At 74.2% G+C, this 54,986-nt stretch carries 56 protein-coding genes (1 of these 56 cut by a window edge); 32 read left to right on the top strand and 24 right to left on the bottom strand.

What is annotated here, in order from left to right:
* Positions 1-160: the beginning of a YciI family protein gene (locus ACWEPF_RS05330; RefSeq protein ID WP_345279469.1), read on the bottom strand. The gene continues 164 nt to the left of window position 1, outside the view; only the first 160 of its 324 coding nucleotides appear in the window; its start codon is at positions 158-160; its stop codon lies beyond the left edge, outside the window.
* Positions 161-310: 150 nt separating this feature from the next.
* On the opposite strand from ACWEPF_RS05330, the gene ACWEPF_RS05325 reads away from it, so the two are divergent.
* The 5 genes from ACWEPF_RS05325 to ACWEPF_RS05305 all read left to right on the top strand — a co-directional run bounded on the left by ACWEPF_RS05325 (position 311) and on the right by ACWEPF_RS05305 (position 5,002).
* Positions 311-985, top strand: a complete 675-nt coding sequence (locus tag ACWEPF_RS05325; RefSeq protein ID WP_452171512.1) for a DUF998 domain-containing protein — start codon at positions 311-313, stop codon at positions 983-985.
* Between the two features lie 77 nt (positions 986-1,062).
* Complete coding sequence (locus ACWEPF_RS05320; RefSeq protein ID WP_452171511.1) at positions 1,063-1,572, top strand: DUF1877 family protein; 510 nt, start codon at positions 1,063-1,065, stop codon at positions 1,570-1,572.
* An 836-nt stretch (positions 1,573-2,408) separates the two neighbouring features.
* A complete protein-coding gene (locus ACWEPF_RS05315; protein ID WP_452171510.1) occupies positions 2,409-2,795 on the top strand; it encodes a hypothetical protein in 387 nt (128 codons plus the stop codon).
* A gap of 643 nt (positions 2,796-3,438) precedes the next feature.
* Positions 3,439-4,476, top strand: a complete 1,038-nt coding sequence (locus tag ACWEPF_RS05310) for a D-alanine--D-alanine ligase family protein (RefSeq protein ID WP_452171509.1) — start codon at positions 3,439-3,441, stop codon at positions 4,474-4,476.
* Positions 4,477-4,534: 58 nt separating this feature from the next.
* Entirely contained in the window at positions 4,535-5,002 is a 468-nt protein-coding gene (locus ACWEPF_RS05305; protein ID WP_452171508.1) for a GNAT family N-acetyltransferase, read from the top strand.
* A 2-nt stretch (positions 5,003-5,004) separates the two neighbouring features.
* On the opposite strand, the gene ACWEPF_RS05300 is transcribed toward ACWEPF_RS05305, so the two are convergent.
* The 3 genes from ACWEPF_RS05300 to ACWEPF_RS05290 all read right to left on the bottom strand — a co-directional run bounded on the left by ACWEPF_RS05300 (position 5,005) and on the right by ACWEPF_RS05290 (position 7,913).
* Complete coding sequence (locus ACWEPF_RS05300; RefSeq protein WP_452171507.1) at positions 5,005-5,226, bottom strand: hypothetical protein; 222 nt, start codon at positions 5,224-5,226, stop codon at positions 5,005-5,007.
* Between the two features lie 96 nt (positions 5,227-5,322).
* Positions 5,323-6,063 (bottom strand): sugar phosphate isomerase/epimerase family protein, encoded by a 741-nt coding sequence (locus ACWEPF_RS05295; protein WP_452171506.1) that lies wholly within the window; start codon positions 6,061-6,063, stop codon positions 5,323-5,325.
* Complete coding sequence (locus ACWEPF_RS05290) at positions 6,060-7,913, bottom strand: DUF2264 domain-containing protein (protein WP_452171505.1); 1,854 nt, start codon at positions 7,911-7,913, stop codon at positions 6,060-6,062. Before ACWEPF_RS05290 ends, ACWEPF_RS05295 begins: the two co-directional genes overlap by 4 nt.
* 235 nt (positions 7,914-8,148) lie before the next feature.
* Here ACWEPF_RS05290 and ACWEPF_RS05285 point away from each other — a divergent pair, with 235 nt between their 5' ends.
* The 9 genes from ACWEPF_RS05285 (at position 8,149) to ACWEPF_RS05245 (ending at position 16,901) form a co-directional block, all read left to right on the top strand.
* On the top strand, positions 8,149-9,492 hold the full coding sequence (locus ACWEPF_RS05285; RefSeq protein ID WP_452171504.1) for an ABC transporter substrate-binding protein: 1,344 nt from the start codon (positions 8,149-8,151) through the stop codon (positions 9,490-9,492).
* Entirely contained in the window at positions 9,489-10,397 is a 909-nt protein-coding gene (locus tag ACWEPF_RS05280) for a carbohydrate ABC transporter permease (protein WP_345286564.1), read from the top strand. The genes ACWEPF_RS05285 and ACWEPF_RS05280 overlap by 4 nt, the downstream gene beginning before the upstream one ends.
* Entirely contained in the window at positions 10,394-11,254 is an 861-nt protein-coding gene (locus ACWEPF_RS05275) for a carbohydrate ABC transporter permease (RefSeq protein ID WP_452171503.1), read from the top strand. The genes ACWEPF_RS05280 and ACWEPF_RS05275 overlap by 4 nt, the downstream gene beginning before the upstream one ends.
* A 71-nt stretch (positions 11,255-11,325) precedes the next feature.
* Positions 11,326-12,306 carry a hydroxyacid dehydrogenase gene (locus ACWEPF_RS05270; RefSeq protein WP_452171520.1) on the top strand — a complete coding sequence of 327 codons (981 nt, stop codon included), beginning with the start codon at positions 11,326-11,328 and terminating at the stop codon, positions 12,304-12,306.
* Between the two features lie 118 nt (positions 12,307-12,424).
* Positions 12,425-13,576, top strand: a complete 1,152-nt coding sequence (locus tag ACWEPF_RS05265) for a Gfo/Idh/MocA family protein (protein WP_452171502.1) — start codon at positions 12,425-12,427, stop codon at positions 13,574-13,576.
* Positions 13,573-14,706 carry a dihydrodipicolinate synthase family protein gene (locus ACWEPF_RS05260; protein WP_452171501.1) on the top strand — a complete coding sequence of 378 codons (1,134 nt, stop codon included), beginning with the start codon at positions 13,573-13,575 and terminating at the stop codon, positions 14,704-14,706. The genes ACWEPF_RS05265 and ACWEPF_RS05260 overlap by 4 nt, the downstream gene beginning before the upstream one ends.
* On the top strand, positions 14,706-15,530 hold the full coding sequence (locus ACWEPF_RS05255) for a sugar phosphate isomerase/epimerase family protein (protein ID WP_452171500.1): 825 nt from the start codon (positions 14,706-14,708) through the stop codon (positions 15,528-15,530). Before ACWEPF_RS05260 ends, ACWEPF_RS05255 begins: the two co-directional genes overlap by 1 nt.
* Positions 15,527-16,597, top strand: a complete 1,071-nt coding sequence (locus tag ACWEPF_RS05250; RefSeq protein WP_452171499.1) for a glycerate kinase — start codon at positions 15,527-15,529, stop codon at positions 16,595-16,597. Before ACWEPF_RS05255 ends, ACWEPF_RS05250 begins: the two co-directional genes overlap by 4 nt.
* A gap of 25 nt (positions 16,598-16,622) precedes the next feature.
* The gene (locus tag ACWEPF_RS05245) at positions 16,623-16,901 is read left to right on the top strand and encodes a mycoredoxin (RefSeq protein ID WP_452171498.1); all 279 of its coding nucleotides are present in this window, start codon (positions 16,623-16,625) and stop codon (positions 16,899-16,901) included.
* A 50-nt stretch (positions 16,902-16,951) separates the two neighbouring features.
* Here ACWEPF_RS05245 and ACWEPF_RS05240 read toward each other — a convergent pair whose 3' ends face one another.
* A complete protein-coding gene (locus tag ACWEPF_RS05240; protein WP_452171497.1) occupies positions 16,952-17,554 on the bottom strand; it encodes a TetR/AcrR family transcriptional regulator in 603 nt (200 codons plus the stop codon).
* A 126-nt stretch (positions 17,555-17,680) separates the two neighbouring features.
* Between ACWEPF_RS05240 and ACWEPF_RS05235 the strand changes: the two genes are divergently transcribed.
* Entirely contained in the window at positions 17,681-19,159 is a 1,479-nt protein-coding gene (locus ACWEPF_RS05235) for an APC family permease (protein ID WP_452171496.1), read from the top strand.
* Between the two features lie 2 nt (positions 19,160-19,161).
* Positions 19,162-20,028 carry a carbon-nitrogen hydrolase family protein gene (locus tag ACWEPF_RS05230; RefSeq protein ID WP_452171495.1) on the top strand — a complete coding sequence of 289 codons (867 nt, stop codon included), beginning with the start codon at positions 19,162-19,164 and terminating at the stop codon, positions 20,026-20,028.
* Between the two features lie 7 nt (positions 20,029-20,035).
* Here ACWEPF_RS05230 and ACWEPF_RS05225 read toward each other — a convergent pair whose 3' ends face one another.
* Entirely contained in the window at positions 20,036-20,212 is a 177-nt protein-coding gene (locus tag ACWEPF_RS05225; RefSeq protein ID WP_345286581.1) for a hypothetical protein, read from the bottom strand.
* Between the two features lie 133 nt (positions 20,213-20,345).
* Here ACWEPF_RS05225 and ACWEPF_RS05220 point away from each other — a divergent pair, with 133 nt between their 5' ends.
* Positions 20,346-21,263, top strand: coding sequence for a 1-phosphofructokinase family hexose kinase (locus ACWEPF_RS05220; RefSeq protein WP_452171494.1), 918 nt, complete (start codon positions 20,346-20,348; stop codon positions 21,261-21,263).
* A gap of 7 nt (positions 21,264-21,270) precedes the next feature.
* Here ACWEPF_RS05220 and ACWEPF_RS05215 read toward each other — a convergent pair whose 3' ends face one another.
* Entirely contained in the window at positions 21,271-22,059 is a 789-nt protein-coding gene (locus tag ACWEPF_RS05215; RefSeq protein WP_452171493.1) for a heparin lyase I family protein, read from the bottom strand.
* A gap of 187 nt (positions 22,060-22,246) precedes the next feature.
* Between ACWEPF_RS05215 and ACWEPF_RS05210 the strand changes: the two genes are divergently transcribed.
* From ACWEPF_RS05210 to aroA, 4 genes are all read left to right on the top strand, one after another.
* Positions 22,247-22,627, top strand: coding sequence for a hypothetical protein (locus tag ACWEPF_RS05210; protein ID WP_452171492.1), 381 nt, complete (start codon positions 22,247-22,249; stop codon positions 22,625-22,627).
* Positions 22,628-22,801: 174 nt separating this feature from the next.
* The gene (locus ACWEPF_RS05205; RefSeq protein WP_452171519.1) at positions 22,802-23,836 is read left to right on the top strand and encodes a PLP-dependent cysteine synthase family protein; all 1,035 of its coding nucleotides are present in this window, start codon (positions 22,802-22,804) and stop codon (positions 23,834-23,836) included.
* Entirely contained in the window at positions 23,833-25,092 is a 1,260-nt protein-coding gene (locus ACWEPF_RS05200; RefSeq protein ID WP_452171491.1) for an MFS transporter, read from the top strand. The genes ACWEPF_RS05205 and ACWEPF_RS05200 overlap by 4 nt, the downstream gene beginning before the upstream one ends.
* A 279-nt stretch (positions 25,093-25,371) precedes the next feature.
* On the top strand, positions 25,372-26,616 hold the full coding sequence (gene aroA, locus ACWEPF_RS05195; RefSeq protein ID WP_452171490.1) for a 3-phosphoshikimate 1-carboxyvinyltransferase: 1,245 nt from the start codon (positions 25,372-25,374) through the stop codon (positions 26,614-26,616).
* Positions 26,617-26,623: 7 nt separating this feature from the next.
* Here aroA and ACWEPF_RS05190 read toward each other — a convergent pair whose 3' ends face one another.
* Complete coding sequence (locus ACWEPF_RS05190; RefSeq protein ID WP_345286589.1) at positions 26,624-27,304, bottom strand: Pr6Pr family membrane protein; 681 nt, start codon at positions 27,302-27,304, stop codon at positions 26,624-26,626.
* A 69-nt stretch (positions 27,305-27,373) separates the two neighbouring features.
* On the opposite strand from ACWEPF_RS05190, the gene ACWEPF_RS05185 reads away from it, so the two are divergent.
* On the top strand, positions 27,374-27,763 hold the full coding sequence (locus tag ACWEPF_RS05185) for a hypothetical protein (protein WP_452171489.1): 390 nt from the start codon (positions 27,374-27,376) through the stop codon (positions 27,761-27,763).
* Here ACWEPF_RS05185 and ACWEPF_RS05180 read toward each other — a convergent pair.
* From ACWEPF_RS05180 to ACWEPF_RS05160, 5 genes are all read right to left on the bottom strand, one after another.
* Positions 27,736-28,377 carry a response regulator transcription factor gene (locus ACWEPF_RS05180; protein ID WP_345286593.1) on the bottom strand — a complete coding sequence of 214 codons (642 nt, stop codon included), beginning with the start codon at positions 28,375-28,377 and terminating at the stop codon, positions 27,736-27,738. The genes ACWEPF_RS05185 and ACWEPF_RS05180 overlap by 28 nt on opposite strands.
* A gap of 24 nt (positions 28,378-28,401) precedes the next feature.
* Positions 28,402-29,652 carry a sensor histidine kinase gene (locus tag ACWEPF_RS05175; RefSeq protein ID WP_452171488.1) on the bottom strand — a complete coding sequence of 417 codons (1,251 nt, stop codon included), beginning with the start codon at positions 29,650-29,652 and terminating at the stop codon, positions 28,402-28,404.
* A 148-nt stretch (positions 29,653-29,800) separates the two neighbouring features.
* On the bottom strand, positions 29,801-30,778 hold the full coding sequence (locus ACWEPF_RS05170; RefSeq protein WP_452171487.1) for a hypothetical protein: 978 nt from the start codon (positions 30,776-30,778) through the stop codon (positions 29,801-29,803).
* Positions 30,779-30,858: 80 nt separating this feature from the next.
* Positions 30,859-32,235 (bottom strand): FAD-dependent oxidoreductase, encoded by a 1,377-nt coding sequence (locus ACWEPF_RS05165; RefSeq protein ID WP_452171486.1) that lies wholly within the window; start codon positions 32,233-32,235, stop codon positions 30,859-30,861.
* Between the two features lie 168 nt (positions 32,236-32,403).
* The gene (locus ACWEPF_RS05160) at positions 32,404-33,087 is read right to left on the bottom strand and encodes a hypothetical protein (RefSeq protein WP_452171485.1); all 684 of its coding nucleotides are present in this window, start codon (positions 33,085-33,087) and stop codon (positions 32,404-32,406) included.
* Between the two features lie 143 nt (positions 33,088-33,230).
* Here ACWEPF_RS05160 and ACWEPF_RS05155 point away from each other — a divergent pair, with 143 nt between their 5' ends.
* Together ACWEPF_RS05155 and ACWEPF_RS05150 are read left to right on the top strand one after the other, a co-directional pair.
* Positions 33,231-33,584: a PadR family transcriptional regulator gene (locus ACWEPF_RS05155; RefSeq protein ID WP_345286603.1), complete on the top strand. Its 354-nt coding sequence runs from the start codon at positions 33,231-33,233 to the stop codon at positions 33,582-33,584.
* A gap of 23 nt (positions 33,585-33,607) precedes the next feature.
* A complete protein-coding gene (locus ACWEPF_RS05150) occupies positions 33,608-34,606 on the top strand; it encodes a hypothetical protein (RefSeq protein WP_452171484.1) in 999 nt (332 codons plus the stop codon).
* 71 nt (positions 34,607-34,677) lie between these two features.
* On the opposite strand, the gene ACWEPF_RS05145 is transcribed toward ACWEPF_RS05150, so the two are convergent.
* Positions 34,678-34,941, bottom strand: a complete 264-nt coding sequence (locus ACWEPF_RS05145; protein ID WP_345286607.1) for a DUF1876 domain-containing protein — start codon at positions 34,939-34,941, stop codon at positions 34,678-34,680.
* Positions 34,942-35,129: 188 nt separating this feature from the next.
* On the opposite strand from ACWEPF_RS05145, the gene ACWEPF_RS05140 reads away from it, so the two are divergent.
* Genes ACWEPF_RS05140 through ACWEPF_RS05125 form a run of 4 tightly spaced genes read left to right on the top strand, consistent with a single transcriptional unit; the run spans position 35,130 to position 40,831 of the window.
* Entirely contained in the window at positions 35,130-36,260 is a 1,131-nt protein-coding gene (locus tag ACWEPF_RS05140; protein WP_452171483.1) for a CaiB/BaiF CoA transferase family protein, read from the top strand.
* 11 nt (positions 36,261-36,271) lie between these two features.
* Positions 36,272-37,414, top strand: coding sequence for an acyl-CoA dehydrogenase family protein (locus ACWEPF_RS05135; RefSeq protein ID WP_452171482.1), 1,143 nt, complete (start codon positions 36,272-36,274; stop codon positions 37,412-37,414).
* A 14-nt stretch (positions 37,415-37,428) separates the two neighbouring features.
* On the top strand, positions 37,429-38,643 hold the full coding sequence (locus ACWEPF_RS05130) for an acetyl-CoA C-acetyltransferase (RefSeq protein ID WP_345286613.1): 1,215 nt from the start codon (positions 37,429-37,431) through the stop codon (positions 38,641-38,643).
* A 28-nt stretch (positions 38,644-38,671) separates the two neighbouring features.
* Positions 38,672-40,831: a 3-hydroxyacyl-CoA dehydrogenase NAD-binding domain-containing protein gene (locus ACWEPF_RS05125; protein ID WP_452171481.1), complete on the top strand. Its 2,160-nt coding sequence runs from the start codon at positions 38,672-38,674 to the stop codon at positions 40,829-40,831.
* 63 nt (positions 40,832-40,894) lie between these two features.
* On the opposite strand, the gene ACWEPF_RS05120 is transcribed toward ACWEPF_RS05125, so the two are convergent.
* Both ACWEPF_RS05120 and ACWEPF_RS05115 read right to left on the bottom strand, forming a co-directional pair.
* Positions 40,895-41,947: an AraC family transcriptional regulator ligand-binding domain-containing protein gene (locus ACWEPF_RS05120; protein ID WP_452171480.1), complete on the bottom strand. Its 1,053-nt coding sequence runs from the start codon at positions 41,945-41,947 to the stop codon at positions 40,895-40,897.
* 191 nt (positions 41,948-42,138) lie between these two features.
* Positions 42,139-42,534 carry a winged helix-turn-helix transcriptional regulator gene (locus tag ACWEPF_RS05115; protein ID WP_345286620.1) on the bottom strand — a complete coding sequence of 132 codons (396 nt, stop codon included), beginning with the start codon at positions 42,532-42,534 and terminating at the stop codon, positions 42,139-42,141.
* A gap of 110 nt (positions 42,535-42,644) precedes the next feature.
* Between ACWEPF_RS05115 and ACWEPF_RS05110 the strand changes: the two genes are divergently transcribed.
* Complete coding sequence (locus ACWEPF_RS05110) at positions 42,645-43,583, top strand: NADP-dependent oxidoreductase (protein WP_452171479.1); 939 nt, start codon at positions 42,645-42,647, stop codon at positions 43,581-43,583.
* A 147-nt stretch (positions 43,584-43,730) separates the two neighbouring features.
* Here the strand turns inward: ACWEPF_RS05110 and ACWEPF_RS05105 are convergent, their stop codons facing one another.
* From ACWEPF_RS05105 to ACWEPF_RS05095, 3 genes are all read right to left on the bottom strand, one after another.
* Entirely contained in the window at positions 43,731-44,450 is a 720-nt protein-coding gene (locus ACWEPF_RS05105; protein WP_345286624.1) for a MerR family transcriptional regulator, read from the bottom strand.
* Between the two features lie 91 nt (positions 44,451-44,541).
* Positions 44,542-45,225 (bottom strand): response regulator, encoded by a 684-nt coding sequence (locus ACWEPF_RS05100; protein ID WP_452171478.1) that lies wholly within the window; start codon positions 45,223-45,225, stop codon positions 44,542-44,544.
* Positions 45,222-46,526, bottom strand: a complete 1,305-nt coding sequence (locus ACWEPF_RS05095; protein ID WP_452171477.1) for a sensor histidine kinase — start codon at positions 46,524-46,526, stop codon at positions 45,222-45,224. The genes ACWEPF_RS05100 and ACWEPF_RS05095 overlap by 4 nt, the downstream gene beginning before the upstream one ends.
* Before the next feature lie 209 nt (positions 46,527-46,735).
* Between ACWEPF_RS05095 and ACWEPF_RS05090 the strand changes: the two genes are divergently transcribed.
* The 3 genes from ACWEPF_RS05090 to ACWEPF_RS05080 all read left to right on the top strand — a co-directional run bounded on the left by ACWEPF_RS05090 (position 46,736) and on the right by ACWEPF_RS05080 (position 50,868).
* The gene (locus tag ACWEPF_RS05090) at positions 46,736-47,440 is read left to right on the top strand and encodes an ABC transporter ATP-binding protein (RefSeq protein ID WP_345286630.1); all 705 of its coding nucleotides are present in this window, start codon (positions 46,736-46,738) and stop codon (positions 47,438-47,440) included.
* Positions 47,437-49,803: an FtsX-like permease family protein gene (locus ACWEPF_RS05085; RefSeq protein ID WP_452171476.1), complete on the top strand. Its 2,367-nt coding sequence runs from the start codon at positions 47,437-47,439 to the stop codon at positions 49,801-49,803. The genes ACWEPF_RS05090 and ACWEPF_RS05085 overlap by 4 nt, the downstream gene beginning before the upstream one ends.
* Before the next feature lie 90 nt (positions 49,804-49,893).
* Positions 49,894-50,868 (top strand): septum formation family protein, encoded by a 975-nt coding sequence (locus tag ACWEPF_RS05080; protein ID WP_452171475.1) that lies wholly within the window; start codon positions 49,894-49,896, stop codon positions 50,866-50,868.
* Positions 50,869-50,908: 40 nt separating this feature from the next.
* On the opposite strand, the gene ACWEPF_RS05075 is transcribed toward ACWEPF_RS05080, so the two are convergent.
* The 5 genes from ACWEPF_RS05075 to ACWEPF_RS05055 form a co-directional block, all read right to left on the bottom strand.
* Positions 50,909-51,919, bottom strand: a complete 1,011-nt coding sequence (locus tag ACWEPF_RS05075; RefSeq protein ID WP_452171474.1) for an isopenicillin N synthase family dioxygenase — start codon at positions 51,917-51,919, stop codon at positions 50,909-50,911.
* Positions 51,920-52,213: 294 nt separating this feature from the next.
* Positions 52,214-53,092 (bottom strand): oxygenase MpaB family protein, encoded by an 879-nt coding sequence (locus ACWEPF_RS05070; RefSeq protein WP_452171473.1) that lies wholly within the window; start codon positions 53,090-53,092, stop codon positions 52,214-52,216.
* Positions 53,093-53,192: 100 nt separating this feature from the next.
* On the bottom strand, positions 53,193-53,606 hold the full coding sequence (locus ACWEPF_RS05065; protein ID WP_452171472.1) for a VOC family protein: 414 nt from the start codon (positions 53,604-53,606) through the stop codon (positions 53,193-53,195).
* 112 nt (positions 53,607-53,718) lie between these two features.
* Complete coding sequence (locus ACWEPF_RS05060) at positions 53,719-54,618, bottom strand: NAD(P)-dependent oxidoreductase (RefSeq protein ID WP_452171471.1); 900 nt, start codon at positions 54,616-54,618, stop codon at positions 53,719-53,721.
* A gap of 83 nt (positions 54,619-54,701) precedes the next feature.
* The coding region (locus ACWEPF_RS05055) for an FG-GAP repeat domain-containing protein (RefSeq protein WP_452171470.1) at positions 54,702-54,986 on the bottom strand (285 nt) is incomplete at its 5' end.

The raw sequence follows: 54,986 nt of genomic DNA, 5'->3' as shown, positions 1-54,986 counted from the left end.
CCTCGCCCTCGGAGGAGACCAGGATCGACTCGGCGGCGAGCCCGCCGGTGGCCAGCAGGACACCGGAGGCGGTCAGCTCCTCGATGAAGGCGCCCATCTCGGCGAAGAGCTTCTCGTCGGGGACGGCGCTGTGGGCGTTGGTGGTCATCAGGTAACGCATGGGGTGCTCCTCGGGGGTGGGTCGGTTTCTGCTTCCACCGGTACGTCGAACGAGGTGATGTGACAGGGAACGGTCGCTGTTCCCCGTCACATCGGCCCGGACGACGTACCGGCGAGGAACCGCTCACCGCCCCGGAAGGAAGCACCCGCCATGACCGTCTTCACCGCCTCGTCCGCCACTGCCGCCGCCGTCCGTCCCCGCTCCCGCACCCGTGCGCTGCTCGCCCTCGGGGCGGCGGCCATGCCGGTCTGGACGGTGGTGGCGACGGCCCAGGTCCTCACCCGGGAGGGCTTCTCGCTCCTCCGGCACCCGCTCAGCATCCTCAGCAACGGCCCGCTCGGCTGGGTGCAGATCACCAACTTCCTGGTGGTCGGCCTGCTGATGACCGCCGGAGCGACCGGGCTGCGCCGGGCGATGCGGGGGCAGGCCGGCTCCACCTGGGTGCCCCGGCTGGTCCGCCTCGGCGGGCTCGGCATGACGGCGGCCGGCGTCTTCGTGATGGATCCGGCCGACGGCTTCCCGGTCGGCACCCCGGCCGGAGCGCCCACCGCCCTCAGCTGGCACGGCTACGCCCACATGGCCGCCGGCTCGGTCACCTTCCTCTCCTTCATCGCGGCCTGCTACCTCCTGGGCCGCCACTACCGTCTGGCCGGCGACCGCACCTCCGCCGTGCTCTCCCGGACCGCCGGCACCGCCCTGCTGCTCGGCAACGGCTGGGCGATGAGCGGAGGCCCGGCCGGCTCGCTGACCCTGGCCGTCGGCGTGATCACCGCGATGGCGTGGATCTCCCTGGTCTCCGCCCGCCTGCGCCGGACCGCCGCCTGAGCTCGCGTCAGCACCCGAGGCCCGGCCCTGCGAAAACGCGGGTGCCCGGGCCGGTGGCGTTCGGCGATACTCCGGGCATGGCCCTGCACCAGCAGCTCGCACGCTTGAGCACCGAGTACCTCGACGCCTGCCGCCGTGCGGCCTCGGCCGACGGCGATCCCGGATGGGGCCCGCCGGCCGAGGACGAGATCGATCTCGACTGGGCCGCCTGGGGGTTGGTCAACTACCTGCGGTGGGCCGAGGGCGATCCGGAGCTGATCCGCACCCTGGAGCGCAGCCTCGACGGTGACGATCCGTCGGCGGTCCGGTACCTCGACCACCTGGAGTTCTACGACCGCATGGGCGAGCCGCCCGCGTTGCTTGTCCCGTCGGCGGTCGCCGAACTCTCGGCACGGCTCGACGCCGTGGACACCGCAGCGCTGTTCGCACGCTTCCCGGAGGACCGCGAACTGGCGGCCTCGGTGACCAAGTTGGGCCTCGGTGGCACCGACACCCTGGAGTGGATCGCCCGGCACTTCGCGATGCTCCGGGAGTTCTACCGGGGGGCTGCCGCCCGGGGGCTGGCCGTGGTGGCCTGGGTGGACTGACCCGCTGCGGGGTCAGTCCGTGCCGGTGGCGGCGATGACCATCGCGGCGTCGTTGTCCGGGTACTCCCCGGTGCGGACGGTGTCGAGCAGGGTGTGCAGGTCGGTGGCCATCGCTTCGGTGCTCTCTCCGGTCGGGGCGGGAGCGGCCGAGTGTAGTCAGGGGGCGCACGGCCCGCCCCTGGTCTGTGCGCTGATGCGCCGTCACCCGTGTGGGTGTCATGGTCGGCGAAACTGGCAGACCGTGACACGGCCGGCCGCAGAATCGGCCGGATGGATGACGCCCCCGACTGCCCACCGTCTCCGCCCCCGCCGCCCTGCCCCCCACCGGCCGGACCGCCGTGGCACTGGCCGCACCACTGGCTGTGGTCCTGCCACGCGCCTTCGCCGACTCCTTCGCCGACGCCCGGTCCGAGCACGAAGCCCACGCCCGGTCCCACGTCCACACCCGTGCCCACGCCTTCGGTGACGGTCCTTCCGCCGTCCGCGAGTGCCGCGCCGACTCCGACACCGACGCCGGTCACCGCCCCCGGCCGGACCGAGGTCGCGGCGCCCCGCCCGTCCGCCGTCCGCCCGGTCCCGACTCCGTTGCCAGCGGCGCAGGAGTCCCCGTCCTCGTCCGCGCCGCCGCCGCCGCCGACAACGCCGACGCCCGTCCCGTCGCCGTCCGCGACCCAGGCCGTCGTGCTGGCGGCGCCCCCTGCCCCGCCAGTGGTGCCGCCGTCCGCAGGGGAGTTGGACCCGATGGTGTGGTCCACCGTGCTGCTGCTGGTGGTCCTGTTGCCGTCCGCCGTGGCGGCCCTTCTGCAACCCGTCCTGCGCAACCACCGGAGCCGCTCGTGAACCTGCTGTCCCTGCTCGGGGCCCTCGCCGCCGTCACCGTCGCCATGACCGGTCTGGCCGTCGGCCACCGCTTCCGTCCGGTACGGGTCGAGGGCGAGCCGGAGCCGGAGCCGCACTCCGTGCTGCTCACCATCGGCTCCGGCATCCTCTCCGGCTTCGTGCTGCTCACCGGCTTCCTGGTGGCCACCGGCTGGGCCGCCCGCACCACCCACGTGCTGCCGCCGCTCGGGCTGTACGCGGCCGACGTCTGCGCGGGCGTCGCCGTCCTGCTCTACCCGGCGCTCGCGGGGCTGCCGGTGACGTCCCGTCACGTCACCGCCGTCGCCTTCTTCAGTGCCCTGGTCGGGTACACCCTCACCGCGGCCTTCCAACTGCGCCCGTGAACGCGACCGCGGGCCGCTGCTGCCAGGCGTCCCGTTCGGATGGCTCTCTGCGGCGCGGTGGGCTCGGCGGTCCCCGGGCGGGCCGGTCCGGAGGCCGGGTCGCGGCCTGCCGCGTGGACTGCCCCGCCGGACACGGGCGACTGCCCGGTGCGGTCGCCGCAGCGCCTCCCCGTTGCCTCCGGGCCCGTTTCGCGGGTGCGTGGTGCTTCCCCGCGTCCGGCCCCTCACCCGTGGTGACGTGCGGGGATGTGCGGGGATGCCCGCCGGGAGGAGGGTCGGGTGTCCGGGGAGGCAGGCGCCGGTGGGCCCCCGGGCACTGTTGGGCCGCGGTGGTTGACGGCCGGTCGGCCACCACGGAGGCTGGGTTCAGCCCGTCTGCCGGGCCCGTCGCCCGGCCCCGTGCCGACGTCCCCCCAGAACCCAATGTCGGTCCGGCCCGGTCACTGCTCGCCCGGGCCGGGGCCGGGCGACGCTTCTCCCTTCACAGCCGCAGTCCCTGACCCCGAGTCACCCCGCCACCGCCCCGCGGCCCGAGGCGGGCCGGCCGGGCCCGGGCTGCCGCGAAGGGCCGGCCCCGCACCGCTGACCCCGTTTCATCTCCTCGCCGCCCCGTGGCCGGAGGCCGGTCCGGCAGAATCGGGGGATGCGAATCGTGATCCTGTGTGGTGGGGAGAGCCCGGAGCGGGACGTGTCGTCGGCCTCCGGCCGGGCGGTCGCGGCGGCGCTGCTGGAGTGCGGGCACGAGGTGGTGCTGGTCGACCCGGCGGCGTCGGAGCCGGTGCTGGCCGGTCCGCTGCGGCCGGGGGACGCGGTGGCGGCGTTCGCGGTGCCCGAGGAGCCGCCGGTGCTGGCGGAGCAGGGGGCGTGGCGGCGGCGGATGCACGCGGCCCTGACGGGTGGTCCGGTGCTGGAGCTGCTGCGCGGTGCGGACGTGGTCTTCCTGGCGCTGCACGGTGGTTGGGGCGAGGACGGGCACGTGCAGGCGCTGTTGGAGATGGCGGGGGTGCGCTTCACCGGGGCGGGCAGCGCCGCCTGTGCGGCGGCCTGGCACAAGGGGCGGGCGCAGGCCGTGCTCGGGGCGGCCGGGCTGCCGGTGGTGCGACGGGTGCTGTGGGGGCCGACGGAGCGGGAAGTCCCGAAGGCGGTACGGGAGTTGGTCGAGCAGGGGCCGGTGGTGGTGAAGCCGGCCGCGGACGGTTCCAGCGTCTCGGTCCACCGGGTCGGCACGGAGGAGGAGTTGGAGCGGGCGGCGGCCGACGTGGCCGAGCGGGGGCTGGAGTTCCTGGTGGAGCCGTTCCTGCCCGGGCGCGAGTTCACGGTGGCGGTGGTGGGTGGCCGTGCCCTGCCGGTGGTGGAGATCGAGCTGACCACCCCGCTGTTCGACTACGCGGCCAAGTACCAGCCGGGTGCGGTGCGGGAGCTCTGCCCGGCCCCCGTGGACGAGGCGTTCGCGGCCCGGCTCCAGGAGCTGGCGCTGGCCGCCCACGGCGCCCTGGGCTTCGGGGCGCGTTCCTACTCGCGCACCGACTTCCGCTGCGACGCGGACGGCGAGCCGATGTGCATCGAGGTGAACGCGCTGCCCGGCCTGACCGCCACCAGCCTGTTGCCGCTCGCGGCGGCCGGGGCCGGCTGGAGCTACCCGGAGCTGACGCAGCGAATCCTGGACCTGGTCGAGGGCTGAGCCGCCGCGGGGGACCCTGGTGCCGTCGTAGCGGCCGACGGGTCCCTAAGCTGCGGGTATGCCGAGCACACTGAGCCTTGCCGAGATCACGCCCGACAACCTGGACGCCGCGATCGCCGTCCGGGTGCACCCGGAGCAGGAGCACGTGGTGTCGTCGGTGGTGAAGTCGCTGGCGGAGGCGTACGTCCACCCCGGGGTGGCCTGGCCTCGGTTGATCATGGACGGTGACCGGGTGGTCGGCTTCCTGATGGCCTTCCTGGCCATCGACTGGTTCGGTGACGGCAGCGGCGACGTCCGGTCCGGACTGTGGCGGCTCAACATCTCCGCCGAGGCGCAGGGGCGCGGCTACGGGCGCTTCGCGGTGCAGGAGGTGGCGGCCGAGATCCGCCGCCGCGGCGGCCGCCGGCTCTTCGTCACCTGGCACCAGGGCCCGGCCAGCCCGGAGAACTTCTACCTGGGCCTGGGCTTCCGCCCCACCGGCGAACTGAGCGACGGCGAGATCGTCGGGGTCCTCGAACTGATCTGACCTCAGGAGCCGTCGCCGCCACTGCCGCCGCCGTCACCGCCGACGTACGGCTGGGTGGTGCGGCGGCGGTTCGACTTGCCGAAGGCCTCGGCGGTGGCGGTGAGGATCCGGATGGCCGTGACGACGCCGTGGGTCCAGCGGGGGCCGCCGCGCTCGGCCCAGAGGATGCAGACGCAGCCGAACGCGACGAAGGCGAGCAGGGCGACGAGCAGCAGATCGATCATGTTCCCCACCTGAGGCGCTAGGTGTCGTGAGTGGGGATCATCGCAGATCGGAGGCGGTACGGGTACCCCTGGCGGGCAGGTGTGCCCGAACGGGAATCAGCTGGGCCTGGGGCGGGCGAGGAGCGGTGCGAAGGGGGCGGCGGCGGGGTGCCAGGGGGCCTCGTACTCCCAGGAGACCCACGCGGTCGGGGGGAGGAGGGCGAGGCAGTCGGCGAGCGGGAGGGTGCCGGAGCCGAGCGGGAGGGGAGTGAGGTCCTCGGGGGAGGCGATGTCCTTCACCTGGGTGTAGCCGAGCCAGGGGGCGAGGGCGGTGTGGGAGTCGGCGGGGGTCTCGCCGGCCAGGTGGGTGTGCATCAGGTCCCAGAGGCCGCCGACGGCGGGGGAGCCGACGGCGGCGGCGAGGCGGGCGACGGCGCGGGCGGAGCGGTGGGTGTCGTGGGTCTCGACCAGGACGCGGACGCCGAGCGCGGTGGCGGTCGGGGCGATGGCGGTCAGGCGGCGGACGGCGGTGGCGTCGGTGCCCCGGGGGAAGACCCGGACGTACGGGGCGCCGAGGTCGGCGGCCAGCCGGAGGTGGGCGGTGAGCTCGGCGAGGACGGGGCCGTCCTCGCCCGGTTCGGCGATCCGGAGGTAGGAGCAGACTGCGAGTGGCAGCACGCCGGAGGTGGTGAACTGCCGGGCCAGGGCGGTGCGTTCGGCGGTGCCGAGGTCGAGGTGGACCGGTTCGCCGGGGGTGCAGCGCAGTTCGACGCCGTCCCAGCCGTGCTCGCCGGCCAGGCGCAGGACCTCGGGGACGGGCAGGCCGGGCAGGCCGAGGGTGGAGAAGGCCCACCTCATCGCCGCACCTCCACGGTGGCGTCGCCGAGCGAGGCGGTGACGGAGGAGCCGTCGGGCCAGTGGACGCGCAGCGTGGTGCCGGTGACCGCGACGGAGGGGGACGGGCCGTCGGGGGTTCCGGTGAGGCGGGCGGTGCAGGCGAAGAGCCCGTCGGTGACCGTGCCGGTGAGGGCGGGGAGGGTGGCGTCCGGGCCGTAGGCGGTGCCCTCGGGCAGGTGGTGGGCCGTCAGGGCGGTGTAGCCGTGCACCGGATGGAGCGAGGAGTGCAGCCGGGCGGCGGTGACGGCCCAGCCGGTCTGGCGGGCGGGGGTGCCGGGTGCCGCGCCGGTGACCAGGTGGGCGCGGACCTCGTCGGGGCCGTGGGCCAGGGTGAGCGAGGTGATCCGGATGCCGTCGGCCGGGGTGGAGTGGGAGGCGGCCCAACCGGGGCCTGTGCCGAGCGGGGTGATCCGGCCGCGTCCGGTGGGGGTGCCGTCGATCGTCAACCCGAAGTGGTTGTCCGGGAGTTCGGCGGAGAAGGTGGGGCCGGTGGCGGTGGAGTGGGCGCAGCGGGCGTACAGCGGGTCGTCCGGCAGGGCCGCGCCGTCGGCGGGCTGGTCGTCGCTGCCGTGGTTGTGCACCCGGACCAGCCCGTCGGCGGCCGTCGACTGCACCAGTAGGCCGGGGGCGGCCAACGGCCGGACGGAGTCGGCCAGTTCGGCGGGCGCGGGCTGTTCGGTGGCGGTCCAGGCGGGGTGGTCGGCGGGGAGCAGCAGGCCGAGGAAGCCCTTGCTGGACCAGTAGGGCGAGGCGGGGCCGGAGTAGGGCTGGACCATCGGGGGGTGCGCGCCGTACCAGCCGAGGGTGAGCAGGCCGCGCCGGTCGGCGGCGCCGCGGTCGAGGAAGTGCCGCAGCGCGCCGGAGGCCAGCCGCCTGGTGGTGCCGGGGGTCAGCGGGGTGTGGCCGGTGAGGGCGCCGAGCCAGAGCGGGGCGGCCGCGGCGTGACGGTAGATCAGGGACCGGCCCTGGTGCAGCGGGGCGCCGTCGGCGCCGAAGGTGCGGGCGTAGCCGTCGAGGTGGGCGGCCAGACGGGCGCCGTGGCGGGCGAGCAGCTCGGCGTCGCCGGACAGGTGGGCGTGCAGCACGGGGTAGAGGTGCAGGGCCCAGCCGTTGTAGTGGTCGACGGCGCGCGGGCGGCCGTCGGTGTACCAGCCCTCGCCGAGGTACCAGCCGTCCAGCTTGGCCAACCCCCGGGTGACGGCGGCCCGGCAGGCCTCGGCGTCGGTGCCGGCCTCCTCCAGCAGGCCGGGGTCGGTGGCGTCGAGCTCGGCGAGGAAGCCGGCCACCGTGAGCGGGAAGAGGTGCCAGTTGTTGTCGACCGGTTCGCGGTGGAGGGCGGCGGCCAGCCAGCGGGCGGCGCGGAGCCGGACGGGGTGGTCCAGCAGCTCCCAGAGCCAGGGGCGGGTGAGGCGCAGGGCGAGGGCGATCGAGGCGGCCTCGACCATCGGCTGGCCCCGGTCGGTGATCGGGGGCCAGGCCTCCGCCGAGGCCGGGTCGGTGCCGGTGGCCAGGCCGGCGGCGTAGCGCTCCAGCAGGCCGGTGGGGTCCTCGCCCCGGGCGCCGGCGGTGCGGAAGGCGGCGAGCAGGAAGGTGCGGGCGTAGCCCTCCAGGCCGTCCGAGGCGGGGCCGGACCAGCTGGGGCGGGGGCCCGGCAGGTCGATCCGGGCCAGGCCGGGGGAGGCGTGCGGGCGGACGGCGGCCAGCAGGCCGTCGGCGGCGGCCTCCCAGTGGGCCCTGGTCCAGCCGGTGTGCGGGCTGAGGACGCGGTCCTCCGCGGGGAGCGGGAAGGGAGCGGGCATGGCGGCTGGCATGGGTGTCCTCCGTCCGGGGCTTACCGGGCCGAATCTAGGAGGAGGGTGATCACCCGTCAAGGTCGGGCGATCAAATGATCGATACAGAGATCAGATCGGATCATTCGATCCAGATCTCTTGACTCCGATCGGAGGGCGGCCCAAGATGGCGGTCACACCTCGTCAGATCGTCGTAAGAACGGTGATCCGGCGTCAAAGCGGTGCAATTCCCCCCCTCACTGCCAGGAGCCGAGCCATGTCCGCTAACCCCACCCGCCCCCGCAGAGCCCTCCTGCTCGGCGCCTGCGCGCTCTCGCTCTCCCTGCTCACCGCCTGTGGCAGCGGCGGCTCCGGCTCCACCCAGGCGGCTGCGGGCGAGCAGGCCACCGACGGCAAGCCGGTCACGCTCACCTTCTGGGGCTGGGCCAAGGGCACCAAGGACGTGGTGGCCGCGTTCAACGCCTCCCACCCGAACGTCCAGATCACCTTCGAGGAGATCCCCTCGGGCAACGCGGGCGGCTACGCCAAGATCGCCAACGCGGTGAAGGCGGGCAACGCCCCCGACGTCTTCAACGTCGAGTACCCCCAGCTGCCCGACTTCGTCAGCCAGGGCGCGGTGCAGGACATCTCCAAGCTGGTCACCGCCGACCTCAAGGCCAAGTACCTGCCGCAGGCCGTCGAACTGACCACCCTGGGCGGCAAGAACTGGGCGCTGCCGCTGGACGCCGCCCCGCAGTCCTTCTACTACCGCAAGGACCTCTTCGAGAAGGCCGGCATCACCGCCCCGCCCAAGACCTGGGACGAGTTCCGCACTGCCGCCCAGAAGCTCAAGCAGGCCGACCCCACCACCCGGATCGCCACCTTCTTCCCCGACGACCCGAGCACCTTCGAGGCGCTCGCCTGGCAGGCCGGGGCCACCTGGTTCGGCACCAAGGGCGATGCCTGGCAGGTCGCCCTGACCACCCCGCAGACCGCCAAGGTCGCCGACTACTGGCAGCAGATGATCGGCGAGGACCTGGTCCGCTCGATGCCCTCGTTCAGCCAGCAGTGGACCGCCTCGCTGCAGAAGGGCGAGACGGCCGGCTACCTCGGCGCCTCCTGGGGCGGCGGCGTGCTCAAGTCCTCGGTGCCGGACGGCTCCGGCAAGTGGGCCGTGGCCCCGATCCCGACCTGGGACGGCAGCCCCGCCAGCGGCATGCTCGGCGGCACCACCTTCGCCGTCTCCAAGGACAGCAAGAAGGCCAAGGCCGCCGTCGAGTTCGCCACCTGGGCCACCACCACCCCCGAGGGCATCAAGGCCCGGATCGCCTCCGGCACCTCCTCCGCCTACCCGGCCGCGCCCGAGCTGGTGCCCGTCGCCAAGGCCGCCTTCGACACCGCCTTCTACGGTGGCCAGGACATCTACGCGATCTACCAGGACGCGGCCAAGTCCATCAAGCCCAACTGGAGTTGGGGCCCCGCCATGGGCGCCACCAACACCTCGCTGAAGGACGCCTTCGGCAAGCTGTCCGGCGGCACCACCCTCGGCCAGGCCGTGGACGGCGCCCAGAAGGCCACCGTGGCCGAGCTGAAGAACCGCGGCCTCAAGGTCGCCGAGTGACCAGCTCCGTCACCCGGCGGAGGAAGAGCGGGAACGGGGCGGCCGCCACCCTGCTGGCCCCGTTCCTGCTCCTCTTCACCGCCTGCACCCTGGTCCCGATCGGCTACGCCCTCTGGCTCAGCCTGCACAGCGAGCGCAGCTCCGGCCTCGGCTTCGGCGGCTCGGAGACGGTCTTCACCGGGATCGGCAACTACACCCGGGCCCTGGCCGACCAGGCCTTCCGCGAGGGCTTCCTGACGACGGCCCAGTACTGCCTGCTCTACATCCCGCTGATGACCGGTCTGGCCCTCGGCCTGGCCCTGCTGCTCGACTCCGCGCTGGCCCGGGCCCGCCGCTTCTTCCAACTGGCGCTCTTCCTCCCGCACGCGGTGCCCGGCATCATCGCCGCGCTGGTCTGGATGTACCTGTACACCCCCGGCATCAGCCCGGTTATCGGTGCCCTGGAGGGCCTCGGCACCCAGCCCGACCTGCTCGGCCACCCGCTCCCCGCCGTGGTGAACATCGCGCTCTGGGAGTGGACCGGCTACAACATGGTGATCTTCTACGCCGCGCTGCAGGCCATCCCGCGCGAGGTGCTGGAGGCCGCCGTGGTCGACGGCGCCGGCCCGCTGCGCACCGCGCTGAGCGTGAAGATCCCGCTGATCCGGGCCTCGATCACGATGGTCGGCCTGTTCACCGTGATCGGCTCGCTCCAGCTCTTCACCGAACCGATGATCCTGCACGGCGCCTCACCCGGCGTCAGCTCCACCTGGACCCCGAACATGTACGCCTACACCGCCGCCTTCGAGAAGGGCGACTACGGACTGGCCGCCGCGGCCTCGGTGCTGCTGGCCCTGACCGCCGCCGCCCTCTCCTTCCTGGTCACCCGCTTCGGCCGCGGCCGCAAGGAGGCGAGCGCCGGATGAGCGCGACCCGCACCGCCCGCCGCCCCTGGTCGCTCTCCAGGACCGCCGTCAACGGCGCCCTGCTGCTGGCCACCGCCTACACCCTGCTCCCGCTCGGCTGGCTGCTCACCGCCGCCGCCAAGGACACCGGCGACCTGATCGGCGGCCGCGCCCTCACCGCCGACACCTGGCACCTGGGCGCCAACCTCCAGGCGCTGGCCACCAGCGGGGACGGCATCTACTTCCGCTGGTACCTCAACTCCCTGCTCTATGCCGGGATCGGGGCCCTGCTCTGCGCCCTGGTCTGCGTCTGCGCCGGGTACGCCTTCCAGGTCTACGACTTCCCCGGCAAGGAGAAGGTCTTCGGCCTGGTCCTGCTCGGCGTGCTGGTGCCGACCACCGCGCTCGCCCTGCCGATGTACCTGCTCGCCTCCGAACTCGGCGTGGTGAACACCTTCTGGTCGGTCTTCATCCCCTCCCTGGTCAACCCCTTCGGGGTCTACCTGGCCCGGGTGTTCGTGGCCGGCTACGTGCCCGGCGAGGTGCTGGAGGCCGCCCGGATGGACGGCGCCGGCGAGCTGCGCACCTTCTGGTCGATCGGCCTGAAGATGGTGATGCCCGGCTTCGTGACCGTGTTCCTGTTCCAGTTCACCGCGATCTGGAACAACTTCTTCCTCCCGCTGGTGATGCTCTCCGACAGCCGGCTGTTCCCGGTCAGCCTCGGCCTCTACAGCTGGAACGCGCAGACCCGCGCCTTCCCCGAGTACTACCCCCTGGTGGTCACCGGTTCGCTGCTCGCCGTGCTCCCGCTGGTGATCGCCTTCGTCGTGCTCCAGCGCCACTGGAAGGCCGGACTGACCGCAGGGAGCGTCAAGTGACCCTCTACCAGGAGACTCCCGTGACCCAGCCCGACCCGACCGCGCAGCGCAGGCCGCGCGCCCTGCTCGCCATGGAGCGCGGCCTCGCCGAGCGGCTGATCGACCGGGACACCCTCGCCCGGCTCACCGAACTCGCCGACCTCGACCCCCGGTTGGTGGTGGACGACTTCACCACCCCGGCCGCCCGGGCCGCCCTCGCCGAGGCCGAGGTGATCGTCAGCAGCTGGGGCTGCCCGCCGCTGGACGAGACCGTGCTGGCCGCCGCCCCCCGGCTGCGCGCGGTGATCCACGCCGCCGGCTCGGTCAAGCACCACATCACCGAGGCCTGTTGGCGGCGCGGCCTGGAGGTCACCTCCGCCGCCTGGGCCAACGCGCTCCCGGTGGCCGAGTACACCGTCGCCGCCGTGCTGCTGGCCAACAAGCAGCTGCTGCGGATCCGGGAGGACTACCGGGCCCGCCGCACCCGGCACGACTGGCAGGACGCCTACGCCGCCTCCGGCAACTACCGCCGCACCGTCGGCGTGGTCGGCGCCTCCCGGATCGGGCGGCGCGTGCTGGAGCTGCTCCGCCCGTACGACCTGGAGCTGCTGCTGCACGACCCGTACGTGACGTCCGAAGAGGCTCGTGAACTCGGGGCCCGGAGCGTGGAGTTGGACGAACTCTGCGCCTTCTCGGACGTGGTGACGGTGCACGCCCCCGAGCTGCCCGCCACCCACCACCTGATCGACGCCCGGCGGCTGGCCCTGATGCCGGACGGCGCCACCCTGGTGAACACCTCCCGCGGCTCGCTGCTCGACCAGGACGCGCTGGTCGCCGAGCTGGTCACCGGCCGGCTCGACGCGGTGCTGGACGTGACCGTCCCGGAGGTGCTGCCCGCCGACTCCCCGCTGTACGAGCTGCCCAACGTGGTGCTCACCCCGCACGTGGCCGGCTCCCTCGGCGGCGAGCTCCACCGGATGGCCGCCGCGGCCGCCGACGAACTGGCGCGCTACGCGGCCGGGTTGCCCTTCGCGCACCCGGTGCTGCCGCAGGACATCGCCCGCAGCGCCTGACGCCTGCGGCGCACCATCGGCACCTGGCCCACCGTTCCGGACGTACCGGTCGGCATCCTCCGCCGCGCGCGGTTCCTCGCGCCCCCGGATTCTGCAACTCTTCGAAGGAGACTTTCCTATGCCCCGCAGGGTGATCGGCATCGTGATGAACGGTGTCACCGGCCGGATGGGCTACCGCCAGCACCTGGTCCGTTCGATCCTGGCCATCCGCGAGCAGGGCGGTCTGCCGCTCGGTGACGGTGAGGTGCTGTGGCCGGAGCCGATCCTGGTGGGCCGCAGTGAGCTCAAGCTCAAGGAACTGGCGGACCGTCACGGCCTGACCCACTGGACCACCTCGCTGGAGGAGGCGCTGGAGCACCCGCTGGCGGAGGTCTACTTCGACGCGCAGGTGACTCCGGCGCGGGAGTCCGCGCTGCGGTCCGCCATAGCGGCGGGCAAGCACGTCTACACGGAGAAGCCGACGGCCGAATCCCTGGACGCCGCCCTGGAGTTGGCCAGGCTCGCGCGGGAGGCGGGGGTGTGCAACGGCGCGGTGCAGGACAAGCTCTTCCTCCCGGGCCTGCTCAAGCTCAAGCGGCTGGTCGACGGCGGGTTCTTCGGGCGGATCCTGTCGGTGCGCGGGGAGTTCGGCTACTGGGTGTTCGAGGGCGACTGGCAGGACGCGCAGCGCCCGTCGTGGAACTACCGGGCCGAGGACGGCGGCGGGATGATCCTCGACATGTTCCCGCACTGGCGCTACGTGCTGGACAACGTCATTGCCCCGGTGCGGTCGGTGTACGCGCACACCGCCACCCACATCCCGCGGCGCGTGGACGAGCAGGGGCGCGCGTACGAGGCCACCGCCGACGACGCGGCGTACGGCGTCTTCGAGTTGGAGGGCGGGATCACCGCGCAGATCAACTCCTCGTGGGCGGTGCGGGTCGACCGCGACGAGCTGGTGGAGTTCCAGGTGGACGGCACCGAGGGCAGCGCGGTGGCGGGGCTGCGCAACTGCCGCGTCCAGCACCGCGCCTCCACCCCCAAGCCGGTGTGGAACCCGGACCTGCCGGCCACCGAGTCGTTCCGCGAGCAGTGGCAGCAGGTGCCGGACAACGCCGAGTTCGACAACGGCTTCAAGATCCAGTGGGAGCTGTTCCTGCGCCACGTCGCGACCGGCTCCGCCTACCACTGGGACCTGCTGGAAGGCGCCAAGGGCGTCCAACTCGCCGAGCTGGGACTGCGGTCCGCCCGCGAGGGTCGCCGCCTGGACGTCACGGAGCTGTCGCTGTGACCACCATCGACCTGCCCGGCACCGGCTCCCACCTCCTGCGGGAGCCGCTCGCCCTCCCCGCCGGCCCCGCACCGGTCGGCCGCACCGTCTTCGCCGCCGCCCACGTCGTCGCCGACCCGCTGGGCCAGAACGCCCCCGGCGCCCCGGCTGCCGTCGACTGGGAGAGCACCCTGGCCTTCCGCCACCACCTGTGGTCGCTCGGCCTCGGGGTGGCCGACGCGATGGACACCGCGCAGCGCGGGATGGGCCTGGACTGGGCCGCCACGGCCGAGTTGATCCGCCGCAGCGGCGCGGAGGCGCGGGCGGTGGGCGGACGGCTGGCCTGCGGGGTGGGGACCGACCAGCTCACCGCACCCGCCGCCCTGGACGAGGTCCGGGCCGCCTACGCCCAGCAGCTGGAGGTGGTGGAGGACGCGGGCGCGCAGCCGATCCTGATGGCCAGCCGGGCGCTTGCCGCCACCGCGCGCGGCCCGCAGGACTACCTCGACGTCTACGGCGAGCTGATCGAGCAGGCCGGGCGGCCGGTGATCCTGCACTGGCTGGGCGAGATGTTCGACCCGGCGCTGGCCGGCTACTGGGGCTCCGCCGACCTCGACGCGGCCACCGACACCGTCCTGAGCCTGATCGGTGAGCACGCCGACCGGATCGACGGCATCAAGGTCTCCCTGCTGGACGCCGGCCGCGAGGTCGCCCTCCGCCGGGCCCTGCCGGACGGGGTGCGGCTCTACACCGGGGACGACTTCCACTACCCCGAGCTGATCCGCGGCGACGAACTCGGCCACAGCGACGCCCTGCTGGGCGTCTTCGACCCGATCGCCGCCGTCGCCGCGGCCGCCCTGCGGGCCCTGGACGCGGGCGACCTGGCCGCCTACGACGCGCTGTTCGCCCCGACCCTGCCGCTGGCCCGGCACCTGTTCGCCGCACCGACCTTCCACTACAAGACCGGCATCGTCTTCCTCGCCTGGCTGGCCGGCCACCAGTCGCACTTCACCATGGTCGCCGGCGCCCAGAGCGGTCGCTCCGTCCCCCATCTGATCGAGCTCTTCCGACTCGCCGACCGGGCGGGCGTCCTGCCCGATCCGGACCTGGCCGCGCAGCGCATGAGCCGCTTCCTGGCGGTGTCCCTGTGATGCGCGGGCTCTCGCTCAACCAGATCACCACCAAGGGGTGGACCCTTCCCGAGGCCGTCCGGGGGTGTGCGGAGGCCGGGATCGAGGGGATCGGCCTCTGGCGGGACAAGGTGGCCGAGACGGGAGTGGCCCGGGCCGCCAAGCTCTGCCGCGAGGCCGGACTGACCGTCAGCAGCCTGTGCCGGGGCGGCTTCCTGACCGCCGCCACCCCGGAGGGGCGCCGCTCCGCGCTCGCCGACAACCTCCAGGCGATCGAGGAGGCGGCCGAGCTCGGCACCGACACCCTGGTGCTGGTGGTCGGCGGCCTCCCCGAGGGCTCCCGGGACCTGCCCGGCGCCCGTGCCCGGGTGGCCGACCTGCTCTCCGAACTCGCCCCGCATGCGGGTGACTTCGGTGTCCGCCTCGCCATCGAGCCGCTGCACCCGATGTTCTGCGCCGACCGCGCCGTGGTCTCCACCCTGGGGCAGGCCCTCGACCTCGCGGAGCCCTTCCCCGCCTCGCAGGTCGGCGTCGTCGTCGACAGCTACCACGTCTGGTGGGACCCGCAGCTGGCCACCCAGATCGCCCGGGCGGGGGAGCGGATCGCCGCCTACCAGCTCTGCGACTGGACCCTCCCGCTCCCGGCGGACGCCCTGCTCGGACGGGGCCACGTCGGCGACGGCTGCATCGACTTCCGGGCGCTGGACGCGATGGTGGCGCAGGCCGGGTACACCGGCTGGGTGGAGGTGGAGATCTTCAACCAGCAGATCTGGGACACCCCCGGCGCCGAGACCCTGCGCACCGTGGTCGAGCGCCACCGGACCCACGTGACGGACCGTCCGTGAAGGTCGTGATCGCGCCGGACTCCTTCAAGGGGACGGCCACCGCGGCCGAGGCCGCCGAGGCGCTGGCGGCCGGCTGGCGCTCGGCCCGGCCGGAGGACCGGCTGGTCCTGCTGCCGATGGCCGACGGCGGCGAGGGCACCCTCGCCGCCGTCGCGGGTCCGGCCGCGCTCCACCGGGTGCCCGGCTGCACCGGCCCGGACGGCCGCCCGGTGACCGGTCTGTTCGCCCTGCTGCCGGACGGCACCGCCGTGGTCGAACTCGCCACCGCGAGCGGCCTCCCGCTGATGGCCCGTCCGGCCCCGCTCACCGCCACCACCCGCGGCACCGGCCAGACCGTGGCCGCCGCCCTCGACGCGGGCGCCACCCGCCTGCTGATCGGCCTCGGCGGCTCCGCCTCCACCGACGGCGGCACCGGCCTGCTCACCGCCCTCGGCCTGCGTCTGCTCGACCACCGGGGTCTTGAACTTCCGGACGGGGGAGGGCCCTTGGCGTCCGTAGCCGCCGTCGACCGCGGCGCGCTGCGACCGCCTCCGGCCGACGGGGTCCACCTCCTCACCGACGTCACCAACCCCCTCCTCGGTCCCACCGGTGCGGCAGCCGTCTACGGACCGCAGAAGGGGGCAACCCCGGCCGACATCGCCGCCCTCGACCACGGACTGACCCGCCTGGCCGCACTCCTAGGCGGCGAGCCGCAGCGGCCCGGCGCCGGAGCGGCGGGCGGCACCGCGTACGGCCTGCACACCCTCTGGTCCGCCCGGATCACCCCGGGTGCGGCGGCCGTCGCCGACCTGCTCGGCCTCGGCGAGGCGGTCGCCGACGCCGACCTCGTGATCACCGGCGAGGGCCGCTACGACGCGACCTCCCACCAGGGCAAGGCCGTCGGCGAGGTCCTCCGCCGCGCCGCACGGACCCGCACCGCCGTGGTGGCCGGCGCCTCCGACCTCCCGGTCCTGACCCTGACCGCCCTGGCCGGCTCCTCCCGGGCCGCCCTGGACGCCCCGCTGCACTGGCTGGCGGTGGCCGGTGCGAAGCTTGCGGCAGGTGAGGCGGCCCGCGTCGGCGGGTAGGGGCCGGGAGAGCGAGGGGGAGAACATGACCGAAGGTCAGGACAGCGGTGTGGTCGTCTACTGGCGGCCGATGTGCCCGTACTGCGTGAAGCTGATGACCCAGCTGCGCTTCACGGACGTGGAGTACACCACCGTGAACATCTGGAAGGACCCCGAGGCCGCCGCCTACGTCCGCTCCGTCGCCGACGGCAACGAGACCGTCCCCACCGTCTCGGTGGCCGGCCACGCCCTGGTCAACCCGTCCCGCCGCGACCTGCTCGCCGCCGTCGACACCCACGCCCCGCAGGCCCGCAAGCGCGGCTGACCACCCGTCACCGGCCGGACCCCGACCGCGCCTCAGGCTCCGACCGCGCCTCAGGCCGCGCCGGGGTCGTGGCCGGTGACGGCGCGGGCGTACGCGTGCAGCGCGCCGATCACCTCCGCGCGGGTGCGACGGCCGGCCAGCACCTCCATCTGGTACCCGTCCTCCATCGCCAGCAGGCTGCTGGCCAGCAGGCGCGGCGAGTCGGTCAGCCGGAAGTGACCTTGGGCCTCGCCGAGCACCAGGATGCCGTAGTAGACCGCGACCTGACGTTCGGTCAGGGCGGAGTCCAGGGCGGCCGCGCGCGGGTCGCGCAGGCTCTTGGGCCAGTACTCGAAGAGCAGCCGCGGCAGCAGGTCGTCCGGGCCGGTGGCGACGCCCGAGGCGATGCAGTCGCGCAGCCGCAGCCGTGCGTCGGGCTGCTGTTCGGCGGCCTGCTCGCGGGCCCGGCAGAAGCGCTCGATGGCCTGCTGGAAGGTCTCGTACATCAGCTCGTCGAGATCGCCGTAGTAGTACAGGACGGCCGCCGGGGTGACCCCGGCCTCGGCCGCCACGTCCTTGAGGCGCAGCCCCTCCAGGCCCCGGTCGAGCAGCGCCCGCTGGGCCGCCTCGCCGAGCTCGGCCCGCCGTGCGTCCTGGTCCTTGCGCCGCGCCACTGATCCGTCTCCCGGTCGTTGCTGAAGGTGAGCGTAACGATACCCGACCAGCTCTTGACGCCCTGGGTGCCTTTTCTTTAAATCTCTGTTTAACGAAAACGCCCCGACCCCACCGGGAGTGCCCCCGTGTCCACCCTCACCACCACCGGTCCCACCACGAAGGGCCTGCGGCCCGCCTCGGTGGGGCTGCTGGCCTCCGTCGCGCTCGGCCTCTCCTCGGTCGCCCCCGCCTACTCGATAGCCGTCACGCTCGGCTTCGTCACGGTGGTGGCCGGCGACGCGGCTCCCGCCGCGCTGCTGCTCGGCTTCGTGCCGATCCTGCTCACCGCCTTCGCCTTCCGCGAGCTCAACCGCGAACTGCCGGACTGCGGAACGACGTTCGTCTGGACCACCCGGGCCTTCGGGCCGTTCGCCGGGTGGCTCTCCGGCGGCTGGGTGGTGCAGTGCGCGACGCTGATCGCGATGACCGCGCTGGCCCGGGTCGGTGCCGGCTACCTGCTCGGGCTGCTGGGGCTCTCCGACAGGGCCGGGAACGGCGCCGCGGTGACCGTCACGGCGGTGCTGCTGCTCGGCGGGGCCACGCTGCTGGCCCGCAGGGGGCTGCAGCTCGCCGCGGCGGTGCAGTACGCGCTGCTGGCGCTGCAACTGCTGGCCCTGCTCGCCTTCGGGGTGGCGGCCCTGGCCGCCGACGGCGCCACCGCCCCCTCGCCCGGCTGGCTCGACCCCTTCGGCTTCGACGGGTTCGGGCCCTTCGCGGAGGCGGTGATCCTCTGCCTCTACATCTACTGGGGCTGGGACGCGCTGATCACCGCCAACGAGGAGACCGTCGACAGCGCCCGGACCCCGGGGCGGGCCGCCGTCATCTCCACCCTGGTCCTGCTCGCCACCTACCTCTTCACCGCCTTCGCCGCGATCTCCTTCGCCGGGACCGGCACCGAGGGCGGAGGGCTCGGCAGCCCGGACAACGCGGCCGACGTGCTGGCCGCCCTCGCACCGGCCGTGCTCGGCGGCGGCCTCGCCACGGTGGTGCAGCTGGCGGTCTGCGTCTCGGCCGTCTCCGCCCTGCTCACCTGTCTGGTCGGCAGTTCCCGGGCGACGCTGTCGATGGCCTCGCACGGAGCCCTGCCCCGGCGCTTCGCCCGGATCCACCCCCGCCACGGCACCCCGGCGTTCGGCACCACCGTCTTCGGCGCGGCCGCAGCCGTGGTGCTGGTCCTGCTGACCCTGCTCTCCGCCGACTTCCTCGGGGACGCGATCCTCTCGGTCGGCCTGCTGATCGCCCTCTACTACGGCGTCACCGGCCTGGCCTGCGTCTGGTACTTCCGCCGCACCCTGCGCCGCTCCGCCCGGGACCTGCTGTTCAGGGGCCTGCTGCCGCTGGCCGGCGGCCTGATGATGATCGCCGCCTTCGCCCGGACCGCCTACGACATGGTCGACCCCGGCTACGGCTCCACCTCCGTCGGCGGAGTGGGCGGGGTCTTCCTGCTGGGCGTCGGCTCGATCCTGCTCGGTGCGGCGGCGGCCCTGCTCGCCCGGGCCCGATTCCGCGCCTTCTTCCGCACCGGCCGCGACAGCGTGGCCGGACCGACCGTCAAGGACCACTGACCATGCGCACCCTGGCCATCGCCGCCCTCCAGACCACCCCCGTCCCCTTCGACCCCGAGGCCACCTGGGAGCGGTTCGCCGCCCAGGTCCGGGCCGTCCGCGCCACCTTCCCGCACGTCCAACTGGTCCTCGTGCCCGAGCTGTTGCTGGCCGCCGAGGCGCCCCTGCTGCAGGCGCGGGCCGACTGGATGGAGCAGGTGGCGGAGAGCGTCCCCGGCCCGCTCACGGACCGGATCGGCGAGCTGGCCCGGGAGACCGGGCTCTGGCTGGTGCCCGGCAGCCTCTACGAACGGGACGCGGACGGGCGGATCTTCAACACCGCGATCGCCGTCTCGCCGCAGGGGGAGATCGCGGCCCGGTACCGGAAGGTCTTCCCGTGGCAGCCCTACGAGACCACCGAGCCGGGCCACGAGTTCGTGGTCTTCGACCTCCCGGGCATCGGCCGGGCCGGGCTGGCCATCTGCTACGACGGCTCCTTCCCCGAGACGGTCCGTCAACTGGCCTGGCTGGGTGCCGAGGTGGTGATCCAGCCGACCCTGACCACCACCCGGGACCGGGAGATGGAGCTGGTCTGCGCCCGGGCCAACGCCTGGACCAACCAGGTCTACGTGGTGAACCTCAATGCCGCCGACCCGGCCGGGGTGGGCCACAGCGCGATCGTCGACCCGGAGGGCACGGTGCGTCAGCAGGCGGCCGGCGGGGAGGAGGTCCTGGTCGACGTCCTCGACCTGGATGCCGTCACCCGGGTGCGGCAGTACGGCAGTTCGGGGCTGAACCGGCCCTGGGCCCAGCTGGAGCGCTACGGGCAGGCCATCGAGCTGCCCGCCTACGGCGGTGCCTTCCGGCCCCGGCCGTCCGGGCGGGGGTGAGGGCCGGTCAGGGGGAGGGGAAGAGCTTGGCGGCCACCAGGAGCAGCAGGACGGGCAGGCTGAGGAAGGCCAGGGAGGCCAGCAGGCAGCCGAGTTCGGCCAGTGCGTGTCCGGTGGACTGGTACCGGACCGGGGTCTGGTGCCCCGCCGGTGTCGTGCGCCACTTGCCCGAGGTCCGACTCACCGGGCCAGTCTCCGGCAGGCCCGGGGGCCGGCGCCTGAGTACCGGTACTCAACCGAGGGCCGGGCCCGACGGTATTGCTCGAAGATGCTCGATCCAGCTATAAATCAAGCATCAATGAGCACTGGAGTCTGTCGTGATCCTGACCGTCACCCTCAACGCCGCCCTCGACGTCACCTACCACCTGCCCCGGGTGGCCCGCTTCGGGAGCAACCGGGTGCGGGAGGTGGCCGAGCAGGCGGGCGGCAAGGGGGTCAACGTGGCCCGGGTGCTGCACGCGCTCGGGGCCGAGGTGGTGGTCACCGGGCTGGCCGGCGGGGCGGCCGGGACGGCGATCCGTCAGGAGCTGGGGCGGGCCGGGCTGCCGGAGGAGTTCGCGGCCGTGGCCGGGGAGAGCCGGCGCACCATCGCGGTGGTGGAGCAGGAGGACGGCGACGCCACCATGTATCTGGAGCCGGGGCCGGTGGTGACCGAGGAGGAGTGGCGGGCCTTCCTGGAGCGGTACGCGGGGCTGCTGGCCGGGGCCGGGGCGGTGGTGCTCTCCGGCAGCCTGCCGCGCGGACTGCCCGCCGATGCGTACCGGACGCTGGTGGAGCTCGCCGGGGAGCGGGGCGTCCCGGCCGTGCTGGACGCGGACGGGGCGGCGCTGACTCACGGGCTGGCGGCGGGCCCGGCCCTGGTGAAGCCCAACCGCAAGGAGCTGGCGGCGGCCGTCGGATCCGACGATCCGGCGGCCGGTGCCGCGCTGCTGCGCTCCGCCGGGGCCGACGCGGTGGCGGCCTCGCTCGGGCCCGACGGGCTGCTCGCGGTGACGGACCGCGGCAGCTGGCTCGCCGCCCCGCCGGAGCCGGTCCCCGGCAACCCCACCGGCGCGGGCGACGCGGCCGTGGCCGCCCTCACCCTGGGCCTGGTCCGGGACGAGCCCTGGCCGGACCGGCTGCGCCGTGCGGTGGCGCTGTCCGCCGCGACCGTCCTGGCGCCCCGGGCGGGCGAGTTCGACGGCGGCGCGTACCGGCAGTGGCTGGACCGCGTCCGGGTCGAGCCGCTGCCGTGACGGGGTGTCAGGCCTTCAGCTGGTAGGCCTTCATGTTCCTGAGCAGCAGATAGGTGTCGCGCAGCGAGCCCGAGGTGTCGCCGAGCGAGCGGTAGATGCCCCACTTGGGGCGGACCCGGTCGGCCAGGAAGGTGTCCACGCCGGTCTTGGTGGCGTCGACCACGGTCTTGCCGCCGCTCTTGAGCACCCAGCGGACCGAGCCGGCCTTCTTGTCGCCGATCTTGATCTCGTACTCGACGTCGACCCACTTGTTCTGGAGCGGTTCGAGGTCGGTGCGGCCGACCAGCACGTCGCCGTCGAACACCTTGTGCTCGATGGTCTGCTTCCCGTCCACCCGGCGCAGCGAGGTGACGGTGATCGGGGAGGTGCCGTTGCCCGGCTGCTTGGTCTGCATGATGTGGGTGAAGGTGGTGGTCGCCATCAGCGAGCTCGGGATGTACATCGAGTAGGTGACGCGCCAGGTCTGGCCCGACTTCCACTCCAGGAAGTCGGAGGAGGAGGTGCGGTTGCCGGTGACCTCGTGGCGCTGGCGGTCGTCGTAGGAGTCGCGGTCCACCTTGTGCATGTCGAAGCGGTAGGCGTCGCCCGAGACCTTGATGTGCGGGCCGCCGGACGGGTGCGAGTCGGCACGGTCGTCCTCGACGGTCTCGAAGGCGCGCAGTCCGTCGCGGGCCGGGTCGGCCGACCAGCGCAGGGTCCAGCTCGGCGCGGCGTGGGCCGAGGTCACCGGGACGAGGACGGCCGGGAGGGTCAGGACGAGGGCGGTCAGGACGGTGGGGAGCACGCGGGTGCGCATCGGCTGCCAACTCCTGCGGGTCGGGGGGCGGGTGGGACGGCAGTCATCCTGCCGCCCTGATGATGGACAGTAAAGCTTCCTGACTGTCTCCGGGTGTCGGGATTTGGTGACGAACGCGTGTACGGTTCCTGCCAGTTGAGCGAGTGGCGGTTGACCGTGGGCTCCGCGGCCGGGTTATGGTCACCCTGTGCGTGCATCCCCGTACCGAGCGCTGCTGGCGCTGGTCGCCCTGGTGCTGGCCGCGCTGACCTGTTCGGCGGCCGGTCCCTCCGCGCACACCCATCTGGCCGCCCCCGCCGGGGTGTTGACGGTCTTCGAGCTGGGCCCGCAGGACGCCTGCCCGGGTGGGGCCACCCCCGCCCCGCCCGTCCCCGACCACTGCGCGGAGGAGTCCGCCCAGTGGCTGGCCTCCCCGACCCCGCTGCTCCCGGCCCTGGCACTGGTCGCCCTGCTGACCGTCGCGCTGCTCGGGAACCGCCCGGCCGCCCCGGCGCCGAGGCGCACTCGCCGGGCCGGCGCGAGACACGGCCGCACCCTGCTCACCACGCTCTGCCTGCACCGGGTCTAGCGGAACCCCACGCCCTACCCCGCCGACCAGTGGGGGTGACGGGCGTGCCCGCCGACCGATCATCCGTCAGCAGGAAGCAGAGCAGTGACGATCACGCGTTCCCTCGACACGGCGGTGCTCACCCCCGCCACCCTTCCCCGCACGACCGGCGGTACCGCCGGCACCGGGCGCTCGCTGGCCGCCGCCGTCGGCCACACGCCCGTGGTGTGGATCGGCGAACCGTTCACCGGCTGCGCCCAGGGCTTCTGGGCCAAGCTGGAGGGCTTCAACCCCGGCGGCATCAAGGACCGCCCGGCCCTGCACATGGTGGGCCGGGCCCGCGAGCGCGGCGAACTCCGGCCCGGCGCCCGGATCGTGGAGTCCACCAGCGGCACCCTCGGCCTCGGGCTGGCGCTGGCGGGACAGATCCACGGCCACCCCGTCACCGTGGTCACCGACCCGGGGCTGGAGCCCGACGTGCACCGGCTGCTCACCGCCCAGGGCGCCACCGTCGACCTGGTGAGCGAGCCGCACCCCACCGGCGGCTGGCAGGAGGCCCGCCGCCTGCGGGTGGCCGAGCTGCTGGCCGCCGACCCCACCGCCTGGTGCCCCGACCAGTACGCCAACCCCGACAACGTCGCCGCCTACGAGCCGCTGGCCGAGGAGCTGGTGGCCCAACTCGGCCGGGTGGACGTGTTGGTGGCGAGCGTCGGCACCGGCGGCCACTCCGCCGGGGTGAGCCGGGTGCTGCGCGAGTACTACCCCGAGCTCAAGGTGATCGGGGTGGACACCACCGGCTCCACCATCTTCGGCCAGCCCGCCCGCGGTCGGCTGATGCGCGGCCTCGGCAGCTCCATCCACCCGCGCAACGTCGCCTACGAGCAGTTCGCCGAGGTGCACTGGGTGGCCGCTCCCGAGGCCGTGCGGGCCTGCCGGGCGCTGGCCCGTTCCGCGTACGCCTCCGGCGGCTGGAGCGTGGGCGCCGTCGCCCTGGTCGCCGCCTGGGCCGCCCGGACCGAACCGCCCGGCACCCGGATCGCCGCGATCTTCCCCGACGGCCCGCACCGCTACCTCTCCACCGTCTACAACGACGAGTACTGCCGCCCGCACGGCCTGCTGGACGGCGCGACCGCCGAGCACCCCGACGAGATCACCCACCCCGGCGAGCGCGAGGTCACCCGCTGGACCCGCTGCCGCACCGTCACCGACCCGCTGGGGGAGGCCCGGTGAGCGGCGGACGGGCCGGGTACCGCTCGTTCGAGCGCAGCGTCCGGCTGCTGATGGTCAACCAGTTCACCATCAACCTCGGCTTCTACATGCTGATGCCCTACCTGGCCCAGCACCTCTCCGGCACCCTCGGCCTGGCCGGCTGGACGGTCGGCCTGGTGCTCGGCGTGCGCAACCTCAGCCAGCAGGGCATGTTCCTGGCCGGCGGCGCCCTGGCGGACCGTTTCGGCTACAAGCCGCTGATCGTCGCCGGCCTGGCCCTGCGCACCGTCGGCTTCGCGGTGCTCGGCCTGGTCGACTCCGTCCCCGCGCTGCTCGCCGCCTCGGCGGCCACCGGGCTGGCCGGCGCGCTGTTCAACCCGGCGGTGCGCGCGTACGTGGCGGCCGACGCGGGGGAGCGCCGGGTGGAGGCCTTCGCCCTGTTCAACGTCTTCTACCAGGCGGGCATCCTGCTCGGCCCGCTGGCCGGACTGGCCCTCACCTGGCTGGACTTCCGCCTCACCTGCCTGGCCGCGGCGGCGGTCTTCGCCGTGCTCAGCGCCGTCCAGGTGCGCAGCCTGCCGCACCGGCCGGCCGAGCGCGGCGGCGGTGAGCCGGTGCGGTGGCGCGGGCTGCTGGGCAACCGGAGGTTCCTGCTCTTCGCCCTCGCGATGACCGGCTCCTACGTGCTCTCCTTCCAGGTCTACCTGGCACTGCCGCTGGAGGTCCGGCGGATCGGCGGCGAGGCGGCCGCGCCGGCGGTCGCGGCGCTCTTCGTGGTCTCCGGGCTGGCCACCGTCCTCGGCCAGACCCGGCTGACGGCCTGGTGCCGGCGGACCTGGCCGCCCGGGCGCTCCCTGACGGCGGGTCTGCTGGCGATGGCGGCGGCCTTCCTGCCGCTCGCGGCGGCGGCCGCCGTCCCGCCGCCCGGGCCCGGTCCGGCCCGGCTGGCGCTCGCGCTCGGCCCGCCGGTGCTGGCCGCCGCGCTGCTCACGCTGGGGACCATGCTGGCCTACCCGTTCGAGATGGACACCGTGGTCTCGCTCGCCGAGGGCCGGCTGGTGGCCACCCACTACGGGCTCTACAACACCGTCTGCGGGATCGGCATCACCCTGGGGAACCTCGCGGTCGGCGCCGCGCTGGACCTCGCCCCCGCCGCGACCTGGCTCGGCCTGACCGTCCTCGGCCTGGCGGCGGCCGCCGGGCTGGCCGCCCTGCACCGCAGCGGCAGACTGGCCCCCGCCGCCCCGGCCCGCCGCACGGGGGCCACGGTCGGCTGAGACAGCGTCAGAACGGGGCGGCCCGAACAGACGGTGTCCGTCCCGCTCCTCGTCACCTGCCGTCCGCCGACCGGTCCACACCTCGGACCGGTCGGCGTGCCGGCGCGGCGGCGGGAGAGGATGGGGGCGTCTTCCGGACCGGGCCGGGCGGGCGTCCCCGGGTGTCCGCCGGGCACCGCCGCGCCCCGCACCGGGCCGTCCCGGGAGGCAGTGCGGTGCCCGGGAGGCAGAGCCCGGACCACCCCCGCCCGCTGGACCAACCGCGCCCTGGAGGACGCCGTGACGGTAGTCGAGATTCCCGGATCGAAGTCGGTGACGGCCCGCGCGCTGTTCCTGGCCGCCGCCGCCGACGGCAGCACCAGGCTGCGCCGCCCGCTGCACTCCGACGACACCGAGGGCTTCGCGGCCGGCCTCGCCGCGCTCGGCTACGCGGTCACCGAGGACGGCCAGGACTGGATCGTCGAGGGCCGCCCGCAGGGCCCCGCCAACGACGCCGACGTCTACTGCCGCGACGGTGCCACCACCGCCCGCTTCCTTCCCGCGCTGGCCGCCGCCGGGCACGGCGAGTTCCGCTTCGACGCCTCCGCGCAGATGCGCCGCCGCCCGGTCGGCCCGCTCACCGAGGCGCTGCGCGAGCTCGGCGTGGTGCTGGTGCACGAGGAGAACGAGGGCCACCACCCGCTGCGGATCAGCGCGCGCGGCGTCAAGGGCGGCGAGCTCACCCTGGACGCCGGGCTCTCCTCGCAGTACCTGACCGCCCTGCTGCTGCTCGGCCCGCTCACCGAGCAGGGCCTGGGGATCACCGTCACCGACCTGGTCTCGGTGCCCTACGTCGAGATCACCCTCGCCATGATGCGCAGCTTCGGCGTGGAGGTCGGGCGCGAGGGGGACGGCAAGGTCTTCGTGGTGCCGCCGGGCGGCTACACCGCCGTCGAGTACCCGGTCGAGCCGGACGCCTCCACCGCGAGCTACGTCTTCGCCGCCGCCGCCCTGACGGGCCGTGAGGTGACGGTGCCCGGCCTCGGCAAGGGCGCGCTCCAGGGTGACCTGAAGTTCGTCGAGGTGCTGGAGCGGATGGGGGCGGAGGTCCGGATCGGCGAGGACGAGGTGACCGTGGCCGGTGCTCCCGGCGGGCGGCTGTCCGGGATCACCGTCAACATGCGGGACATCTCCGACACCATGCCGACGCTGGCCGCCATCGCGCCGTTCGCCGACGGGCCGGTGCGGATCGAGGACGTCTACAACACCCGGGTCAAGGAGTGCGACCGCCTGGAGGCCTGCGCGCAGAACCTGCGGGCCCAGGGCATCGAGGTGGAGACCGGCCGGGACTGGATCGAGATCAAGCCGGGCGCGCCGAAGCCGGTCGAGATCGCCACCTTCGGGGACCACCGGATCGTGATGTCCTTCGCGGTGGCCGGGCTGCGCACCCCGGGCGTCACCTTCGACGACCCGGGATGCGTGCGGAAGACCTTCCCGGCCTTCCACGAGGAGTTCGCGAAGCTGCGCGCCTCCTGGGGGATCTGACCGGCTCTCAGGCCTCGGCCGGCTTCAGCCTGCGCGCGACCAGCGTGCCGAGCCGGTCGAGGCCCACCACCAGCGCCGCCAGCGCGATGAACTCGAAGGTCAGCTGGACGATCTGGAGCGACACCCAGCCGTAGCCCTTCTCGCTCGGGTCCAGGAAGAAGTACGGGTACTTGACCGGGAAGTCCGGGAAGAGCAGGGCCCGGGCGATGGTGACGGCGGCGTAGCCGAGCGGGAAGGCCAGCCAGAGCGGCAGGTCCTTCCAGCGGGAGGCGTTGCGCGGCTTGAGGCAGAGCCAGTCGCCCAGCACCAGCACGGGCGTGACGTAGTGCAGGAAGAAGCTGGACCACTCCTGCACCAGGTTCTCGCCGTTCACCAGCCCCGGCAGCGGGTTGGCCCCCTTGTTCAGCAGGATGTGCGCGACCAGGCCGGTGATGGTGATGTACAGCGTCACCGCCCCGCGCAGCCGCGGCGCGGGCGCCTCGACGGTGGAGCGCTTCACCATCCAGTAGACGGCCCCGAGGAAGTACCCGAGCACGATCACGTTGCTCTCGATGGTGAAGTACACCAGCGAGCTGTTGCTGAGGATCAGCCCGAGCCCGGCCGAGAGCACGATGGCCGCTCGCCACCAGAGTGAGGGGCGGGTCCAGACCGACATGTTGTTCACCAGTCCGTGGTCGAGTGTTGGCATGGTCGCCGCACTCTACCTGCGGGTAGCCGACCCACGGAAGGCGCCTGGTCACCGGCGTACGATCACCCCGTGCCCCGCAAGCCGAACGCCCCGCGCCGCCTGACCGCCGACGGCACCAGGTACCTCTGGACGCTCCGCCACCGCCACCGGCCGGAGGGCTGCGAGGAGAGACTGACCCTGCACCCCCAGCCCGCAGGGGAGAGCGGCCTGCTGCGCATCGTCTTCGCCGACGGCCCGGACCGGTACGTGCCGGGAGGGGCGCCGCTCGGCTCCGGCGACGTCGGGTACGTCAGGGGCGCCGGGCTGAACCTGCACGAGCCGGGGGCCGTCAGGGCCTTGCTCGACGCCGCGCTGGCGGGTGGCTGGGCGCCGGGCGGTCCCGCCGTGGAGCTTGACGGGTGGTCACTCCTGGAGGAGGCGGCCCGGGCGGGTCAGGGGCTGACGAAGCCCTCCTGGTAGGCGGTGATGACGGCCTGGGTGCGGTCGCGGGCGGCGAGTTTGGTGAGGATGCCGCCGACGTGGGTCTTGACGGTCTCGGGGCTGACGACGAGGTGGGCGGCGATCTCGGCGTTGTTGAGGCCGGCGGCCATCAGGCGCAGGACCTGGGACTCGCGGTCGGTGAGGCGGCGGGTGCGTGCGTCGGGGCGGGCGGGGCGGCGGGCGGTGGCGAGGTCGCGGATGGCGGCGGGGAAGAGCAGGGAGTCGCCGCGGGCGACCAGGCGGACGGCCTGGACCATCTCGTCGGCGCTGGCGCGCTTGAGCAGGAAGCCGGCGGCCCCGGCCCGGAGGGCGTCGTAGACGTGGTCGTCGTTCTCGAAGGTGGTGACCACCAGGATCCGGGGCGCCGGGTCGAGGGTGGAGACCAACTGTTCGGTGGCGCGGATGCCGTCCACCTGCGGCATCCGGACGTCCATCAGCACCACGTCCGGCCGCAACTCCCGGACCAGGGAGACGACTTCGGCACCGTTGGCGGCCTCCCCGACCACCTCCAGGTCCGGTTCGGCGTTCAGGATGGCCCGTAGGCCCATCCGCACCAGCCGCTCGTCGTCGGCGATCACCACGCGCACCGTCATGTCCCGGCCCCCTGCTCGTTCGGTTCAACTGTTCAGCGGCAGCCGGGCGGTGAGCCGCCAGCGGCCGTCGGTGTCCACGCCTGCGCCGCAGGTGCCGCCCAGCACCGCGGCCCGCTCGGCCATCCCGGCCAACCCCCGCCCGCCGCCCGGACGGCTCGGCCGGTCCTCGCCGGGCGGATTGGCCAGCTCCAACTCCAGTGCACCGGAGACCACTTCGAGCCGCAGCTCGGCGGTCACCCGCCCCGCGTGGCGCAGCACGTTGGTCAGCCCCTCCTGGACGATCCGGTACGCCGCCCGGGAGACCTCGGCCGGCAGCTCGCCCGTCCCGGGTCCGACCCGCGCGGAGACCGCGACCCCGGCCAGCTCCATCTGCCGCAGCAGGGCGCCGAGCCCGGCCAGGGTGGGAGCGGTGGAGCCGGCGGTGGGCTCGGGCTCCTCGCGGAGCAGGCCGAGCACGGTGTCCAGCTCGGCCACCGCGGCCCGGGCGGTCTCCTCGATCGCCTTGAGCGCCTCCTCGGCGAACTCCGGGTCGCTGCGCAGCACCCGCCCGGCCGCCGCCGCCTGGATCCCGACGGCGCTCAGTGCGTGGCCGACGGAGTCGTGCAACTCCCGCGCCAGCCGGTTGCGTTGGGCCAGCTCCAGGGCGCGCCGTTCGGCCGCGGCGAGCCGCTCGCCGGGCGTCGGCCCGAGCAGCGGCACCGCGGTGCGGGCCAGCCAGGCCCCGGCCCCGGCGTTGGTCAGCAGCACCAGTGCCACCAGCCCGAGCGCGACCAGCTGCGGCGCCACCCCGAGCGGTCCGAACAGCTCCCGCACCGCAGCCTGGTCCGGGAAGAGCAGCAGCACGCAGACCGCCGGCGGGACGGAGAGCGACATCCCCGAGACCACCCCGCCGCAGAACAGGTGCTGGACGAACCAGGCGGCGGTGCGCCGCCGGGCGGCCCAGGACCGTGACGCGGTGACCGTCAACTCCCGTCCGTCGGCCAGTCCGAGGGCCCGGGCGGCGGTGGCCTCCAGGACCCGGACGGCCGGCAGCAGCAGCGCCACGGCGGCGGCGAGCGGCAGGGCCACCGCGAAGGCCTCGAACTGCGCCCACAGGTCCCCGCGCGTGTCGTTCAGCCCCCGGGCGGTGGAGACCAGCACCAGGCAGAGCAGCCAGAAGGGCATCAGGAGGGCTCCGCCGAGCACCAGGTGCACCCAGCGGAGCGCCGCCCTGCGTCCGATCAGTGCACGCAGACCGACCGGCAAGTGGGGGGCGGCGTCGCGGTGCCGGGGCACGCGCCCTCCTTGCCCGCCAATGGGCAGGAGGGGCCCTTCGCCGGCTTCTAGTCGGTCGCCGATGCTCCGCATGGACTCCCTCCTCGGCGCCGCCGAGCCACGCACCCCAACACCGCTCCTTCCTCCGCCCCCCACTTGCCGGTCGGTCTCACGCAGCTGACCCTATGTCAGCGGCGGCGTGCGCACGTTCGATCAGGACCAGGGCCCCGGTCACCAGCAGCAGCCCGCCGATCCCGGCCTGCGCCGCCTCGGCCAACTGCCCGGCCGGTGGCACGGTGTCGGTCCGCTCGGGGAGGTCGGGCTGGAGCAGCCAGACGAAGACGTTCCACGCGCCCCAGGCGAAGACCGCGCCGCCGGCCAGCCAGCCGGTCAGCAGGGCGGGGGCCAGCCGGCGCTGCGGGGTGCGGCGCAGCACCACCCAGAGGAACGCGGTGCAGGCGGCCAGCAGCAGCACGGCGGTGACGGCGTCGATGATCCTGGCGGGGCGGTGGCCGTCCAACAGCCGTAGTGGGCGGGCCAGGTGGCCGCCGAGCGCCCAGTAGAGCCGGGCGGCGGCAAGCGGCAGGGCCAGCCCTGCGGCGGTCACCGCGAGGGTGCGCTGCAGTCCGAGGGTGGCCGTGCGGGGCAGGTCGCCGATCCGGTCGGAGAGCAGCCCGGCCCAGCGCTCCCGGGCGTGCAGGGCGAAGCCGGCCAGCAGGGCGACCCCCTGGACCGCGAAGCCGCCGTAGACCACGGCGAACACCCAGGGCTGGAGCCAGCCCTGCGGGTCGACCGAGGGCTCGGTGCCGAGCAGCAGCTCGGTGCCGAAGATCAGTGGAAGTTCGATCAGCAGGGCGCCCAGCATCCCGCTGCCGACCCAGGCCGGGAAGAGCACCAGCCCGGCCGGGATCCGCCGGCCCCAGGGGCGGACGAAGGCCAGCGCCAGGACGACCGCCACCGCGTCCATGACGAAGGTGACCAGGTTGGCGGCCCACAGCGCGCCGGAGTGGGCGATCTCGGCGTCCGGGCCGAATCCGATCGTGCTGCCGCACAGCCAGAGGGTCTTGAGGGTCAGGTACGGCACGGTGGCCGCGACGGTGAGTGCGCAGATGCCCCGGCGCAGTGCGCCGGACGGGGTGAGGTCCATGGGTCCACCCTCCCGTCCGGCGCCCGCCCGGGGCCTCCGCCCTGGTCAGGAACCGGCTCCCCCCGGAGGGGGAAGCGGTGCTACTCCTGAGGGAGGGTCACCCCGCTGGCGCGGAGCATCTCCTCGCGCTCCACCACCTTGACCCGCTCGCGCTGCTGCGGCTCGCCGAGCGCCTTCTCGTACGTGTCCAGCAGCTTCCAGCCGTCCCAGGTGGTGTACGCGACCTGGTTGGCCGTCAGGTGCGCGAGGACGGCGTCCTCCTGCGGGGCGTCCGGGGTGCGGAGCGCGCCGGCCCGGAAGTCCTCGATCAGGCAGCCCACGGTCTCGTTGGCGTCGCCCTTGGTGTGGCCGATCAGGCCGACCGGGCCGCGCTTGATCCAGCCGGTGACGTAGGTGGACGGCAGGTGGTGCCCGGCCTCCATGACCCGGCCGGCCTCGTGCGGCACGGTGCCGGAGACGGCGTCCCAGGGCAGCTTGGGCAGCTCCTCGGAGAGGTAGCCGACGGCGCGGTAGACGGCGCCCAGGTCCCAGTCGGTGTACGCGCCGGTGCCCTTGACGTTGCCGGTGCCGTCGAGCTCGGTGCGCTCGGTGCGCAGGCCGGTGACCTCGCCGTTCTCGCCGAGCACCTCGACCGGGGACTCGAAGAAGTGCAGGAAGAGCTTGTGCGGGCGCTCGCCGATGTCGCGGATCGCCCAGTTCTCCAGGGTGGAGGCGACCATGTCGGCCTGCTTGTTGCCCCGGCGGGTGGCGATCGAGCCCTCGTCGTAGTCGATGTCCTCGGGGTTGACGATGACCTCGATGTTCGGCGAGTGGTCCAGCTCGCGCAGCTCCATCGGGCTGAACTTGGCCTGGGCCGGGCCGCGGCGGCCGAAGACGTGGACCTCCAGCGCCTTGTTGGCCTTGAGCCCCTCGTACACGTTGGCCGGGATCTCGGTGGGCAGCAGCTCGTCGGCGGTCTTGGCCAGGATGCGGGCCACGTCCAGCGCGACGTTGCCGACGCCGAGCACCGCGACCTTCTCCGCCTCCAGCGGCCACTCGCGCGGGACGTCCGGGTGGCCGTCGTACCAGGAGACGAAGTCGGCCGCCCCGTAGGAGCCGTCCAGCTCGATGCCGGGGATCTTCAGCTCGCGGTCGGCCATCGCGCCGGTGGAGAAGACCACCGCGTCGTAGAAGCGGTGCAGGTCGTCCAGGGAGAGGTCGGTGGGGTAGTCCACGTTCCCGAACAGGCGGATCTGCGGCTTCTCCAGCACCTGGTGGAGCGCGGTGATGATGCCCTTGATCCGGGGGTGGTCGGGGGCGACGCCGTAGCGGATCAGGCCGAAGGGCGCGGGCATGCGCTCGAACAGGTCGATCGACACACCGGGGTCGGCGGCGACCTCGGACTTCATCAACGCGTCGGCGGCGTAGATGCCGGCGGGGCCGGCTCCGACTATGGCCACTCGGATGGGGCGGGACATACGTGCATCCTTCGGCTGGGCAGCGTTGACCGCCAGGGTGCCCGGCGGCTCCTGGTTAGGCTACCCTTTCCCGATCTATGACCCCATAGGGATGCCCTATGTCCATCAGGTGCAGAGGTCTGGACCACGCCCCATCCGTGGTGCTAGGTGTACTGGGTCACCGCCGGGTCACCCGGCCGCGAGCGACGGCGTGCAGGTCCAGGTCCAGTACGGGCGCGGCTCGGTGCTCGGGCTCGGGTCGGCGGTCCACGTGGGACTGGGGCTCGGGCTCGGACTCGGACTGATCGTCGGGCGCGGGCTGCTGACGGTCGGGCTCGGCGGCCAGGCCGGGGTGGTCAGGACGCAGGCGCCGGGGGCCGTCACGTCGGTCATGGCGATCCGGCCGATCCGGAAGGGTCCCTGGCCGTACCAGCCGTGGAAGGAGAGGATCACCTGGTTGACCGCGACCACGGAGACGGTGGCGGTCAGGGTGGTCCACCCGGGGCCGTCGGCCCAGCGCGTCACCTTGCCGTCGGGGACCTTCGGGACCCCCTCGACGGTGACGAAGGCGTAGGACCCGGAGACCTCGGCCGTGAGTTCGTAGGTGGAGCCGGGAACGACCCGGACCGCCTGGGTGCAGCCGGCCTGCTCGTGGGGTCCGGGGCGGCCCTCGACGATCCGGTCGGTGAGGGTCACGTCGCCGGTGCAGGACCAGCCGGAGCTCAGCGGTTCGGCGAAGTCGCCGTTGCGCACCACCTGCTGGCGTGGCGGCTCGGCGGCGGCGGGGACGACCGTGACCAGGCCGACGAGGGCCAGGGCCACGGCTCCGAGCAGGGCGGCGGGGGTGGCGGACTGTCTGTGGGGTGCACGCATTGCCTTCTCCTGATGGGGAGTTGTGGACGGGCAGCGGTGCAGGGAGTGGGCCCAGCCTGGTGGAGGGCGGGAGGCCGGGTCAAGAGTGCCGAATTCGCCGATCCTCTGGACGGTATATTCAACTCACCGGTATATGTAGAGGCATGACGGAACGTTCGATGCAGGAGCCGACACTGCTCCTGCTCACCGCGCTGGCCGATGCGCCCCGGCACGGGTACGCGCTGCTCCAGGAGGTCACCGCGATCTCCGGGGGCCGCGTGAAGCTCCGCGCCGGGACGCTCTACGGAGCCCTGGAACGCCTGCTCAAGCAGGGACTGGTCCGGGTGGAGGGGGAGGAAGTGGTCGACGGCAGGGCACGGCGGACCTTCGGGCTCACCGACGGCGGGCGGGAGGTGCTGGAGCGCGAGGCCGAACGGCTGCGCGCGGTGGTGGCCGAGGCCGACCGACGGCTGTCCTCGGGCCGCGCCGCGCAGCTGCGTCCGGGATTCGCTTCGTGAGTGGGGCGAGTGGGGCGAGTGGGATGAGCGGCCTCGGGGTGCGGGTGGCGATGCGCCTCCACCCGGGGTCCTACCGCCGGGGCGAGGGCGCCGAGTTGGCGGCGGTCTTCGCGGACGCCACCGCCGGGCAGGGGCGTTGGTCGGCCGCGCGGGAGTGGGTCGATCTGGCCGGGCACGGCCTGCGGATGCGGCTCGGGCTCGGGTCGGACCGGACACTGGCTCAACTGGCTGCTCTGGCAGCGCCGTTCGCGGGGGTGGCGGCGGTGGCGGGCACGCTGGCGGAGGAGGTGGACGGCGTGGTCGTCTCCCTGCAGCGCGGGTGGCCCCTGTACTGGCTGATCGCCGCGCCGGTGGACACCCTGCCGGGCTTCGGCTACTGGCTCGGCCGGGCGGGCCTGCTCCTCCTGTTGGTGGTGGCCGTCGCGGCCGCCACCGGCCGTTGGACCGCGGCCCGGGCGCTGGCGCCGCTGGGCCTGCTGGCGGTCCTGGGCCACGTGGTGGTCGAGTCGCTGCTGTCGACGAGCTGGTCCTACGGGGACGGCCCCCGGCTGCTCGCCAGGATGGCGGCCTGGTACGGGCCTCAGGTGATCTGGCTGCTGATCCTGATGGCCGCGCCCCGGGACCTGCTCGGGCCGCCGACCAGGGGGCGGCGCCTGAGCTCTCTGGCGGGTCTGCTGGTCGGCGGTGTGCTGCTGAACACGGCGCTCGGGCTGGGGCCGTTCCGGATCCTCGGTGCGGGGGCGCCCAGCGTCGTGCTGGCCCTGCTGCTCGGTGCGACGGAGCTCACGCTGCTCGCCGTCGCCGTGCCCGCGCTGCTGCGCGGCCGGCCGGGTCCGGCGGCGGCGGCCGTGGCGGGGGTGCCGGTGCTCGCCCTGATGCTGCTCTCGGCCGCCGCCCACCTGTGGAACTCCGGCCACCACGTCCTCGCCGTCGCGCTGCTGGCCGGGTTCGCGCTGCTCGCCGCCGTCCTGCCGCACTGGCGGCCCGGCTTCCTGGAGCGACGCCCGCCCACCGCTCGTTAGACCGTCCGCACACCGGAGGCCCCGCCGTCACGGCGGGGCCTCCGTGCGTTCACCGGGCGGGTGAGGCTCCGTCAGAAGAGCAGACGGGCCTCGCGGTGGGTGTGGGACTCGATGCCGGAGGCGGCCTTGAGGATGAGCTCGTGGGCCAGGTTGGAGCAGGCGCGGGCCGCGGCCAGCTCCTCTCCGACGGTGGAGTCGGGGGCGTCGTCCGGGTTGCGGCGGGCGATGCCGAGGCCGCGGACGCCGGGGGCGCTGAAGCCCTCCAGCGAGGCGGTGCAGGTGGTGCGGTTCTCGTCCTCCTCGAAGACGAGGGCGACGTTCCACTGGTTTCGCATGGTCGATCACCTCATTCCGGGTGGATCGTTCAAGGCCCAGCCTCCGCCTGTGCACGGCCGATTTCAAGGCGGGCGGGAGGCCGGTCGAACCGGATCCGCGACCCGTGCGCCGAAGCCTTGTTACCGCCGGGTCACTTGTCTATCATCGCGACTGTGACAGCCCCACTGTCAAAGACGAGAGGACGGCTGTGGACGGTTCGACCAACCGGGGACCACTCGCCGGGGTGCGGGTGGTGGAGTTGGCCGGCATCGGGCCCGGCCCGTTCGCCGCGATGCTGCTCGCCGACCTCGGGGCGGACGTGGTCCGGGTGGACCGCCCGGGTCCGTCCCCGCTCGGCCCCGCCCCCGAGCACGACCTGACCAACCGGAACAAGCGCTCGGTCCTCGTGGACCTCAAGGCTCCCGAGGGTCCGGGCCAGGTGCTCGACCTGGTCGAGCGCGCCCACCTGCTGATCGAGGGCTACCGCCCGGGCGTCGCCGAGCGCCTCGGGGTCGGCCCGGAGGCCTGCCTGGCCCGCAACCCCGCACTGGTCTACGGCCGGATGACCGGCTGGGGCCAGGGCGGTCCGCTCGCCCAGCGGGCCGGGCACGACCTCGGCTACACCGCCACCGCCGGGGTGCTCGGCCTGGCCGGCCCGGCGGACGGCCCGCCCGCCTGGGCGGCCAACCTGCTCGGCGACTACGCGGGCGGCTCGCTCTACCTGGTGGTCGGCCTGCTGGCCGGCCTGCGGCACGCCGAACTCACCGGCACCGGCCAGGTGGTGGACGCCGCCATCGTGGACGGCGCCGCACACCTGACCACCATGCTCTGGGGTCTGCTGGGCGCCGGGCTCTGGCAGGACGGACGCGGCGTCAACCTGCTGGACGGCGGCGCCCCGTGCTACGCCACCTACCGCACCTCGGACGGCCGGTACATGGCGGTCGGCGCGCTGGAGCCCCAGTTCTGGGCCGAGTTCACCCGGCTGCTGGAGCTCCCCGCCGACGCGCCCGGCCAGTTCGAGATGGCCCGCTGGCCCGAACTGCGGGCGGCCGTCGCGGCCCGGTTCGCCACCCGCACCCAGGCCGAGTGGACCGAGCTCTTCGAGGGCACGGACGCCTGCACCTCCCCGGTGCTGACGCTCGGTCAGTCCGCCGTCCACCCGCACCTGGTGGCCCGGGGCACCTACCTCACCGGGGGCGGCGTCACCCAGCCCGCCCCGGCGCCCCGGTTCTCCGTCACCCCCGGCTCGGTGCACCGCCCGCCGGCCCTCCCCGGCGCGCACACCGAGCAGGTGGCGCGCGACTGGGACGTCAAGAGCCTTCACACCCCCTCCAGTTGAGAGCAGGAGCCGTGCAGCGCGAGATCTACACCGAGGAGCACGAGGCGTTCCGCGAGACCGTCCGGGCCTTCCTGGCCAAGGAGGTGCTGCCGCACCACGACCGCTGGGAGAAGGACGGCATCGTCGACCGCTCGGCCTGGCTGGCCGCCGGGCGGCAGGGCCTGCTCGGCCTGGCCGTCGAGGAGGAGTACGGCGGGGGCGGCGAGGGCGACTTCCGCTACCCGGCCGTGCTGGCCGAGGAGTTCGTCCGGGCCGGGGCCAGCGGCCTGGCGATCGGCCTGCACAACGACATCATCGGCCCCTACCTCAGCCAGCTGGCCACCGAGGAGCAGAAGCGCCGCTGGCTGCCCGGCTTCTGCTCCGGCGAGCTGATCACCGCCATCGCGATGACCGAGCCCGGCACCGGCTCCGACCTCCAGGGCATCACTACCCGGGCCGAGGACAAGGGCGACCACTACCTGCTGAACGGCGCCAAGACCTTCATCTCCAACGGCATCCTGGCCGACCTCGTGGTGGTGGTCGCCAAGACCACCGAGGAGGGCGGAGCGCACGGCCTCAGCCTGTTCGTGGTCGAGCGCGGGATGCCCGGCTTCGAGCGCGGCCGCAACCTCGACAAGATCGGCCAGAAGGCCCAGGACACCGCCGAGCTGTTCTTCCAGGACGTCCGGGTCCCCAAGGAGAACCTCCTCGGGGAGCTGAACCAGGGCTTCTACTACCTGATGCGCAACCTCGCCCAGGAACGCCTGGCGATCGCGGTGGCCGCGATCGCCGGGGCCGAGCACCTGGTCGAGCTCACCACCGAGTACGTCAAGCAGCGCACCGCCTTCGGGCGCCCGCTGGCCAAGCTCCAGCACGTCCGCTTCGAGATCGCCGAGCTGGCCACCGAGTGCGCCGTCACCCGGACCTTCGTGGACCGCTGCATCACCGAGCACAACCGCTGGGCGCTCACCCCGGTGGACGCCTCGATGGCCAAGTGGTGGGCCACCGAACTGCAGAAGCGCACCGCCGACCGCTGCCTCCAACTGCACGGCGGGTACGGCTACATGACGGAGTACCCGGTCGCCAAGGCGTTCACCGACGGCCGGATCCAGACCATCTACGGCGGCACGACCGAGATCATGAAAGAGATCATCGGCCGCTCCATCCTCGGCTGAAAGGCACCCACACCGTGACCACCGAAGCGTACGTCTACGAGGCGATCCGCACTCCGCGCGGCCGGGGCAAGGCCAACGGTTCGCTGCACGCCACCAAGCCGATCGACCTGGTGGTCGGCCTGATCCACGAGATCCAGCGCCGCCTGCCCGGCCTGGACCCGGCCGCGATCGACGACATCGTGCTCGGCGTGGTCAGCCCGATCGGCGACCAGGGCTCCGACATCGCCCGGGTGGCCGCCATCGCGGCCGGCCTGCCGGACACCGTGGCCGGCGTGCAGGAGAACCGCTTCTGCGCCTCCGGCCTGGAGGCTGTCAACCAGGCCGCGGCCAAGGTCCGTTCGGGCTGGGAGGACCTCATCCTGGCCGGCGGCGTGGAGTCGATGAGCCGGGTCAAGATGGGCTCCGACGGCGGTGCCTGGTTCGCCGACCCGATGACCGCCTACGAGACCTCCTTCATCCCGCAGGGCATCGGCGCCGACCTGATCGCCACCATCGAGGGCTTCTCCCGCGCCGACGTGGACGCCTTCGCCGCCGAGTCCCAGGCCCGCGCCGCCAAGGCCCAGGCCGACGGCCTGTTCGACCGCTCGGTGGTGCCGGTGCGCGACCGCAACGGCCTGGTGGTGCTGGAGCGCGACGAGTTCATCCGCCCGGGGACGACGGTGGAGACCCTGGCCGGCCTCAAGCCCTCCTTCGCCGCCATCGGCGAGATGGGCGGCTTCGACGCCGTCGCCCTGCAGAAGTACCACTGGGTCGAGGCCATCGACCACGTCCACCACGCGGGCAACTCCTCCGGCATCGTGGACGGCGCGGCGCTGGTCGCGATCGGGTCGCGCGAGGTCGGCGAGCGGTACGGGCTGCGCCCGCGCGGGCGGATCGTCTCCGCCGCCGTCTCCGGCTCCGAGCCCACCATCATGCTCACCGGCCCCGCCCCGGCCACCCGCAAGGCACTGGCGAAGGCCGGTCTGACCGCCGCCGACATCGACCTGGTGGAGATCAACGAGGCCTTCGCCGCCGTCGCCCTGCGCTTCGTGCGCGAGCTCGGCTTCCGGCCGGACCAGGTGAACGTCAACGGCGGCTCCATCGCCCTCGGCCACCCGCTGGGCGCCACCGGCGCGATGCTGATCGGCACGGTGCTGGACGAGCTGGAGCGCCGCGAGCAGCGCTACGGCCTGGTGACCCTGTGCGTCGGCGGCGGGATGGGCATCGCCACCGTCATCGAGCGCATCTGACCACCCGACACTTCTGGAGACCTCAGTCATGACTTCCGTCACCCCCATTCGCTGGGAGCAGGACCAGGCCGGTGTGGTCACCCTGGTGCTCGACGACCCGGACCAGTCCGCCAACACCATGAACGCCGCCTTCACCGCCGCGTTCGAGGAGACCGTCCAGCGCCTCAAGGACTTCGACGGCCTCCGTGGTGTCATCATCACCTCGGCCAAGAAGACCTTCTTCGCCGGCGGCGACCTGCGCCTCATCTCCGCGGCCCAACCCGCCGACGCCCAGCGGGTGTTCGACAACTCGATGCGGATCAAGCGCTCGCTGCGCACCCTGGAGACGCTCGGCCGGCCGGTGGTCGCGGCCATCAACGGCGCGGCCCTCGGCGGCGGCCTGGAGCTGGCCCTGGCCTGCCACCACCGGATCGCGCTGGACGCGCCCGGCAGCAAGATCGGCCTGCCCGAGGTGACGCTGGGCCTGCTGCCCGGCGGCGGCGGGGTGGTCCGCACGGTCCGGATGTTCGGCATCACCGACGCGCTGCTGAAGGTGCTGCTGCAGGGCCGCCAGTACCGCCCGGCGCAGGCGCTGGAGATCGGCCTGGTCGACGAACTCGTGTCCGACACCGACGAGTTGCTCGCCAAGGCGCGCGCCTGGGTGGAGGCGAACGAGACCGCCGTCCAGCCCTGGGACGTCAAGGGTTACAAGATCCCCGGCGGCACCCCCGCCACCCCCGCCTTTGCCGCCAACCTGCCCGCCTTCCCGGCCAACCTGCGCAAGCAGATCAACGGCGCCCCCTACCCGGCCCCGCGCAACGTGCTCGCGGCCGCCGTGGAGAGCGCCCAGGTGGACGTGGACAACGCCTTCGTGATCGAGGCCCGGTACTTCACCGAGCTGGCCTGCGGGCAGACCTCGAAGAACATGATCAAGGCGCTGTTCTTCGACATGCAGGCCGTCAACTCCGGTGCCAGCCGCCCGGCTTCGCCGGCCAAGCGGAAGGCCGAGCGGGTCGCGGTGCTCGGCGCCGGGATGATGGGCGCGGGCATCGCCTACTCCTGCGCCAAGGCCGGCCTCACGGTCTTCCTCAAGGACGTCACGGTGGAGGCCGCCGAGCGCGGGAAGGCCTACTCCGCCGGGCTGCTGGAGAAGCAGGTGGCCCGCGGCCGGATGACCGCGGAGGAGCGGGACGCCTTCCTGGCCCGGATCACCCCCACCGCCGAGGCGGCCGACCTGGCCGGCTGCGACACCGTGATCGAGGCGGTCTTCGAGAACACCGAGCTCAAGCACAAGGTGTTCCAGGAGGTCCAGGGCGTGGTCGCGCCCGACGCGCTGCTCTGCTCCAACACCTCGACCCTGCCGATCGGCCTGCTGGCGGAGGGGGTCGAGCGCCCGGCCGACTTCATCGGCCTGCACTTCTTCTCGCCGGTCGACAAGATGCCGCTGGTCGAGATCATCCGCGGGCCGCAGACCGGCGACGAGGCGCTGGCCGCCGCGTTCGACCTGGTGCAGCAGATCAAGAAGACCCCGATCGTGGTGAACGACTCCCGCGGCTTCTTCACCTCCCGGGTGATCGGACAGTTCATCAGCGAGGGCGTGGCGATGGTCGGCGAGGGCCTGGAGCCCGCCTCGATCGAGCAGGCCGCCGCCCAGGCCGGCTACCCGGCGAAGGTGCTCTCGCTGCTCGACGAGCTGACCCTCACCCTGCCGCGCAAGATCCGCGACGAGGCCCGCCGCGCCGTCGAGGAGGCGGGCGGGGTCTGGCCCGGCCACCCCTCCGACGAGGTCTTCGACCGGATGGTCACCGAGTTCGACCGCCCCGGCCGCAGCGGCGGAGCCGGCTTCTACGAGTACGAGGACGGCAAGCGCACCCGCCTCTGGCCGGGCCTGCGCGAGCACTTCACCCGCCCCGGCGCGGAGATCCCGTTCCGCGACATGCAGGAGCGGATGCTCTTCTCCGAGGCGATCGACTCGGTCCGCTGCCTGGAGGAGGACGTCCTCACCACGGTGCCGGACGCCAACGTCGGCTCCATCCTCGGCATCGGCTTCCCGGCCTGGACCGGCGGCGTGCTCCAGTACATCAACGGCTACGAGGGCGGCGTCGGCGGGTTCGCCGCCCGCGCCCGGGAGTTGGCGGCCGCGTACGGGCCGCGGTTCGAGCCGCCGGCGCTGCTGGACGAGATGGCGGCCGAGGGCCGCACCTTCTGACGCCTCCACCGACGCGCCCTCGGGGCCCGGCCGGTGACCACCTCGGTCACCGGCCGGGCCCCGTCAAGGCGACAGCCCCTCGGCCTCGCGCAGGGCGCTGGGGCTGCTGCCGGACCACCTCCTGACCGCGCGGCGCAGGGCGCGGGCGTCGGCGTAGCCGGTGCGGGCGGCGATCGCCTCGGTGCTCAACTCCGTGCCCCGCAGCAGCTCCAGGGCCCGGGTGCGGCGGACGGCCTGCAGCTCCTCCCGCCAGGTGCTCCCGTGCTCGTCCAGGCGGCGCTGGAGGGTGCGCGGGCCGATCGCCAGCCGCTGCGCCACCGCGGTGAGGGTCGGCCCGCCCTCCCGCTCCGCCGCCGCGAGGGCGATCCGGAACAGGTCCAGCCAGCTGTGCAGCGGGACGGCGGTGGCGACGCTCTGCTCCGCGTGCGCCCGCAGGACGGCCGAAAGCCCCGGCTGGGCAAGGGGGTTGGCGGCCCTGAGGTCGGCGGCGGCGAAGGTGACGGAGGAGATCGGGGCGTCGAACTCGACCGGCGCCCCGCCGTAGAGCTCGCGCAGCGCGCGGTGCCGCCGGGGAGCACGGGCCGCCAACGCCACCCGGACGGGGACCAGGTCCTGCCGGGTGGCCTCGGAGAGCCGCCGGCGGAACAGCCCCATCGCGAACGCGCGGATCGCGGCGGCGGTCTCGTCGGTCAGGTCCGCCTCGTTGGCGTGGCTGACGACGACCTCCCCGTCCTCCTCGGCGATCCGGACCTCCTCCGTCCCGGCGTCGGCGATGGCGGCCAGGTGCGCGGAGGCGTCCCGCAGGCCGTCGAGCGGGGTGGCCGCGGAGGTCAGCAGGTAGTCCCAGACGCCGAAGGCCCCGAGCGAGGACTGCCGCGTCATCGCCAGGGCCACCTCGGTCCAGTGGACCTGAGTGACCATCAGCTGCCAGATCCGGATGTTGGTGGCGGCCGGCGTCCGGTAGCGGTCGTCGGTGAGGTGCTCCGGCGCCATGCCGAGCAGGCGGCCGTACTGCTCCCGCTCCACGCCCAGCAGTTCGGCGCAGCCGGCGTTCACCCGGGTGAACGCCGAGGGGGTGGTCCCTTCGTGCGGCTGTGACGGCGGCTGTGACGGCATGGGAGCCGAGCATAGCCAGCCGGTGCCTGTCGCACAGGGTCCGGTGCCTGACGCCTTCGGTCCTCGGTTCCACCGCCGCGATCATCTAGCGTCGGGACGGGAGGCCCCCCAGCCGCCCGCCATGAGAGGCCCTCCTCCCGGCCCCGACCCCCACCGGGCCCGGAGGGAGGGCCCTTCTCGTCCTGCCTCGGCTACCCCCGGTCGTGTTCGGCGCGGGCCCGGAGGACCTCGGGCATGTGCTGGTCGGCCCAGGCCTTGAGGGTGTGGAGGACGGGGAGCAGGGTCTCGCCGAGCGGGGTGAGCGCGTAGTCGACCCGGGCCGGGACGGTGGGGGTGACGGCGCGGGTCAGCAGGCCGTCGCGTTCGAGGTGGCGGAGGGTCTGGGTGAGCATCTTCTCGCTGATCCCGGCCAGTCGGGCCCGGAGTTCGGAGTAGCGCAGCGGTCCGTCCGCGAGGGCGTTGACGGTCAGGCTGACCCACTTGTCGCCGATCCGCTCCAGCAGGTGGCGGGCCGGGCAGTCGGCCAAGTAGGCGTCGTAGCGGGCCCGTTCGGCGGCGCGGCGCTGGGCGGCGGTCATGGTGGGCACTGGCTCTCCTCCCGGTGCGGTACGCACCTCGGGGTGCGTCCTTACCGGGGGAGCGTAACGGCCCGTAGCGTCGGCGGCAGTTGGCGATCAGTCCGTGGAGGGGAGCAGTGATGCGTGCCGTCGTCGTCCGTACTTTCGGAGGTCCCGAGCAGGTGGGCGTGGAGGAGGTGGAGCCGCCCGAGCCCGGGGCGGGGCAGGTGCGGATCCGGGTGGAGGCCGCCGCCGTGAACCCGGTGGACGCGGTGACCAGGGCCGGAGTCCTGACCGGGGCCGGGCTGGTGGCGGAGCGGGAGGTGACCGGCATCGGCTGGGACGTCGCGGGTGTGGTGGAGCAACTGGGCGAGGGCGTGGCGGGGTTCGGGCTCGGCGACCGGGTGATCGGGTTGCGGGACCGGCTGGACGTCCCGCTCGGCACCCACGCCGAGCAGGTGGTGCTGGACGCGACGGCCGTGGCCGCGGCACCGGACGGGGTGCCGGTGGTCGAGGCGGCGGCCCTGCCGCTCAACGGTCTGACGGCCGATCAGGCCCTCGACCTGCTCGGCCTGCCGGCCGGGGCGACGCTGCTGGTCACCGGTGCGGCGGGCGGGGTGGGCGGGCTCGCCGTCCAACTGGCCGCGCTGCGCGGGCTGCGGGTGGTGGCTCAGGGCGGGGAGGCGGACCGGGAGGCGCTGCTCGGGCTGGGAGCGGAGTGGTTCGTGCCCCGGGGCGGTGGCGAACTCGCCGAGCAGGTACGGGCCTTGGTGCCCGGCGGGGTGGACGGGGCCTTGGACGCCGCACTGCTCGGGGTGGAGGCCCTCGGGGCGGTCCGCAACCGGGGTGCCTTCGTCGCGCTCTCGGCCGGCCGCGCCCCGGTCGCCCTGCGCGGCATCCGGGTCGCCCAGGTCTGGGTGGCCGCCGACGGCGAGGCCTTGGCCCGGCTGAGCACCCTGGCCGCCGACGGCCGCCTCGTCCTGCGGGTCGGTGCCGTCCTCCCGCTCGGCGAGGCCGCCCGGGCCCATGAGCTGTTGGCCCGCCCGGGCCGGCGGGGTGCCGTGGTGTTGGTGCGATGACTCCTCGCCGGGCGCGGGCGGGACGACAATCGGGCTCACCGCACGGCCGGCCAAGGCCGCGCGGACGGGGGCTCGGGGGAGTCGGCATGCCGTCCGGGCAGCGCCGCCAGCGCATTCGACGTGCCCGTGCGGTCACGTACGCGCGGCTCAGGGCTCGCGGCGGGTGAGCTCCTCGGCCAGGGAGCGCTGGAAGGCCGTCACCAGGGCCTGGACGACCATGGGTTGGATCCGTTCGGTCAGGCCCTTCATCCGCTCCAGGTCCTCCTCGCTCGGCTCGCTCTCCCGGTACGGGCGCCAGACCGTGTCGCGGAACAGGCGGTGCAGGTCGTGCGCGGTGGCCTGGCTGTGCAGGCGGACCACGGCGCGTGCCGCCAGCAGGGTCTCCAGCGGGATGGGGACGTCCAGGACGCGGACGCCGAGCGGGAGCATGCCGGGCTCGATCTTGAAGAGCTCCGGGTCCTCGGTGCGGTGCACCGCGCCCATCGCGGCGAGCCGGTCGACGTCCTCCTCGGAGAGCTCCCGGCCGACCCGGCGTCCCAGCTGCTCGCGGGTCGCCTCCTCGGCCACCTCGGGGGTCCAGGAGGCGACCAGACCGCGGTGGAACGCCAGGTCCAGGGAGCTGATGTCCTCCGGGAGTTGGGACAGGTAGCGCTCGATCGCGGCCAGTGTCAGGCCCTGCCGCTGGAGCTCCTCGATCAGCTCCAGCCGGCCCAGGTGCTCGGCCCCGTACCACCCCACCCGGCGCGGTCCCAGCTCCGGCGGGGGCAGCAGCCCCTTGGTGCTGTAGAAGCGCAGCGTCCGCACCGTCACCCCGGCCCGCGCCGCCAACTCGTCGACGGTCATCTGCGACGGCGCCGGCGCTGCCATGGTGGGCCTCCTGCTCGGATCGGGACGCGGCAGTACCGCTGTGACAGCAGCAGTGTCCCATCCGGGGCGGGCCGGTGCCGAGAAGCGGGGTTCAGCTTTCGGCGTGCGGGGTGATCAGGCCGGTCTCGTAGGCGAGGACGACGGCCTGGACGCGGTCGCGCAGGCCGAGCTTGGTGAGGATGCGGCCGACGTGGGTCTTCACGGTGGTGGGGCTGAGGACCAGGCGGTCGGCGAGCTCGGCGTTGCTGAGGCCGGTGGCGAGCAGGCGCAGGACCTCGAGTTCACGGGGCGTCAGGTCGGCGAGGGAGCGGTGCCGGACGGGCGCGGGGGCGGGGCCGGGCGGCTCGGGGCGGGCGAAGCGTTCGACCAGGCGGCGGGTGATGGCGGGGGCCAGCAGGGCGTCGCCGGTGCGCACCAGGCGGACGGCGGCGACCAGGTGCTCGGGGGTGACGTCCTTGAGCAGGAAGCCGCTGGCGCCGAGGGTGAGCGCCGAGTAGACGTAGTGGTCGAGGTCGTAGGTGGTGAGGATGAGCACCTTGGGGCCGCCGGCCTGTCCGGCGATCCGGCGGGTGGCCTCGATGCCGTCCATCACGGGCATCCGGACGTCCATCAGGACCACGTCCGGCCGGGTGCGCAGGACGGCCGACACCGCCTCGGCCCCGTCGGCGGCCTCGGCCACCACCTCGATGCCGTCGGCGGCCAGGATCATGCCGAAGCCGGTCCGCACCAGCGCCTGGTCGTCCGCCAGGACGACCCGCAGCGGGGCCGCGCTCATCCGGTCCGCCAGGGCAGCCGCGCCGTGATCCGGTAGCCGCCGGCCAGGGTCGGCCCGGCGGTCAGTTCGCCGCCGCAGACGGCGAGCCGCTCCCGCAGGCCGATCAGACCGCGCCCGCCGCCGGTGCTGACGGGCACGCGGGCCCCGGCGGGGCCGGTGTCGGTGGCCTCGATCGCCAGCCACTCCCCGGAGGTCTCCAGGGTGATCCTGGCCCGGGCCCCCGGGGCGTGCTTCAGGGTGTTGGTCAGGGCCTCCTGCACCACCCGGTACACCGTCAGCTCCACGATCGGCGCCAGCGGTTCGGCGGGCAGCGCCACGCTGGTCTCCACCGGGAGCCCGGCCGCCACCACCCGCTCCACCAGCGCGTCGAGCTGCCCCAGCCCGGGCTGCGGCTCCAGGCCTTCGGCCCGTTCGTGCTCGGGGGCGGCCAACAGGCCCATCACCTGCCGGAGTTCGGCCAGCGCCGCCCGTCCGCCGGACTCCACCGCGAGCAGCGCCTCGCGGGCCTGCTCGGGCGCGGTGCCCAGCACGGTGCGGGCCGCGCCCGCTTGGATCACCATCACGCTGACATTGTGGGTCACCACGTCGTGCAGCTCGGCCGCGATCCGGGCGCGCTCCTCGGCGACCGCCCGCCGGGTCTCCTCCCGCTGGGCCAGCCGCAGCTCCTCCAGCCGTTCCCGCCCGGCCGCCAGCCGCCGCTGCCAGAACCGCACCAGGGAGGCCGAGACCCCCGCCGCCAGCAGTACCACCGCCGGGCTCGACCACCCCGGCAGCACCGGTCGCGCGTCCCGCAGCACCACCCCCGCCACCACCGCCCCGGCCAGCAGCGCCGCGACGGCCGGAACCCGGTGGCGGCTGTGCCGGACGGCGCCGTAGGCGGCCAGCACGCAGCAGAGCACGTTGATCCAGGAGGCCCGGTCGCCGAGGGCCAGCAGGGCGGCCAGCACCAGGGCGAAGACCGCCAACGGCCACCGCCGACGGAGCGCCAGCGGCAGCGCGGAGAGCGGCACCAGCAGCCAGAGCGCGGCGGCTGACGGCCCGTCGGGCCCCGCCGTCTCCGGCACGGCGCCCAGGGGGAGGTCCGGCGGGGCCGGGACGGTGAAGACCTGCTGCGGGCCGATCCGGATCGGCCCGTCGCCCGGGTACCGCACCGCGACCACCAGGGCCGTGACGGTCAGCGCCACCGCGAGCAGCACGTCGGCCCACCGGGCCCGGCGCGACGGCGGGGCCGGCGGCCGGCCTTCCGCCCGCAGCGCCTCCCGCACCTGGTGACGCCATCCGCGTCGTTCCCGCTCCCGCACCGGGTCATTGTGCGGGCCGGGTGGCCCCGGGCGCGTCCACCCTGACGACGACCCCGCCCTCCGCGAGGCGTACGCCGCGGGAAGGACCCGCGGCCGGGATCGTCCGCGGGGAGGGCCGGAGGTCGGCGCGACGGCCGACGCGCCGCCCGCACCCCCGGGCCTAGGTTCACCCCGTTCCCCGAACCGAGACCCCTCACCGGAGGACCACCGTGTCCCATGTGATCGAACTGGCCGGCGTCGTCCGGCGCCACGGCACCACCACCGCGCTCGGCCCGCTCGACCTCACCGTCGCCGAGGGCGAGGCCCTGGCCGTGACCGGGCCCTCCGGCAGCGGCAAGTCCACCCTGCTCAACCTGGTGGCCGGGCTGGACCGCCCGACCGACGGCAGCGTCACCGTCGCCGGGACCAGGCTGGACGGGCTCGGCGAGCACGCCCTGGCCCGCTTCCGCCGGGAGCGGATCGGCATGGTCTTCCAGTTCTTCAACCTGCTGGACGACCTCACCGTGGCCGACAACATCCTGCTCCCGGCCCAGCTGCGCGGCGCCGGACGGCGCACCGCCGCCGCCCGTGCCGAGGAGCTGATGGAGCAGCTCGGCATCGCCCGGCACGCCCGGGCCCACCCCGGACAGCTCTCCGGAGGCGAACGCCAACGTGTCGCGGTGGCCCGGGCCTTGGTGAACCGCCCGGCCCTGCTGCTGGCGGACGAGCCGACCGGAGCCCTGGACAGCGCCGCCGGGGAGCAGGTGCGCGAGCTGCTCACCGAGCTGCACCGCGGCGGCCAGACGGTGGTGCTGGTCACCCACGACCTGGAGCTCGCCCGGGCCTGCGCCACCCGCACGGTGGTGCTGATCGACGGTCAACTCGCCCAGGACGGTCAACTCGCGCGGCACTCCCGGACGGAGGCCGGCCGATGAGGATCCGCTTCGCCGGGGCCCTCGGCCCCGTGGTGCGCGCCGGGGTGGCCCGACGGAGGGTGCAGAGCCTGGTGGTGGCGCTGGCCGCGCTGTTCGCGGTCGCCTCCTCCGTGGTGGCCGGGGCGCTGCTGGTCGCCGTCGACGCCCCGTTCGACCGCGCCTTCGCCCGCGGGCACGGGGCCCACCTGACCGTCCAGCTGGACCCGGCCAAGGCGGACCGGGCCCAACTCGAAGCCGCCGCACGGGCCGTGGGCGTCACCGAGACCGCCGGCCCGTACCGGGCGCTGGGCCTCCAGCTGACCGACCCCGAGGGCCGCCGCCTGCCGGCCCTCAGCACCGTGGGCCGCGCGGACCCCGGCGGCGCCGTCGACCGGCTCGAACTCGGCAGCGGCCGCTGGGCCACCGCGCCCGGAGAACTGGTGCTCTCCCGCGCCTTCGCCGGGCCCGGCTTCCCGCTCGGGACGGTGCTGCGCGCCGCGCAGCTCCCGGGATCTCCGGAGTTCACCGTGGTCGGCCTGGCCACCTCGGCCGGCCGCAGCGCCGACGCCTGGGTGACGCCCGGTCAGCTCGACGCCCTGGCCACTCCGGAGCAGCCCGCCACCACCCAGCTGCTCCACCGGCTCGCCGACCCCGACGGCGCGGCCCGCCTCGACGCGGCCCGGCGGACGTACGCCGGCGCGCTGCCCGCCGGCGCGGTGCTGGGATCCGTCTCCTGGCTGGACACCAAGCGGGCCGCGGACCAGGGCGCCGCGCCGACCGTCCCGTTCCTGCTCACCTTCGGCGCGCTCGGCCTGGCCATGGCGGTGATCACCGTGGCCGGAGCGGTGAGCGGCGCGGTCGGCACCGGGCTGCGCCGGATCGGCATCCTCAAGGCGGTCGGCTTCACCCCCGCCGAGGTGGTCCGCGCCTACCTGGCCCAGGCCCTGGTCCCGGCCGGCGCGGGCATCCTGCTCGGCGTGCCGCTCGGCAACCTGCTGGCCCTGCCGCTGCTCGCCGACACCGAGGAGGCGTACGGTGCGGTCCCGCTCGGCGTGGCCTGGTGGGTGGACGTGCTCGTCCCGGCCACCGCCCTGGCGGTGGTCGCCCTGGCCGCCCTGCTGCCCGCCCTGCGGGCCGGACGGCTGCGCACCGTCGAGGCCGTCGCGGCGGGCCGCACCCCGCGGGCCGGCCGCGGCCGCCGGGCCCACCGGCTGGCCGTCCGGCTCCCGCTGCCCCGGGCCGTGACGTACGGACTGGCGCTGCCCTTCGCCCACCCGGTCCGGGCCCTGGCCATGCTGCTCGCGGTCGCCTTCGGCACCCTGACGGCGGTCTTCGCGGTCGGCCTGACGGGCTCCCTCGGCGCGGTCGGCGCCGCCCAGGACCCGGGCGGCCGGGCCGGGGTGACCGTCTTCACCGGCGGCGGCTCCGGCGGGCCCGGCGTCCCGGCCCCCGGCCAGGCCGAACGGCCCGCCGCCGACCCGGCCCGGCTGCGCGCCGCGATCGAGGCCGAGCCCGGCACCGCGGGGTACTACGGCCGGACCTGGGCCGAGATCAGCGTGCCCGGGGTGTCCGGCGTCTCCCGGGCGGTGCTGTACGAAGGGGACTCCCGGCGCGGCGCGCTGGAGCTGATCGACGGTCACTGGCTGGACGGCCCCGGCCAGGTGGTCGCCCCCAGCGGCTTCCTGGCCCGCACCGGCCACCGGATCGGCGACACCGTCCGGGTGGTCCACCGTGGCACCACCAGGGAGCTGCGGATCGTCGGCGAGGGCTTCGAGACGGCGGACGAGGGCATGCACCTGCACGCCCTGCTGGCCGACTTCCCCGCCGCCGGCCCCGGCTCCTACCTGGTCGCCCTGACCGACGGGACGGACCCGGCCGCGTACGCCGCCCGGCTCGGCGCCGTGGTCGGCCCGCTGGGCGGTGAGGCGGTCGCGACGGCGCCGGACGGGCGGGAGGGGTTGGCCCTGGTGCTGACCACGATGGCGGCGCTGCTCACCCTGCTGCTGGTCGGGGTGGCCGGGCTCGGGGTGCTCAACTCGGTGCTGCTGGACACCCGGGAGCGGGTCCGGGACCTGGGCATCGCCAAGGCCGTCGGCATGACTCCGCGTCAGACCGTGGCCCTGGTGCTCTCCTCGGTCACCCTGATCGGGCTGCTCGGCACCGCGCTCGGGCTCCCGGCCGGAGTCCTGCTGCACGAGGTGGTCGTCCCCGCCATGGGCCACGCCGCGGGCGTCGAACTCCCGAGGTCCGTGCTGGCCGGCCCGGGCCCGGGGCAGCTCGCCCTGCTGGCCCCGGCCGGGCTGCTGATCGCCCTGCTGGGCGCCCTCCTCCCGGCCACCTGGGCGGCCCGCACCACCACCGCCACGGCCCTGCGGACCGAGTGACCCCGGGCCCGGGGTCGTCCGCCCGCTCCGGTACGCTCGCGCAGCCGTTCGACCGCGGGTGGTGGCGGCGGGACCAGGGGGAGCGAAGCAGTGGACACGTCGTCATGTGACTGGCCGGGCAGCCCGCGTGACGGTGCGACGGAGGAGCCGAACCCCTACGCCGCGCCGGCCTACCCGCCGCCGCCCGGGCCGCCCGGGCAGTTCGAGCGGCCCCGGCGGCGGTTCGGTCCGGGCGCCTGGGCCGCCCTGGTGGTGGCGGTCGCCCTGGTGGCCGTCACCACGGTGGTGGTGGCGACCAAGGGCTCGGAGGCCGTCCGGGAGGTCGGACAGCGGGTCCGCGACGCCGAGAAGCCGTGGGAGCCCGGGGAGTGCTTCCGGGGCGGGAACGACGAGTTGTCGCGCGCCGAGGAGGTGCCCTGCACCGAGCCGCACCGGATGGAGGTGTTCACCGCCTACGACCTGGCCGACCAGGCGTACCCGGGGAGCGAGGAGCTGCGCACCATGGTCCTGGGGCGGTGCCGGCGCGGCCAGTACGGGTACGTGCTCGACCGCATGGCGATCCCGCGCGGGACCAGGATCGGCGCGCTGATGCCGAGCGAGACCCAGTGGAAGCTCGGCGGACGGGGAATGGTCTGCCACTTCACCCACCCGCATCCGCGGCGGGGCTCGATCACCAAGGGCACGGCCGGCTACTCGCCCGAGCAGTACGGCTACCTGGCGGCCGAGCACCCCGTCGACGAGGCGCTGTCCCAGTGGCCGGAGCAGGATCCGTCCCAAGCCCCGCTCCAGTACCGGGAGTTCGCCGCCGACCTGGCCAAGGCGCTGCGGGTGGAGTCGGGCCTGCTGGACGGCGTCCGCTGGAGCGAGGGGCCGAAGCAGCGGCTGGACGCGCTCAAGGCGGAGCTGGAGGCCCAGGCCCGGCAGGCCGACCTGGTGGCGCGGACCGAATCCGTCCAACTGCTCGCCGAGGTCGACAAGTTGCGCGTCCACGGCCAGGCCGACCTGCGCTTCCGCTCGGCCCTGGACCTGCCGGTCGTCCCGCAGGACGCTCCCGACGAGGCCTGACCGGGCCCTTGCCGCGGCCCGGTCGAGCCCCCGGGCCCGATCAGGCGGAGAGCAGCTCCGGGTGGTGGCGCTCCGTCACCTCGGGGTGGGCCCGGGCGTAGCCCTTCAACTCGTTCCGCCCGAACTCGGCGAAGAGCGGGTTGGCCGGGTCGTCGGTGGCGCCCGGGGCGTGGTGCGCGCTCGGGAAGTCGAGCGGCTCGACGTGGGCGTCGAGGCGGGGGTTGTAGAAGAACGGGACGGAGAAGCGCTCGCGGGCCCCGGGCGGGCTGACCACGCGGTGGCGGGTGGCCTTGAGGTAGCCGTCGGTGGCGACTTCGAGGAGCTCGCCGAGGTTCACCACGAAGGCGCCGGGCACCGGCGGGACGGCGAGGAAGGTGTCGTCGGGGAGCAGCACCTCCAGCCCGCCGACGGTGTCCTGGAGGAGCAGGGTGATGAACCCGTAGTCCTTGTGCGCCCCGACGCCCTGGCCCGCCCCGTCGGGAGCGGTGCCGGGGTAGCGGACCAGCTTGAGCCGCAGGTGGGGGTGGCCGGCGAAGGCGTAGTCGTAGAAGTCGGGGCGGGCGCCGATCGAGGCGAGCAGCTCGTGCAGCAGCTTGGCGGCGACCGCGCCCAGGCGGTCGATCCAGTTGAGCGCGGCGGGCCGCAGCGCGGGCAGCGCGGGCGGCCACTGGTTCGGACCCTCCAGCCACCAGTACGGCTGGTCCTCGGGGCCGGGCACGTGCGGGGGCAGCTCGGCGCCGATGTCGAGCTGGTCACGCCAGTCCTGGCTGCCGCCGGTGCGCTCGGTGCCGGTGCGGGTGTAGCCGCGGTAGTGCGGGGAGTTGAGGTTGCTGACGGCCAGTCGGTCCGCCTCGGGCAGGGCGAAGAAGGCGTGCATGGCGTCGGTCAGCTCGGTGGTCTCCTCCGGCGTCACGCCGTGGCCGATGAGCTGGAAGAAGCCGACCTCGGTGGCGGCCGCGCGCAGCGCGTCGTGCAGCAGGGCGCGGTCCTCGGCGGAGCCGTCGGCGAGGGAGAGGTCGATGACCGGGAGACCGGTGAGGTGCGCTGTCATGTGCCGCCGTCCGTGGTGAGTGCCGCTGCTACCGGACCACAGCACCAGATTAGTGCGCGTTTGTTCCGCTCAGGGGGTTGACCTGTCCGGAATGCGGAGGAGACTTGTGGGTACACCCCGGGAACACCGGACGGGTCGCCCCGCCGGCCGAGACGTCGGCCCCCCGCGCGATCAGGTCCAAGCCCCCCGGTCAGGCCCCCGGCAACTCCCTCCGGGCGCGGCTCCGCGAGCGACGGCCACGGATCCGGCAGACGGACGGAAGTACCGGGGACTGCGCTGTCCGGAGCCGTGCCGTCAGGAGTGGGGGAACGGGCACTTCGCGGGGGCGTCGGTCTCGAAGGTGCCCAGCTCGCTCAGCCGGTAGCCGTTCGGGTAGCCCCGCACCTGCCGCCCGTCCCGGGCGAAGTGCGGCGTGCGGCGGGCGGGCAGCAGTTGGACGAAGCGGCCGCGCAGCCGCATCCCGGCGCGGACGGCGGCGCGCAGGGCGGCCGGCGGGGCGGGGTAGCCGAAGGCCTCCCGCAGCGGGTCGTCGAGCAGGCAGAGCGCGGAGAGCCGCATCTGGCCGCCGAGCGGGCGCGGGTACCAGCTCTCGGTGAGGTCCAGGGTGGCGTCCGAGACGGCCCGGCCGCCGGGGTCGAAGGCGAAGTGCGCGCGCTCGTACCCGTCGAGCAGGGTCTCGAACTCCCGGTAGGTCTCCGGGACGCCGCGCAGTCCCATGTGGCGGCCGAGCTCGCGGTAGTAGTTGACCGAGGCGCGGACCTCGTGCGAGGAGAAGCGGCGCCAGCCGTAGTCGTCCATCCAGCGCTTGGGGACCACCACGAAGGTGGCGAGCACGTAGACGAAGTCCTCGTCGGAGATCGCGTAGCGGCGGTGCATCCCGTTCATCCGCCGGATCGCCTCGCGGCCCTGCGGGGAGTCGAAGCCGTGCTCGACCACCGCCTCCAGGATCAGCACGGTGTCGTCGTAGCGCTTCTGCGCCCGCCCGGTGAACTCCCCGGTCTCGGCGAGCAGCCGGCCGATGCTGGGGACCGCGTACGTGCGGTAGAGGGCGAAGCCGAGCGCCTGGTTGGTGTCCCAGGGGAACTCGTACTGGCTCATGATCCGGTAGATCTCGGTGTACTGGGTCTCCGGGTCGAGCCGGCGGATCCGCCGCAGCCACTCGTAGCGGTTCATCGGGGGGATCCTTCCGGTGCGGACGGCTGGCTGCCGAGACCCTAGGGCGGCGGCAACCGGCCGGTCAACACCGTGATCCGCACCGTGGTCTGACGGGTGGTCAGCGCGGCTCGCCCGGGTAGGTGCCGAAGGACCAGAGGTTGCCCTCCGGATCGCGGACGGTGAAGTCGCGGGAGCCGTCCTTGCCGTAGTCGACGTCGCGCGGGGCGGTGACCACCTCGGCGCCCGCCCGGACGGCGCGGTCGAAGAGGGCGTCCGGGTCGCCGGTGACCACCACGTAGGCGCCGAAGGTGCCCGGGCGCAGCGGCCACGGGTCGTCCTCGCCGCCCCGGACGGAGCCGAGCATGACGCCGCCGCCGGCCGGCCAGGACAGCTGGGCGTGGTGGACGGTGTCGCCGTCGGCGTAGACGGCGGTCTCCTCGAAGCCGAAGGCCTCCACCAGGAAGCGGATCAGGGCCGGGGCGTCGGCCGCGCGCAGGCTGGGCCAGACCTGGGGCGGGGGCGGTTGGGTCATCGGGCTCTCCTCGGTTCCGCGCTCGGTGCGCTGCCTGGGACGAGCGTAGGGCGGGGCGTCCCGCGGGGGCCGGATGTTCGATTGCCGAGTCCGGCCCCCGCGTGACGGTCCGTCAGGAGTGCTTCGGCTCGGCGTCGGGCGCGAAGCTGGCGTAGTACGCGGCGGCCATGTCCTGGTCGCCGTGGCCCTGGGCGGCGGCCCGCTCGAAGCGCTCGGCCGAGGCGGCGGCCACGTCCAGGCGGACGCCGTTGCGGGCGCCGGCCTCGACGATCAGGCGGGCGTCCTTGGCGGCGGTGGTGACGGCGAAGGCGGCCGGGCTGAGGCCGTCGCCGAGGATCAGGGCGGACTTGGCGTGCAGGTAGCCCATGTCCAGCGGGCCGCCGGCGATCAGGTCGAGGAAGTGCTGCGGGTCCACGCCGAGGGCGTGCGAGAGGGCCAGGGCCTCGCCGGCCGCGTTGGTGGCGGCCAGCACCCAGCTGTTGGCGACCAGCTTGAGGCGGGTGGCGGCGCCGCTCGCGCCGTCGTCGCCGGTCCGGACGGTGAGGGCGCCGACCGCGTCCCAGACCGGCACCAGCTCGGCCCAGTGCTCGGCGGGCCCGGCGGCCAGCACGGTGAGCTTCCCGGCCTCGGCGGGTGCGCGGGTGCCGAGCACGGGGGAGTCGAAGAACACCAGGCCGTGCGCGGCGGCCAGTTCGGCCAGCGCGGTGACGTCCTCCAGGCCGACGGTGGTGGACTGCATCCAGAGCGCCCCGGGGCGCAGGCCGGAGGCGGCCCGGCCCATCGCGTCCAGGACGGCCGCGCCGTCGTGGAGCATGGTCAGCACCACGTCGGCGCCCTCGACGGCCTCGGCCGCCGTACCGGCGATCCGGACCCCGTCGGCGGCCAGCGGTTCGGCCTTGGCGCGGGTGCGGTTCCAGGCGGTGACGGCGTGCCCGGCACGGGCCAGGTTGCGGGCCAACGCCGCCCCCATGATCCCCGTGCCGAGCACACCGATGGCGAGCCGGTCCGACATGACGTTCCCCTCTCGGTCGTGGTTCCCCGTTGGTGAGCATACGACTGACGGCTCGTCATGACCGGGCGGGGGCGGCGGAGGCCTCAGGGGCCGGTGGCGATCTGGCCGAGGTCGGTCCAGCCGCCCTGTCCGGGGCCGCCGGCGTACAGCGCGGCCCGGGTCGCGCCGTCGGTGACCAGGCGGTCGGCATGGGTGTCGCCGTCGAAGTCGGCGAACTCCACCTGCTGCTGAGGGGCCGTCACCCCGGTGGCGATCCGGCCGAGGTCGTGCCAGCCGCCGTGGCCGTCGCCGCCTCGGTTGAGGTGGGCGGTGACGGCGCCGTCGTTGGTGAGGGTGAGGTAGTCGGTGCGGCCGTCGCCGTCGAGGTC

It is taken from the genome of Kitasatospora sp. NPDC004289, from assembly GCF_053602875.1.
This window is presented reverse-complemented; position numbering and strand designations above follow the sequence as displayed.

Excerpts from the sequence above, each read along its gene's own strand:
- ACWEPF_RS05125 (WP_452171481.1), top strand. The coding sequence starts at position 38,672 with ATGACTTCCGTCACCCCCATTCGCTGGGAGCAGGACCAGGCCGGTGTG.
- ACWEPF_RS05295 (WP_452171506.1), bottom strand. The coding sequence starts at position 6,063 with ATGAGGTGGGCCTTCTCCACCCTCGGCCTGCCCGGCCTGCCCGTCCCC.
- ACWEPF_RS05325 (WP_452171512.1), top strand. The coding sequence starts at position 311 with ATGACCGTCTTCACCGCCTCGTCCGCCACTGCCGCCGCCGTCCGTCCC.
- ACWEPF_RS05180 (WP_345286593.1), bottom strand. The coding sequence starts at position 28,377 with ATGACGGTGCGCGTGGTGATCGCCGACGACGAGCGGCTGGTGCGGATG.
- ACWEPF_RS05120 (WP_452171480.1), bottom strand. The coding sequence starts at position 41,947 with ATGCCGTCACAGCCGCCGTCACAGCCGCACGAAGGGACCACCCCCTCG.
- ACWEPF_RS05215 (WP_452171493.1), bottom strand. The coding sequence starts at position 22,059 with ATGCGCACCCGCGTGCTCCCCACCGTCCTGACCGCCCTCGTCCTGACC.
- ACWEPF_RS05270 (WP_452171520.1), top strand. The coding sequence starts at position 11,326 with ATGGAGCGCGGCCTCGCCGAGCGGCTGATCGACCGGGACACCCTCGCC.
- ACWEPF_RS05300 (WP_452171507.1), bottom strand. The coding sequence starts at position 5,226 with ATGATCGATCTGCTGCTCGTCGCCCTGCTCGCCTTCGTCGCGTTCGGC.
- ACWEPF_RS05085 (WP_452171476.1), top strand. The coding sequence starts at position 47,437 with ATGAGGATCCGCTTCGCCGGGGCCCTCGGCCCCGTGGTGCGCGCCGGG.
- ACWEPF_RS05160 (WP_452171485.1), bottom strand. The coding sequence starts at position 33,087 with ATGCGTGCACCCCACAGACAGTCCGCCACCCCCGCCGCCCTGCTCGGA.
- ACWEPF_RS05275 (WP_452171503.1), top strand. The coding sequence starts at position 10,394 with ATGAGCGCGACCCGCACCGCCCGCCGCCCCTGGTCGCTCTCCAGGACC.
- ACWEPF_RS05320 (WP_452171511.1), top strand. The coding sequence starts at position 1,063 with ATGGCCCTGCACCAGCAGCTCGCACGCTTGAGCACCGAGTACCTCGAC.
- ACWEPF_RS05065 (WP_452171472.1), bottom strand. The coding sequence starts at position 53,606 with ATGACCCAACCGCCCCCGCCCCAGGTCTGGCCCAGCCTGCGCGCGGCC.
- ACWEPF_RS05230 (WP_452171495.1), top strand. The coding sequence starts at position 19,162 with ATGCGCACCCTGGCCATCGCCGCCCTCCAGACCACCCCCGTCCCCTTC.
- ACWEPF_RS05100 (WP_452171478.1), bottom strand. The coding sequence starts at position 45,225 with ATGAGCGCGGCCCCGCTGCGGGTCGTCCTGGCGGACGACCAGGCGCTG.
- ACWEPF_RS05305 (WP_452171508.1), top strand. The coding sequence starts at position 4,535 with ATGCCGAGCACACTGAGCCTTGCCGAGATCACGCCCGACAACCTGGAC.
- ACWEPF_RS05245 (WP_452171498.1), top strand. The coding sequence starts at position 16,623 with ATGACCGAAGGTCAGGACAGCGGTGTGGTCGTCTACTGGCGGCCGATG.
- ACWEPF_RS05265 (WP_452171502.1), top strand. The coding sequence starts at position 12,425 with ATGCCCCGCAGGGTGATCGGCATCGTGATGAACGGTGTCACCGGCCGG.
- ACWEPF_RS05060 (WP_452171471.1), bottom strand. The coding sequence starts at position 54,618 with ATGTCGGACCGGCTCGCCATCGGTGTGCTCGGCACGGGGATCATGGGG.
- ACWEPF_RS05075 (WP_452171474.1), bottom strand. The coding sequence starts at position 51,919 with ATGACAGCGCACCTCACCGGTCTCCCGGTCATCGACCTCTCCCTCGCC.
- ACWEPF_RS05070 (WP_452171473.1), bottom strand. The coding sequence starts at position 53,092 with ATGAACCGCTACGAGTGGCTGCGGCGGATCCGCCGGCTCGACCCGGAG.
- ACWEPF_RS05285 (WP_452171504.1), top strand. The coding sequence starts at position 8,149 with ATGTCCGCTAACCCCACCCGCCCCCGCAGAGCCCTCCTGCTCGGCGCC.
- ACWEPF_RS05165 (WP_452171486.1), bottom strand. The coding sequence starts at position 32,235 with ATGTCCCGCCCCATCCGAGTGGCCATAGTCGGAGCCGGCCCCGCCGGC.
- ACWEPF_RS05290 (WP_452171505.1), bottom strand. The coding sequence starts at position 7,913 with ATGCCAGCCGCCATGCCCGCTCCCTTCCCGCTCCCCGCGGAGGACCGC.
- ACWEPF_RS05150 (WP_452171484.1), top strand. The coding sequence starts at position 33,608 with ATGAGCGGCCTCGGGGTGCGGGTGGCGATGCGCCTCCACCCGGGGTCC.
- ACWEPF_RS05255 (WP_452171500.1), top strand. The coding sequence starts at position 14,706 with ATGCGCGGGCTCTCGCTCAACCAGATCACCACCAAGGGGTGGACCCTT.
- ACWEPF_RS05105 (WP_345286624.1), bottom strand. The coding sequence starts at position 44,450 with ATGGCAGCGCCGGCGCCGTCGCAGATGACCGTCGACGAGTTGGCGGCG.
- ACWEPF_RS05170 (WP_452171487.1), bottom strand. The coding sequence starts at position 30,778 with ATGGACCTCACCCCGTCCGGCGCACTGCGCCGGGGCATCTGCGCACTC.
- ACWEPF_RS05110 (WP_452171479.1), top strand. The coding sequence starts at position 42,645 with ATGCGTGCCGTCGTCGTCCGTACTTTCGGAGGTCCCGAGCAGGTGGGC.
- ACWEPF_RS05155 (WP_345286603.1), top strand. The coding sequence starts at position 33,231 with ATGACGGAACGTTCGATGCAGGAGCCGACACTGCTCCTGCTCACCGCG.
- ACWEPF_RS05310 (WP_452171509.1), top strand. The coding sequence starts at position 3,439 with ATGCGAATCGTGATCCTGTGTGGTGGGGAGAGCCCGGAGCGGGACGTG.
- ACWEPF_RS05190 (WP_345286589.1), bottom strand. The coding sequence starts at position 27,304 with ATGCCAACACTCGACCACGGACTGGTGAACAACATGTCGGTCTGGACC.
- ACWEPF_RS05145 (WP_345286607.1), bottom strand. The coding sequence starts at position 34,941 with ATGCGAAACCAGTGGAACGTCGCCCTCGTCTTCGAGGAGGACGAGAAC.